At 42.8% G+C, this 57,671-nt stretch carries 42 protein-coding genes and 1 tRNA gene; 20 read left to right on the top strand and 23 right to left on the bottom strand.

Features of this window, described 5'->3' with window-relative positions; all coding sequences use genetic code 11:
- Nucleotides 1-166: 166 nt before the first annotated feature.
- Nucleotides 167-802 carry a glutathione S-transferase family protein gene (locus LC605_RS06310; RefSeq protein ID WP_229546709.1) on the top strand — a complete coding sequence of 212 codons (636 nt, stop codon included), beginning with the start codon at nt 167-169 and terminating at the stop codon, nt 800-802.
- 599 nt (nt 803-1,401) lie between these two features.
- Here the strand turns inward: LC605_RS06310 and opcA are convergent.
- The 6 genes from opcA to LC605_RS06280 all read right to left on the bottom strand — a co-directional run bounded on the left by opcA (nt 1,402) and on the right by LC605_RS06280 (nt 8,791).
- A complete protein-coding gene (opcA, locus tag LC605_RS06305) occupies nt 1,402-2,778 on the bottom strand; it encodes a glucose-6-phosphate dehydrogenase assembly protein OpcA (RefSeq protein WP_229546708.1) in 1,377 nt (458 codons plus the stop codon).
- A gap of 296 nt (nt 2,779-3,074) precedes the next feature.
- Nucleotides 3,075-4,604 (bottom strand): glucose-6-phosphate dehydrogenase, encoded by a 1,530-nt coding sequence (gene zwf / locus LC605_RS06300; RefSeq protein WP_229546707.1) that lies wholly within the window; start codon nt 4,602-4,604, stop codon nt 3,075-3,077.
- Entirely contained in the window at nt 4,597-4,845 is a 249-nt protein-coding gene (locus tag LC605_RS06295; protein ID WP_229546706.1) for a hypothetical protein, read from the bottom strand. Before LC605_RS06295 ends, zwf begins: the two co-directional genes overlap by 8 nt.
- 87 nt (nt 4,846-4,932) lie before the next feature.
- Complete coding sequence (gene tal / locus LC605_RS06290) at nt 4,933-6,078, bottom strand: transaldolase (RefSeq protein WP_229546717.1); 1,146 nt, start codon at nt 6,076-6,078, stop codon at nt 4,933-4,935.
- A 546-nt stretch (nt 6,079-6,624) separates the two neighbouring features.
- The gene (gene fbp, locus LC605_RS06285; RefSeq protein WP_229546705.1) at nt 6,625-7,674 is read right to left on the bottom strand and encodes a class 1 fructose-bisphosphatase; all 1,050 of its coding nucleotides are present in this window, start codon (nt 7,672-7,674) and stop codon (nt 6,625-6,627) included.
- A 178-nt stretch (nt 7,675-7,852) separates the two neighbouring features.
- A complete protein-coding gene (locus tag LC605_RS06280) occupies nt 7,853-8,791 on the bottom strand; it encodes a serine hydrolase (RefSeq protein ID WP_229546704.1) in 939 nt (312 codons plus the stop codon).
- Between the two features lie 9 nt (nt 8,792-8,800).
- Here LC605_RS06280 and LC605_RS06275 point away from each other — a divergent pair, with 9 nt between their 5' ends.
- Together LC605_RS06275 and LC605_RS06270 are read left to right on the top strand one after the other, a co-directional pair.
- Entirely contained in the window at nt 8,801-9,595 is a 795-nt protein-coding gene (locus tag LC605_RS06275) for a C40 family peptidase (RefSeq protein WP_229546703.1), read from the top strand.
- Nucleotides 9,596-9,609: 14 nt separating this feature from the next.
- Nucleotides 9,610-10,623, top strand: a complete 1,014-nt coding sequence (locus tag LC605_RS06270) for a glycosyltransferase family 2 protein (protein WP_229546702.1) — start codon at nt 9,610-9,612, stop codon at nt 10,621-10,623.
- A gap of 508 nt (nt 10,624-11,131) precedes the next feature.
- On the opposite strand, the gene LC605_RS06265 is transcribed toward LC605_RS06270, so the two are convergent.
- Nucleotides 11,132-11,205: transfer RNA gene (locus tag LC605_RS06265), tRNA-Arg, on the bottom strand.
- 34 nt (nt 11,206-11,239) lie between these two features.
- Between LC605_RS06265 and moaC the strand changes: the two genes are divergently transcribed.
- Together moaC and LC605_RS06255 are read left to right on the top strand one after the other, a co-directional pair.
- Nucleotides 11,240-11,752 (top strand): cyclic pyranopterin monophosphate synthase MoaC, encoded by a 513-nt coding sequence (gene moaC, locus LC605_RS06260; protein ID WP_229546701.1) that lies wholly within the window; start codon nt 11,240-11,242, stop codon nt 11,750-11,752.
- Nucleotides 11,753-12,033: 281 nt separating this feature from the next.
- A complete protein-coding gene (locus LC605_RS06255; RefSeq protein ID WP_229546700.1) occupies nt 12,034-13,140 on the top strand; it encodes an alpha/beta fold hydrolase in 1,107 nt (368 codons plus the stop codon).
- Here LC605_RS06255 and mrdA read toward each other — a convergent pair.
- Entirely contained in the window at nt 13,131-14,924 is a 1,794-nt protein-coding gene (mrdA, locus tag LC605_RS06250; RefSeq protein WP_229546699.1) for a penicillin-binding protein 2, read from the bottom strand. The genes LC605_RS06255 and mrdA overlap by 10 nt on opposite strands.
- Nucleotides 14,925-15,117: 193 nt before the next feature.
- Here mrdA and LC605_RS06245 point away from each other — a divergent pair, with 193 nt between their 5' ends.
- The 3 genes from LC605_RS06245 to LC605_RS06235 all read left to right on the top strand — a co-directional run bounded on the left by LC605_RS06245 (nt 15,118) and on the right by LC605_RS06235 (nt 18,487).
- A complete protein-coding gene (locus LC605_RS06245) occupies nt 15,118-16,245 on the top strand; it encodes an ABC transporter ATP-binding protein (protein ID WP_229546698.1) in 1,128 nt (375 codons plus the stop codon).
- 223 nt (nt 16,246-16,468) lie between these two features.
- A complete protein-coding gene (locus tag LC605_RS06240) occupies nt 16,469-17,554 on the top strand; it encodes a PotD/PotF family extracellular solute-binding protein (RefSeq protein WP_229546697.1) in 1,086 nt (361 codons plus the stop codon).
- A gap of 39 nt (nt 17,555-17,593) precedes the next feature.
- A complete protein-coding gene (locus tag LC605_RS06235) occupies nt 17,594-18,487 on the top strand; it encodes an ABC transporter permease (protein ID WP_229546696.1) in 894 nt (297 codons plus the stop codon).
- A 433-nt stretch (nt 18,488-18,920) separates the two neighbouring features.
- Here the strand turns inward: LC605_RS06235 and LC605_RS06230 are convergent, their stop codons facing one another.
- The 7 genes from LC605_RS06230 to LC605_RS06200 form a co-directional block, all read right to left on the bottom strand.
- Nucleotides 18,921-22,550 carry a hybrid sensor histidine kinase/response regulator gene (locus tag LC605_RS06230; protein ID WP_229546695.1) on the bottom strand — a complete coding sequence of 1,210 codons (3,630 nt, stop codon included), beginning with the start codon at nt 22,548-22,550 and terminating at the stop codon, nt 18,921-18,923.
- A 40-nt stretch (nt 22,551-22,590) separates the two neighbouring features.
- Nucleotides 22,591-25,899 (bottom strand): GAF domain-containing protein, encoded by a 3,309-nt coding sequence (locus tag LC605_RS06225; RefSeq protein ID WP_229546694.1) that lies wholly within the window; start codon nt 25,897-25,899, stop codon nt 22,591-22,593.
- Nucleotides 25,900-26,007: 108 nt separating this feature from the next.
- Complete coding sequence (locus tag LC605_RS06220; protein ID WP_229546693.1) at nt 26,008-26,499, bottom strand: chemotaxis protein CheW; 492 nt, start codon at nt 26,497-26,499, stop codon at nt 26,008-26,010.
- A gap of 100 nt (nt 26,500-26,599) precedes the next feature.
- Nucleotides 26,600-26,965, bottom strand: a complete 366-nt coding sequence (locus LC605_RS06215; protein WP_229546692.1) for a response regulator transcription factor — start codon at nt 26,963-26,965, stop codon at nt 26,600-26,602.
- Between the two features lie 942 nt (nt 26,966-27,907).
- The gene (locus LC605_RS06210) at nt 27,908-29,110 is read right to left on the bottom strand and encodes a response regulator (RefSeq protein WP_229546691.1); all 1,203 of its coding nucleotides are present in this window, start codon (nt 29,108-29,110) and stop codon (nt 27,908-27,910) included.
- Nucleotides 29,111-29,838: 728 nt separating this feature from the next.
- Nucleotides 29,839-30,768 (bottom strand): N-acetylmuramic acid 6-phosphate etherase, encoded by a 930-nt coding sequence (gene murQ / locus LC605_RS06205; protein ID WP_229546690.1) that lies wholly within the window; start codon nt 30,766-30,768, stop codon nt 29,839-29,841.
- A gap of 132 nt (nt 30,769-30,900) precedes the next feature.
- Nucleotides 30,901-31,329 carry a DUF3110 domain-containing protein gene (locus tag LC605_RS06200; protein WP_229546689.1) on the bottom strand — a complete coding sequence of 143 codons (429 nt, stop codon included), beginning with the start codon at nt 31,327-31,329 and terminating at the stop codon, nt 30,901-30,903.
- A gap of 366 nt (nt 31,330-31,695) precedes the next feature.
- Here LC605_RS06200 and LC605_RS06195 point away from each other — a divergent pair, with 366 nt between their 5' ends.
- Nucleotides 31,696-37,431, top strand: a complete 5,736-nt coding sequence (locus tag LC605_RS06195; protein WP_229546688.1) for a translocation/assembly module TamB — start codon at nt 31,696-31,698, stop codon at nt 37,429-37,431.
- A gap of 21 nt (nt 37,432-37,452) precedes the next feature.
- Here the strand turns inward: LC605_RS06195 and LC605_RS06190 are convergent, their stop codons facing one another.
- Nucleotides 37,453-38,280: an Rpn family recombination-promoting nuclease/putative transposase gene (locus LC605_RS06190; RefSeq protein ID WP_229546687.1), complete on the bottom strand. Its 828-nt coding sequence runs from the start codon at nt 38,278-38,280 to the stop codon at nt 37,453-37,455.
- A 76-nt stretch (nt 38,281-38,356) separates the two neighbouring features.
- Nucleotides 38,357-39,286: a carbohydrate ABC transporter permease gene (locus LC605_RS06185; RefSeq protein ID WP_229546686.1), complete on the bottom strand. Its 930-nt coding sequence runs from the start codon at nt 39,284-39,286 to the stop codon at nt 38,357-38,359.
- Nucleotides 39,287-39,564: 278 nt separating this feature from the next.
- Here LC605_RS06185 and LC605_RS06180 point away from each other — a divergent pair, with 278 nt between their 5' ends.
- From LC605_RS06180 to LC605_RS06170, 3 genes are all read left to right on the top strand, one after another.
- Entirely contained in the window at nt 39,565-40,227 is a 663-nt protein-coding gene (locus LC605_RS06180; RefSeq protein ID WP_229546685.1) for a GIY-YIG nuclease family protein, read from the top strand.
- Nucleotides 40,228-40,476: 249 nt separating this feature from the next.
- Nucleotides 40,477-40,785 carry a hypothetical protein gene (locus LC605_RS06175; protein ID WP_229546684.1) on the top strand — a complete coding sequence of 103 codons (309 nt, stop codon included), beginning with the start codon at nt 40,477-40,479 and terminating at the stop codon, nt 40,783-40,785.
- Between the two features lie 323 nt (nt 40,786-41,108).
- On the top strand, nt 41,109-41,585 hold the full coding sequence (locus LC605_RS06170) for a hypothetical protein (protein ID WP_229546683.1): 477 nt from the start codon (nt 41,109-41,111) through the stop codon (nt 41,583-41,585).
- Nucleotides 41,586-41,687: 102 nt separating this feature from the next.
- Here LC605_RS06170 and LC605_RS06165 read toward each other — a convergent pair whose 3' ends face one another.
- Together LC605_RS06165 and LC605_RS06160 are read right to left on the bottom strand one after the other, a co-directional pair.
- Complete coding sequence (locus LC605_RS06165) at nt 41,688-44,702, bottom strand: UPF0182 family protein (protein ID WP_229546682.1); 3,015 nt, start codon at nt 44,700-44,702, stop codon at nt 41,688-41,690.
- 504 nt (nt 44,703-45,206) lie between these two features.
- On the bottom strand, nt 45,207-46,088 hold the full coding sequence (locus tag LC605_RS06160; protein ID WP_229546681.1) for a M48 family metallopeptidase: 882 nt from the start codon (nt 46,086-46,088) through the stop codon (nt 45,207-45,209).
- A gap of 466 nt (nt 46,089-46,554) precedes the next feature.
- Between LC605_RS06160 and LC605_RS06155 the strand changes: the two genes are divergently transcribed.
- Nucleotides 46,555-47,814 carry an acetate kinase gene (locus LC605_RS06155; RefSeq protein ID WP_229546716.1) on the top strand — a complete coding sequence of 420 codons (1,260 nt, stop codon included), beginning with the start codon at nt 46,555-46,557 and terminating at the stop codon, nt 47,812-47,814.
- 108 nt (nt 47,815-47,922) lie between these two features.
- Here LC605_RS06155 and cysE read toward each other — a convergent pair whose 3' ends face one another.
- Nucleotides 47,923-48,651, bottom strand: coding sequence for a serine O-acetyltransferase (gene cysE / locus LC605_RS06150; RefSeq protein ID WP_229546680.1), 729 nt, complete (start codon nt 48,649-48,651; stop codon nt 47,923-47,925).
- Between the two features lie 366 nt (nt 48,652-49,017).
- Between cysE and LC605_RS06145 the strand changes: the two genes are divergently transcribed.
- From LC605_RS06145 to LC605_RS06135, 3 genes are all read left to right on the top strand, one after another.
- Nucleotides 49,018-49,500, top strand: coding sequence for an Rrf2 family transcriptional regulator (locus tag LC605_RS06145; protein WP_229546715.1), 483 nt, complete (start codon nt 49,018-49,020; stop codon nt 49,498-49,500).
- Between the two features lie 18 nt (nt 49,501-49,518).
- Nucleotides 49,519-50,481, top strand: coding sequence for a cysteine synthase A (gene cysK / locus LC605_RS06140; RefSeq protein WP_229546679.1), 963 nt, complete (start codon nt 49,519-49,521; stop codon nt 50,479-50,481).
- 258 nt (nt 50,482-50,739) lie between these two features.
- Nucleotides 50,740-51,474 carry an HAD family hydrolase gene (locus LC605_RS06135; RefSeq protein WP_229546678.1) on the top strand — a complete coding sequence of 245 codons (735 nt, stop codon included), beginning with the start codon at nt 50,740-50,742 and terminating at the stop codon, nt 51,472-51,474.
- Between the two features lie 11 nt (nt 51,475-51,485).
- On the opposite strand, the gene LC605_RS06130 is transcribed toward LC605_RS06135, so the two are convergent.
- The 3 genes from LC605_RS06130 to LC605_RS06120 form a co-directional block, all read right to left on the bottom strand.
- Complete coding sequence (locus LC605_RS06130; protein WP_229546677.1) at nt 51,486-52,589, bottom strand: AI-2E family transporter; 1,104 nt, start codon at nt 52,587-52,589, stop codon at nt 51,486-51,488.
- 414 nt (nt 52,590-53,003) lie between these two features.
- On the bottom strand, nt 53,004-53,438 hold the full coding sequence (locus LC605_RS06125; RefSeq protein ID WP_229546676.1) for an NUDIX hydrolase: 435 nt from the start codon (nt 53,436-53,438) through the stop codon (nt 53,004-53,006).
- Between the two features lie 21 nt (nt 53,439-53,459).
- The gene (locus tag LC605_RS06120) at nt 53,460-53,876 is read right to left on the bottom strand and encodes a hypothetical protein (protein ID WP_229546675.1); all 417 of its coding nucleotides are present in this window, start codon (nt 53,874-53,876) and stop codon (nt 53,460-53,462) included.
- Here LC605_RS06120 and LC605_RS06115 point away from each other — a divergent pair.
- The 4 genes from LC605_RS06115 (at nt 53,875) to LC605_RS06100 (ending at nt 57,376) form a co-directional block, all read left to right on the top strand.
- On the top strand, nt 53,875-54,093 hold the full coding sequence (locus tag LC605_RS06115; RefSeq protein WP_229546674.1) for a hypothetical protein: 219 nt from the start codon (nt 53,875-53,877) through the stop codon (nt 54,091-54,093). The two genes, LC605_RS06120 and LC605_RS06115, sit on opposite strands and share 2 nt — an antisense overlap.
- Nucleotides 54,094-54,266: 173 nt before the next feature.
- Nucleotides 54,267-55,145, top strand: coding sequence for a bifunctional methylenetetrahydrofolate dehydrogenase/methenyltetrahydrofolate cyclohydrolase FolD (gene folD / locus LC605_RS06110; protein ID WP_229546673.1), 879 nt, complete (start codon nt 54,267-54,269; stop codon nt 55,143-55,145).
- 323 nt (nt 55,146-55,468) lie between these two features.
- Nucleotides 55,469-56,401: a geranylgeranyl diphosphate synthase CrtE gene (gene crtE / locus LC605_RS06105; RefSeq protein WP_229546672.1), complete on the top strand. Its 933-nt coding sequence runs from the start codon at nt 55,469-55,471 to the stop codon at nt 56,399-56,401.
- A gap of 519 nt (nt 56,402-56,920) precedes the next feature.
- Nucleotides 56,921-57,376: a divergent PAP2 family protein gene (locus LC605_RS06100; protein ID WP_229546671.1), complete on the top strand. Its 456-nt coding sequence runs from the start codon at nt 56,921-56,923 to the stop codon at nt 57,374-57,376.
- Nucleotides 57,377-57,671: the final 295 nt, after the last annotated feature.

Below are 57,671 nucleotides of genomic sequence, written 5' to 3'. Positions count from 1 at the left end.
AGCCAGTTAACTTTAATTGCGCCAACCTACTTAACTCAAACTTATACCAATTAGAAACAAGAAAACCAGCCAATTAGGGGAGTTAGGCTGAAAAGGTCTGTCTAATAATATAGTTGGGGATTAGCCGAGTTCAAATAGTAATAACCCACCAAAAAAGGAACGTTTTATGATCACAGTGCATCATCTTAACAACTCGCGATCGCAGCGTGTGCTGTGGCTGCTCGAAGAATTAGGTATCAAATACGAGATCAAGTTCTATGAACGCGATGCAAAGACGATGCTAGCACCGGAATCGCTGCGCCAAGTTCATCCACTCGGCAAGTCGCCAGTGATCACAGATGCAGACTTGGCGATCGCTGAGTCGGGTGCGATCATCGAATACCTAATTGATCGATACAGTAATGGTCGGCTAGTCCCAGCATCTGGTACGCCGGAGCATCTGCGCTACAAGTATTGGCTGCATTACGCCGAAGGCTCTGCAATGCCACTGCTGGTGATGCGGCTGATATTGAACAATTTCGGGGCAGGGGACAGCAGCGTGGTTAGCGGATTCGTCGCACCCCAGATCAAACTTCACTTTGACTATATAGAAGCCGAACTCCGTAAAAATACGTGGTTTACTGGCAAAGAATTTACCGCCGCCGATATCCAAATGAGCTTTCCCCTGGAAGTAGTCGCTACGCTCCCTGAAGAGGTCGAGAGCCGACCAAAGCTCAAAGAATTTATCGATCGCATTCATGCACTACCTGCTTACAAACGCGCTCTTGAGCGTGGAGGCAGATATGAGGTATCCTTTCATTAAACCGCAGAGAACCGAAGAGAATAAATTAAATGAGTAATGAGTAATGAGTAATGAGTAATTAAGTTTTGTGACGGGGATTTAGACCCCGACCCAAAACTTTCTGCCTGTAGAGGCAGGGGTATTAAACCCTTTCTTTTACTGTCATATCCTTCATTCCGTGAAATCCTTAAATCAGTTAAATCAGTGATCAAAAATATCATGTCCCCTTGATTACTTATTAAACTCGAAGAACCCCACCCCACCAAAGCTACGCTTTGTCTCCCCTCCCGAAGAGCAGGAAGGGGTTCTTCGATCATGGGTAATTTGGCGGACATGATATAAATCAATACAGTTCAGTTAAGCATTTCTTCGTTCTCTTTGCGTCCTTTGCGTCCTTAGCGGTAGCCTGCGGCAAGCCGCTTTGCGTCTACGTTAAAAAAATTGACTTTGGCAAACAGCTTTAGCTTTATACCAATTCTTTTCAGAGGAAACTAAGTAAGCCGATGAAAATAAATCAAACTATGTAACGAAACGCAAATAGGCTTGAAACCCTTACTAATGACAAATGACTAAGGACAAATGACAGCCATCACCAGTTATCTTTAATTGCGCCGACCTACTTAACTATTAGTTGCCAACTTGAAAATATTCGCTGCCACTCCCAGGCTTTCTTCAAAAAGTGACTCGCGGCCCCAACGTTGTACCTGCTGACTCAGCAATGCTTCCGCCTTTTGTTCCGAAAGTGAAGTCACCTGTTGAAACAGACCAGCCGATTGGGCACCACCGTGGGTTTCCATGCGCATACAGCCACCAGTTTCCGAGCAGATTACAGTACCACAGTCTGCCTTGGGATTTGTCGAACTGAGGCGCAAGGCCATCAAGTCGCCCATAATCTCACCCACATCAGCAACCGGGACACCCGCTAATTCGGCTTCTACTTGCCGTTGGTCTTGGGCAAGGAAGCGAATGTGAGTGATGTCATAATCTCCGCTTTCCTTTTGATAGGAAACTGGCTGCCATTGTAGACGACTTGCCAGCCAAGCCAAAAACAGCAATGCTTGCGTGGGGTTGCCTTTTTCGTAATCAATAGTTACTCGGTCAACTTCCTTAAGCGCTGCGCGACGGTGGGGTGAGTCATAAGCTTCGGCTGTCAACTCTTGCCATGATGCAAGGCGACGCCAGTTGAGGTCAGCTAGAGGAACACCAGTTTCTACCAATTCTTGTAGACGCAGTAAATCACTTTCTGGCTCATTAAAGCGGCAAGAATCCACAATCACATTATTAGAGACTGCTGCCAACCGCTTGAATAAAGTGTTGTTGGGGTCTGGTGTTGCTTTCCACCAAAGAAACTTTGGTAAGCCGCCAATTAACAATGCTGGAATCATGCCCCCTATGCGTTCCAAGGCAGCAGCAGTTCCGCTAAGAGTTATATATTCGCAACAGATGAGTGTACTTGACGATTGCTTTTGGATGGGGCAATAGGCAGAAACTTGAGCCTTGACTCCTTCATCTTCGCCAGCAATGGGAAATAGCGCAATGATGCGGCAAGGGTTGCGGAGGGCGATTTCATCGGCAATTCTGGGGCTTGGGGCATTTAAAGTGGGAAGACCAACAGAACTATTGTCCCCTGTAGCCTCGTTTCCTTGACGTTTGGCGAATTCTTCTCTCAAGATAGCCAGGGTTTCAGGTGTTGCTGTTCCAGTTTCTGGAAGTGCATATTTTATCTGCACCTGCCGCAAAGCAGCTACCATCTGAGGCCCTAAAATCCCGTCAAGGGGGCCATTGTAAAATCCCAAAGTAGCCAAAAGATACTGGGTTTCTTCCGGTTCGTAAACCACTAAGCTAAATGTAGTGGCGCGAGTAGCAGCAGGAAGGCCACCATCCTCGCCAGTAATGCCGTAACTTTGCCAAATTTGATTCAGTTCGGCATCTATTTCGTTAAGCGAAATATCTTTTGGCGTCTGAAGTGAAAAAATTGTAGAAGCTTGGGGAGCCATAGTAGTTTTGAGTTGTCAGGTTTGTTTGTTGAATGAGTTAGGAGTTAGGAGTTAGGAGTTAGGAGTTAGGGGTTAGGGGTTAGGAGTTAGGGGTTAGGAGTTAGGAGTTAGAATAACTGAAATTCTTAACTCAAAACTCATCACTCCTAAGTAAGTTGGCGCGAAAAAACCTAAATATGTTACAAAACGTAAATAGGCTTAAACCCTTGTAAATGACGAAGGAGAAATGACAAATGACAGCCTTAGCCAGTTAGCTTTAATTGCGCCGACCTACTGAACTCTTAACTCCTAACTTTCTAAAGTCTGCGCCAGCGACGGCTATCCTGGTTAATTAAGAATTCTGCTTCTGCTGGTTCCCAGGTACCGGCTTCATATTGGGGAATAGTTGTTGGGTCGGCGGGTGCATCCCAAACGGAAAGGGCTGGTGTTACTACCTGCCAGGCTGCTTCTACTTCGTCCGCGCGTGTAAACAATGTTTGATCGCCCATCATACAATCAAGGAATAAGCGATCGTAGGCATCGGATGTTGCTTGGATGCCAAAGGAACCATAACTAAAGTCCATGTCAACGGAACGGGTACGGAATTCTGCTCCTGGCATTTTGACATCAAAACGCAGGGAAATACCTTCATTTGGCTGAATCCGCATCGTTAAAATGTTGGCGTTTGTCTGTTGGGCGGCAGATTGAAACATCCGAGACGGAACTTCGCGGAAGTGGATGGAAATCTCACTGACTTTTTTCGGCATCCGCTTTCCGGTACGCAAGTAGAAAGGAACACCTTTCCAGCGCCAGTTATCTACCAAAAACTTCATAGCCACATAGGTAGGTGTGGTGGAGTTGGGATCAACACCTGGTTCTGTCCGATACCCTGGCGCTGCTTGGCCCTTCATCCAGCCAGCACCGTATTGACCACGGACTGCTGAACGTGACAGATTGTGAACATCAGCTAAACGAGTAGCTCGCAGTACCTTCACTTTTTCTGTGCGGATGCTGTCGGCATCCATTGCGTTAGGTGCTTCCATCGCCGTTAGGCAGTAAAGTTGCATGAGGTGATTTTGCAACATATCCCGTAGTGCGCCGGCGCTTTCATAATAACCAGCCCGGTCTTCCACTCCCACGGTTTCTGCCACGGTAATTTGCACGTGATCAACAAATTGACGATTCCACAATGGCTCAAAAATCGCATTGGCAAAGCGAAACACCAGCAAATTCTGGACTGTTTCTTTACCTAAGTAGTGGTCAATACGATATACTTGGTTTTCTTTGCAATATTTCTGTACCACTTGGTTAAGACTCTGGGCAGAAGCCAAGTCCCGACCAAAGGGTTTTTCAACTACTAGACGATGTTTGTAAGGATCTTCTACCATCCCGGCGCTTCCTAGCTGCTTAATTGCTTCCGGAAAGAATGAGGGGGCGACTGAGAGGTAGAACATCCGATTCCCTCGCGTACCCCGTTTTTCGTCTAATTCACTCAATAAGTTTTTCAGTTTCTGATAGCCTTCGGGGTTATCTATATCCCCAGGACTGTAGAACAGACCTTGAGAGAAGTCTTGCCAGAGTTCCCCTAAATCGACATCAGGATGTGCCTCTTCCATGCCCTTTTGCATCTGTTCACGGAAGTACTCGTGGCTCCATTCTCGACGTGCTACACCGACAATGGTGGTTTCTGATGGAATACGCCGTTCTCGCCGCAATTTGTAAAGTGCTGGCACTAGTTTGCGCCAGGTGAGATCACCAGAAGCGCCAAAAATGACTATAATCTGGGGTTCGGGCATCCCTTGTTGTTGCAGACCAACACGCAAGGGGTTTTCTAGCAGACTAACCATAACAATTTTGGATTTTGGATTTTGGATTTTGGATTTTGGATTGGGCATGGGGCATGAGGCATTGGGCATCCCTTCTGGTGCGATCGCACTCGCGAACGACTTCGCGCTTGGTGAGTTTACGGTCAGCATCTCGACTTTGCTCGTTGGCGTAGCCTAAGAAGAGATGGAACCGCAGTCGAACTGCGTAGTCGAACGCGAGTGCCTCTCGTAGAGAAGGGCAGGGCAAGTGGGCATGGGGCATTGGCTATTCCCCCCATCTCCCTCATCTCCCCCATCTCCCTCATCTCCCTCATCTCCCTCATCTCCCTCACTCCCCACTACCCAGTCCCTACACTGGTGACAATACCTTGATCTTGTCTTCTAAAGAGTTCATCAAGGACTGGAAGGGCTGGATAAACTTGTCAATACCTTCGACTAATAGTTCATCCATTACGGCATCGAGATTGATGTTGATGTCGGGATCTTTGAGGTTTTCGATCAGTGTGTAAGCTTCTTTGACATTTGTTTCTAAGCGATCGCCTACCTTACAATGATCGGCACAAGCTTTTATTGTCGCTGGTGGTACGGTGTTGACGGTATCATGGCCAATCAACTCTTCGATATACATCACGTCTCTGTAACCGGGGTCTTTGGTGCTGGTGCTAGCCCAAAGTAGCCGTTGTACTTTGGCTCCTTTTGCTGCCAAGGCTTTCCAGCGTTCGCTCTCAATGATTTTCTTATATTCTTGATACGCTATCTTCGCGTTAGCGATCGCTACTTTCCCTTTAACAGCCAACAGTTTTGCTTCCACCGCAATATCATCAACGCCTTTTTTCAACTTAGCATCAATTTTGGCGTCAATGTTGCTATCAATCCGGCTGAGGAAGAAGCTAGCGACTGAAGCAATTTTACTGATGTCTTTACCCTCAGCTACGCGCTTTTCTAAGCCACGCATATAGGCCCAAGCTGTGTTTACATAGCTTTCTACAGAAAACAGCAGGGTAATATTGACATTTATACCATCAGCGATCGCCTGTTCCACTGCTGGTAAACCAGGTTCTGTACCGGGAATTTTAATCATTAAATTTTCCCGATCAATTTCTTGGAAATAGCGCCTAGCTTCGGCTATTGTTGCTTCAGTATCATGGGCAATGGTCGGCGGGACTTCGATACTCACATAACCATCTAGTCTATTGGAGGCTTCATAAACGGGGCGTAAAATATCACAGGCATTACGGATATCTGCAAAAACTAGCGATTCGTAAATTTTGTCTATCGGTGAGCCAGCCCTAACTCCGGCTTCAATATCGGCATCATAAATCACATTACCAGCGATCGCTTTTTCAAAGATAGCTGGGTTAGAGGTAATCCCAGAAATACCTTGGTTTTCAACCAGTTCTTTGAGTTCGCCTGATTGAATCATGTCACGGCTCAAATTATCCATCCAGATACTTTGACCGTATTGGTTAATTTCTAGTAGATGATTGGTAGCCATAGCTCTAATTTGTTTCACTCCTGTATAGTGATGTTTCCAAGTGAAGTTGCCAAAACCCATCAAATTTGATGGTGACTTTTGAATTGTGGCGTTGCCAATCACTTATCGCATCGGCCAGCTGAGATAATCTTTAATACATCTTCTAAGAAGTGCTATTCTGCATTCCCAATCTAAATCGCCATGATTAACTTTTAGTTAACGCCATAGGCTAGACGCATCCTTGATACTTTTGTCTGTGTTTTCTAGTGGAGTAAGTAGGTTGGCGCAATTAAAGTTAACTGGCTAAGGCTGTCATTTGTCCTTTGTCATTGGTCATTAGTAAAGGCTTTAAGCTTATTTACGTTTCGTAACATACTTGACTTTTTTCGTGCCAACGTACTTATGGCAAAAAGAACTATTGGGTTGAAAAAAGTTCAAAAGTTGAATTTACAAGCTTTTTTCTCCTGCTCTTCTGAATTATTAAGTAGGGAGTAGAGAGTAGGCAGTGGGGAAAAGACCACTTTCATGCTTGGCGGTGTACAAAGTTCATTGGGACTGCTTCTGAAATTAGTGTCCGTTTTGAATAAAAGACTCCACCTTTGCTACATCCTCTTTGCTACCAATAATTAAAGGCGTGCGCTGATGGAGTTTTTTCGGCACTACATCCAAGATATCCATCAGTCCTGTAGTGGCACGACCACCTGCTTGCTCAATCAAAAAGGCCAGAGGAGCGGTTTCATAAAGCAAGCGCAATTTCCCTTGTGGGTTTTGAATTGTGCCTGGGTAGAGAAACACGCCGCCTTGAACCAAAATTCTATGGATGTCGCTTACCATTGCGCCGCTATAACGAGCGGTATAGCCTTCTGTGCGATGAACGTAGCGGATGTATTCTCGAATCGATTCTTCCCACTGCCAGAAGTTACCTTCGTTCACGCTGTAAATAGAACCGTGGTTAGGAATGCGGATATTTTCTTGTGTGAGAATAAACTCTCCTAAGCTGGGATCAAGGACAAAGGAATGAACGCCCTTACCTATACTATAAACCAGCATTGTGCATGGCCCATACAGAATGTACCCAGCAGCGAGTTGCTTACGTCCATTGGTGAGGAGGTCAGTTGCCTTACCATCGCTATCAGTTCCTTCTTGTTGGCGAATGGCGAAAATGGAACCTAAGCTGAGGTTGTTATCAGTGTTGGATGAGCCATCAATTGGATCATACAGCAAAGTATAGCGCCCAATGGGGCAATTTTCCGGGATGTAGTAGGGATTTTCCATTTCCTCAGAAGCAAGGCGACAGACTAAGCCGCTTTGCTTAAACACTGAGATAAACACATCATTGGCATAGACATCCATCTTTTTGACGGATTCTCCTTGGACATTAACTTCTCCAGTAAATCCGAGAACGCCTTCCATTAAACCAGCACGACTCATGCGGCGAGCCACCAGTTTGCCGGCCAGGGCGATGCGATTCATCAGCGCACTTAAATCTTGTGCATCTGGCGAAAAACTCTGAAGTTGCTGGAGGACGTGACGGGATAAGGTTGTACAATCACGATCTAAAGCCCTGTCTGTAGGGTCGTTGACAGATAAGTCAAATGATTCTGGCGCTTTAGCCATTTTTATGTTCTCCGCAGCCACTAGCTGTTAGTTGGGTTTTAGTCGTCTATGGCAACTTATAATTGCTGCTTCTATCTTAGAAAGGTAATTTGATAACTTAGATGCGACTTTAGATAAACTAAAGAAATGGGCGTGGGGAAGAATTACCAAGTTCCCTCTTCCCTTTGATAGCGGTAAATCATAGACTAGCGATCGCTTCGGCAACTAGTTTAGAAACAAATGGCAAAATAGCGCGACTCCTAGCATGGGCTTTCCCTTCAGTAAATACTACTAAGAGGTAAGGGCGTTGATTTGGTAACTCAATATACGCAGCATCATGGCGAACTTGACTTGTCCAACCTGCTTTTGACCAAATTTGAGCATTTTCAGTCAGTCCACCACCTAAAAAACCTGTGATCTGATTTTCTTCGCCGTTAGATAGCAAATCATCAGGTTTGAGACTACGTTTGAGCAAAGCCATCATTGCTTGCGATCGCTCACTTGAAACTGCCACTCCACCGACAATACTATGCAATAACCTAGCGATCGCATTTGTTGTCACCATATTACGATTTTCCAGTAACTCTCCCACAAACGCCCGTTCCCGTCCATAGGGGCCATCACTCCAAGTTTTTTGACAGACGTTAATTGTCTCCATTTCTTCCCAACCCAATGATTGGTAATAGCGGTTAACAATATTACGCTGATATTTCCAGGTTTCAAAGGGGCCGGTTGCTAATTCTGTCCCTGATGTGGTGCCGCTCAGAATATCCACAACTAAGCTGGTAGCATCATTGCTGGAATCCACAATCATATCCCGCAAAGCTCGCTCCAACTCCTTGGAAGTTTGACTCATGCCTTTTTCTAACCATTCGTTTACCGCCACCAGGTAAAATAGCTTGATTATACTGGCAGGATAAATCCTCTCAACACCGCGATAAGTGAAACCCCGAACTGGGTGATCCCAAAAAGCGTTAGGAGTCAGCGCACCACCGGTATTTACTAGCACTGGTGGATCGTAAACAATCCAAGTCAGAGCAATTTGATTACGGGCTAAGGTCGGAAATTCTGCCCAAGTTGCATCTAAAATGCCATTACCAAGATTTTCCAACTGTTCGTCTTTATTAAAAAAAATCATTCTCGAATAATGTCCTTTAATCTAAAATCCCAAATCCTTCGACTGAACGAAGCCGAAGTCCCAAATCCTTCGACTGAGCGTACCCCTGCTCTTAAGCAAGCTACGCGTAGCGTCTCGGAGAGAAGCCGAAGTCCCAAATCCCAAGAGTATCAGTGTCTAGCTGACCTGAACTTATATGATTCTTCTGAATGTACACGCTTGGCAACTCAAGCCGCATCTGGGCGACATTTGTGGGTAACATCAAATTATCAGGATTGGGCGGTTGAGGTGTATTTGCGAGAAGATGACTATCCAGGGTGGGTATCCCTTTCAGATTGGGGTTTATTACAACCTGCTACTGTACTTTATCAGGCTGCAACATTTTCTGAATCTGAGATTAAAAAACTCTTACCAGAGGTCATCGCCTTTACTCAAAAAGCGATGGAACAGTCAAATTATTATCTTTGGGGTGGTACGGTTGGGCCAAATTATGACTGTTCTGGGTTGATACAGGCGGCCTTTGCTTCGGTGGGTATTTGGCTACCTAGAGATGCATATCAGCAGCAAGGGTTCACTCAACCAATTACGATTGCAGAATTAGTCGCGGGTGATCTAGTATTTTTTGGAACTGGCCAAAAAGCAACCCATGTTGGGCTTTATTTGGCCGATGGTTTTTATATCCATAGTTCTGGGAAAGACCAGGGACGCGATGGGATTGGGATTGATGTTCTCTCGGAACAGGGAGATGCGGTTAGTCAGTCGTACTATCAGCAGGTGCGGGGTGCTGGTAGAGTTATCAAGAGTTACGAACCACAGAGACGCTGAGGACGCTGAGGTGTATGAGGAGTGGGTTGATTGATCAAGGGGTGAGTGAAGAGAATGGGGCGATTTCAGCTATTGTCCCAGATGTTTCGGTGGTGCTGCCGATACATAATGAGGTGGAAAGTTTGCCGCTTTTACTAGAAGCGATCGCATCTACTTTATCCTCTAGTCAGATAAATTATGAAATCATTTGTGTGGATGATGGTTCTACAGATGGTTCTGGGAAATTTCTCAAAGTACAGGCGCAAATTCGCACTGATTTAAAGGCGGTAATTTTGCGTCGTAACTATGGACAAACTGCGGCGATGGCTGCTGGATTTTACTATGCAGTCGGAAAAGCGATCGTCACTTTAGATGCTGATCTCCAGAATGACCCGGCTGATATTCCCATGTTATTAGCAAAGTTGGATGAGGGTTACGATTTAGTAAGTGGTTGGCGGCAAAAACGCCAAGATGGTGCTGTAAATCGGTTACTTCCTTCCAAAATTGCCAATTGGCTAATTCGGCGTACCACTAGTGTAAATATTCATGACTATGGCTGTTCATTAAAAGCCTATCGTGCAGAACTGTTGGCAGATATGAATCTCTACGGGGAATTACACCGATTTTTACCTGCTTTGGCGTACATCGAAGGTGCGAGAATTACTGAAGTACCCGTGCGTCATCACGCCCGTCGCTTTGGTCGCAGTAAATATGGAATTTGGCGCACATTCCGGGTGTTGATGGATTTGTTAACCATTCTCTTTATGAAAAGATTCCTCACCCGCCCAATGCACGTTTTTGGGCTGTTAGGCTTAATTTCAATGGTATCGGGGACAGCGATCGGAATTTACTTGACTTTCGTCAAATTGGCTTTCGGTGAAATGATTGGCAATCGCCCTTTACTGATTTTAGCAGTTCTCCTACTAGTAACTGGAGTGCAGTTGTTTTGCTTCGGACTTTTGGCAGAATTGCTCATGCGTACATACCATGAATCCCAAGGACGACCTATCTATCGCGTGCGAGAGGTGGTAACAAAAAATGTTAACTAAGGCAAAAGCGAGAAAATATCTTTCCTAGCTTGCTTTTTCCCTCTGTTGTCACATAAGATATAAACCCCAAATTCAAGTAATACGCAGGAATTCAGTATTTTTACACACAAATGAAAAAACAGACCGAATTGAGGCGATCGCTGAAGGTGGTGGTGGGGTACACTAAGTACAGCTTTGCATTAATTCGTAGCGAATTCTCTTTGCGTTCCTACCCTACGGGAAGGCGAAGCGCCTATGCGCTTCCCTTTGCGCCCCTACCCTACGGGAAGGCGAGGCGCCTATGCGTTTAAATTTCAACCCTCAATTCACCACGATTTTATGCTGCATCTGTACTAAGGGACTTCCAAATAAAAAAATTCTTCCTCACCCAGTGGAGTAAAGACCAATCAAAATCGCTCCCCTTTGCACTAGGTTTAGCTCCAAATGCCTACGCCTTGAAAAACTTAAAAGTTAGGAGTAAGGAAATTTAACTCCTCACTCCTAACTTTCAACTCTTAACTTTTAAAAACGGGCGAGGAGGGATTCGAACCCCCGACACCGTGGTCCGTAGCCACGTGCTCTAGTCCACTGAGCTACACGCCCTCACCGATAATCTATATTAACACGTTCTAACGAAATGGCGCAAGATAATTTTCCATCTAATTTTGCCAACTTAACCCATTTAGATCGCCAAGGACAGGCACAGATGGTAGATGTATCTGATAAAGCATCCACCGTCCGCCAAGCAGTAGCCGCGGCCAGTGTGCGGATGCTGCCGGCAACTTTCGCTGCCATTCAAGCCGGAAATGTTCCAAAAGGGGATGTGTTGGCAACTGCAAGATTGGCTGGGATTATGGCAGCCAAGCAAACAGCGACTTTAATTCCCCTGTGTCATCCCTTGCCTTTGCAAAAAATCGCAGTTGAAATTATACCCGATCCGCAACTACCTGGTTATCAAATTCAAGCCATAGTCAAAACCAAAGCTGAAACTGGTGTAGAAATGGAAGCCTTAACTGCGGTTTCTGTGGCTGCCCTGACTTTATACGATATGGCAAAAGCCTTAGAAAAGTCGATTCAAATTGAATCAATTCGTTTAATAAGTAAGAGTGGCGGGAAATCAGGAGATTATTCTTTGCCAGACCAGCAATAATTCATCCGTCATAAACTAAGTAGAATATTTCATAAATTCGTAGCGAATTCTCTTTGCGTTCCTACCCTACGGGAAGGCGAAGCGCCTATGCGCTTCCCTTTGCGCCCCTACCCTGCGGGAAGGCGAGGCGCCTATGCGTTTAAATTTCAACCCTCAATTCACCACGATTTTATGCAAAGCTGTACTAAGTAACTCCCTTATTCTCAGATTGCCATCCGAAGCGCTGATGCAGTAAGTGCGCCTGCAATCAACACAACGATAAAATTTGATTGGTGAGAAAAATGAATCAGATAAATAACTTATCGAAGGTATGGAAGATATTGTTATATTTTCTGTTAGGTTTTTTGGGCTTGATGATGGTATTTACGACACCACTGATAGCACAACAACCTCCAGGGATAATACCCTCTGCCAGAGTCACCGAAGAGGATAATAAAATACTAGCGCGGGTTGTTTCGCAAGAAGGTATACCTGCTTCAGAGGAGTTAAAATCACTACTTGACAAGAGTGTAGAACTGAAAGATTTTGGTGCGATCGCATTTAGAGAACCATTAAAATCAAGTTCCAAAAATGCTACTCCGATTGTGTTGTTCCACGGTATTTTTGGTGGAGCTAGTCATCGGCAATTTCGCCAACTCCTATCATCATTAGATAAAACAGGTGCTGCCGTATACATCATGGATTTACCAGGGATCGGTCGTTCTGCGAAACCAAAAACTACCTACAATTTTGAAAAAATTGACCAGTTTATTGAGGATTTTCTCAGGGAAGTGGTGCGTCGTCCAGCACATATAGTGACTACTGGTACAACTACCCTCAGTGGATTAAAAGTTGCCTCGCAAAAGCCATATTTAGTCAAATCATTAGTAATTATCTCTCCCAATGGTATTAATACTCTTGCCTCACCACCGACACAAGCTCAAAATCAAGCATACCAGCAAGCATTAAACACCGATGATGCAAGCATATGGGTTAATCTTTTGTTACCAGCCAACATCAGACCATTTAGCCAAGCCTCATTTTCTCAACCATCTTTTTTGGAGAAAAACGGCGATATTTTTATTGAAGAAGCACTGATTCAGCGTCCCAATATCGAACAACGCTGGATTAGTTATGCATTTATTTTCGGTCAGTTTTTCCGTACTTTTGCCGAAACTAGTAAAAATGTTAAAGTTCCCGTACTGGCAATTTTTGGTGCAGATTACAAGCCTATACCAGCGAATCCTCCCATCAAACCAGATAAAGCAGAGCAATTTCGACGAATTCGTCCTGACTTTAAATATTTAGAAATTCCTCAAGCAAGTACATTAGTTGCCACCGAACAACCAGAAGCGGTAACTAAAGCAATTCTAGAGTTTTCCTGTGGCGGAAATTGCGCTTATTGGTGAGGTTTTTGATACTTACCTGGATACTTATGCTGAAAATAAGCTTCTAGCACTTGTAAAACCATCGGCCCACAAATAGTACCACCATGTTCGCCAGAATTTTCCCCAAAAGCCACAACCACAATTTCCGGCTTATTAGTGGGAGCATAAGCACCAAACCAAGTATGATTTGGCCGACCAACACCAGCTTCAGCAGTACCACTCTTTCCAGATGCTGGGGCAATTGTGGGCACGTCTAAGCGCTTACCTGTACCCTCACTCACCACCTTCCGTAGTCCGTCGCGGAGAACTTTGATGGTTTCCGGCTTCATATTTAAGGATTCTCGCCAACTTTTTGCCTCTTCGTTGTCTTTGAGCAAATGCGGCTGAACTCGATACCCGCCATTGGCAGGGACAGAAAACATAATCGCCACTTGCAGGGGTGTCGTTTGCAAAGCGCCTTGACCAATTGAGATATTAATGGTATCGCCTACAGTCCAAGGTGTTTTCAAAACTTTCTGCTTCCATGCTTCATCTGGAACCAAGCCTTTTGATTCTTCGTTGGGAAATTCGATGCCGGTTTTTTGACCAAATCCGTATTTGCGACTCCATTCGATTAAGGTTGGGCCACCAACTTTTCTACCAACTTGATAGAAAAAAGTATCACTACTCATTGCGATCGCTCCGGGAAATCCTAATGGCCCGAATCCGGCGTGGTTCCACTCACCAAAAGTCACACCACCAATAGTCAGGGAACCAAAGGTCTGTAATATTGAGTCAGGAGAAAATTGACCTGATTCCAGTCCAGCTGTTGTGGTCACAATTTTGAACGTACTGGCGGGTGGAAAGGCACTTAGGGCACGATTGATCAAGGGATGATCTTTACCTTGCACGCTTTCCCAATCTTTCTGGGAGAGTTTTTGTTTGGAGAAGATATTTGGGTCAAAGGTGGGGTAAGATACCATTGCTAAAACAGCACCATTCTTCGGATCAATTGCGGCGATCGCACCTCGATAATTTCCTAAAGCTTTTTGGGCTGCCTTTTGCACATTCAAATCTATGGTCAGGTGTAAATCGTTACCAGCTTTTGCCTGTTTCTCTCCCAACACCCGAATTGGTCTACCCGCACCATCTACTTCTACCTGCTGACCCCCCCATTCACCCCGCAACACTTTCTCATAAGCCTTTTCCACCCCCATCTGACCGATGACATCTCCCAGGCGGTAGCCTTCCTCCTTCTTGTCCTTTAACTGATCGGCGGTCAACTCCCGCGTATAACCTAGTACATGAGCAAATTCCTTGCCGTGGGGATAATAACGTACAGAATCTGTATTAATTTCCACATCTGGGAGTTCATTTTTATACTCCTTTAATGCCGTAATTTCTGCCTCATTTAGATCACGAGCAACCCGGATGAGTGAAGAAGAATTAGCACCGGCTAATTCTAATTTCTTTTCCATCTCATCTTGGGGAATGTTGAGAATTTGCGCTAAACGCGGGCCAACTACAGACCAGGAAGGCTTAGTATGTGCCATCGGCCACAAATATACAGAGCTAGGATAGCGAGTACTGGCTAAAAGCTTGCCATTTCGGTCAAAAATATTGCCCCGTTCCGGTTGTTTGAGAATCATCCGAATTCGGTTCGCTTCAGCTCGCTTCCGGAGTTTTGGCCCTTCAACAATTTGCAAATATGCCAAACGCGCCCCAATCCCAGAGGTCATTAATAGAGTAAATACGATTAAAAATATTGGTTGGAAACCACGTCCAACGGTACGTGTATCTTTTTTGCTACCAAGTGATGGGAACATAAGCGATTCAAAATTAAAAATTAATAAATGCAACCGTAGCCAGCCTTTTAGCAATTACTAAAGAGTCGGGCGAGTATATTCTTGAACAACTGTTTTTGGCGGATACAATAAACCAAAGTGTCAAATCTAGTCTGCCCAAGAGACTACATCAGTTGACAAAATAACGTAAGATCACGGCATTCTACTGAAGATTATGGCTCAAATTGTCATGCAGAATCAAAGGGGGATAACAACTTTTCAGCCACTTGATGTTGAATTGCGTAATGTGTTTAAGTTTTTTAACCAAGAACCAGCAGTAAATGGAATCGACTTGGATGTCAGACAAGGAGAATTTTTTAGTATTTTAGGCCCCTCTGGTTGTGGTAAAACAACAACACTGCGCCTAATTGCTGGGTTTGAAATCGCTGACGCTGGCAAAGTGTTGATTCAGGGTCAGTCTATGACTAATGTGCCGCCTTACCGCCGACCCGTCAATACTGTATTTCAAAGTTACGCTCTATTTAACCACCTAAATATCTGGGATAATATCGCCTTTGGACTGAGGTTAAAAAAAATACCCAAATCAAAAATTGAAGCTAGAGTCCAAGAAGCTTTAAAACTCGTGAAAATGGAAAGTTTACGATCGCGCTTTCCCAATCAACTTTCTGGTGGTCAACAGCAGCGAGTCGCTTTAGCAAGGGCCCTAGTTAATCGTCCTACCGTCGTACTACTGGATGAACCTTTAGGGGCGTTAGATTTAAAACTACGTAAGGAAATGCAGGTTGAGTTATCAAATTTACACAACGATTTGGGATTGACCTTTGTGATGGTAACGCACGACCAGGAAGAAGCGTTATCTTTGAGCGATCGCATTGCTGTGATGAACCAAGGCAAAATTGAACAGGTTGGTACTCCCAGCCAAATTTACGAACGTCCCCAAACATCCTTTGTTGCTGATTTTATTGGCGATACTAATTTTTTTAGCGGTGAAATTGTCGCGGTAGACTCGTATAATGTGCAAATTTCGACGAAAACGGGACTCTTAATTGTTATTAGCCGCGCTGAAGATACACCATCTGAATTATCACAAGCTGTGGTAGTGAGTGTGCGCCCCGAAAAAATACAACTTTCGCTTTATCCACCCAATTTGCCAGCTAACTGCTTTGAAGGCCGGCTTGTCAATGTTATGTATTTGGGAACACACGTTAATTATGTTATGGAATTAACAAATGGTATTAGGATCAATGTGTTGCAACCTAATACTTTTGGCGCTTTACCAGACCGGGACACGCCCATCTACGCTTGGTGGGCAAAAAATGATTGTTTAGCTATTAGTCAATAATAATTAGTAATTACGAATTACGAACTTGTGCCGAGGGACTTGTACTGAGCGTAGTCGAAGTAAGCCGAGGTATTACGAATTATTATAAATAATCTACCTTATGACTCAATACACTTGGGTTAAGCATTTCCTCCTTCTCTCTTCTCTCTTCTCTCTGTGTTCTCTGCGCCTCTGTGGTTCGTAAAAAAAAGAGTTTCAGCCCTTTTGTGAACCGTATTGCCTTATGACCAACAGACGCCAATTTTTAAAAGGGATGACAGCGCTTTCTAGCTTATCTTTAACTAGTTGTGGCTGGAGACTGGCTGAAGTACGTACTAATTCTAATACTTCTGGTCAACTTGATCAACTTTATATCTTCACGTGGACGCAATATACCGACAACCAATTACTGAAAACTTTTAGCACTCAAACTGGCATGAAAGTGGTAGCAGATGTGTATGATTCCAATGATGTCATGCTGGCTAAGTTGCAAGCTGGAGGCGGTGGTACTTACAGCATCATAAACCCATCTGATTACATGGTGCAGAAAATGGTAGACAAAGGTTTATTAACAGAAATAAATCACGATCGCTTAATCGGTTTAGAGAATTTATTCCCCCGTTTTCAGAATCCTAGCTATGACCTCAATAACCGCTACAGTATCCCTTTTAACTGGGGGACAACAGGTTTAGTTTACAATTCTGAAAAAATCAAAGATGCACCACAAGACTGGGATTACCTTTGGCAAAATCAAGAGCAACTTAATCAACGGATGACTTTGCTTAATGATGTTCGAGAAGTGATGGGCGCGACGTTACGAATGCTAGGTTATTCTTACAACTCCAAAAATGAACAAGAAATCAAACAAGCTTATGAAAAGTTGAAGGTGCTAAAACCTGCGATCGCACGTTTTGACACCGACGCTTGGCAAAATCAAATTCTGGCGGGAGATTTACTATTGGCAATGTGTTATTCAGCAGATGCAGTGAAAATTTCTCAAGAAAACCCTAAACTCAAATATGTAATTCCTCGCAGTGGTTCTTCATTATGGACAGACACTATTGTAATTCCCAAAACAGCCCCCAACCAAGCTGGAGCTTATGCTTGGATTAACATGATTTTGCAACCAGAAATAGCAGCCCAAATCAGTCAACGCCTGAATATTTCTACGCCTAATAGCGCCGGATTTGAACAATTGCCAAAAACAATACAAAACAACGTTAATTTGTTTCCGCCAGAGTCACTTTTAAAAAACTGTGAACGTGTTACTCCTGTAGCAGAATTTGAAGAAGTTTACGATCGCTATTGGACTCAATTAACTAGTAGCTAAATAAAAGAGTTGGGAGTTAGGAGTTAGGAGTTAGGAGTGATGAGTTTTGAAAAAAATGATATTTCTAAAATAGAAAAATTGCATCGTTCAGGAGTAAATTGGCTCCAACCCTTGGTATTGCTGGCACCATCTGGGGTTTGGTTATTGCTTTTCTTGGTGCTGCCAACTTTGATAATTTTCGAGTTAAGTTTAGTTGCAGATATCCGACCGGGGGATATAGTTAATCCCAATGGATTCAAAAACTACATCCGAGTATTTGACCCTCTTTATGTGCAAGTAATCGTGCGATCGCTATTTTTTGCGTTTGGCACCACCATAATTTGTTTAATTTTGGGCTTCCCTGTTGCCTATTGGATTACTCAGATAGCGCCAAAGCGTTGGCGAAATTTGCTGCTATTAGGCTTTGTCTTACCTTTGTGGACTTCCTCTTTACTTCGCTCCTATGCTTGGATTACAATTCTTCGTCCTACTGGTTTATTGAACAGTTTGCTAAGTAATTTAGGCTTGCCTACATTGGAATTACTTAACAATAGTCAAGCTGTATTTATTGGCATGAGTTACAGCTTGTTACCCTATATGGTTTTGATTTTATATGCTTCTCTCGAAAAGCTAGACAAGCGGTTACTAGAAGCTGCGGCTGATTTAGGTGCAAATCCTATGGAAACTTTTTGCCAAGTAACTGTACCGCAAATTTTGCCTGGAATTGCAGCTGCTTCTATGCTTGTATTCATCACAGGCTTGGGGGATTTTGTCGATCCTGAATTACTTGGTGGTGCTTCTAGTATGACGGCGGCGCGATTAGTTTATAACCAGTTTCTTGGAGCAACACAAAATTGGGGATTTGGTTCAGCCTTGAGTGTAACGTTAATTTTGCTTGTTAGTATTGCGATCGCACTTTTGATTAAGTTTGGTGACGCTACACCCAAACGCTAAACTTTTGAACGATTAGCACAGTATTTACTTTCTCTAGGTGTAAGTAAGTTGGTAAGAATAAACCAAACTATATTACGAAACATAAATAGACCTTAAACCCTTATAAATCAATACACTTGGGTTAAGCATTTCCTCCTTCTCTTTCTCTCTGTGTTCTCTGCGCCTCTGTGGTAGCCTGCGGCAAGCCGCAACTCTTACCAGACGTACTCGCGTTTGCGTCTACGTAAAAAAAAGAGTTTCAGCCCTTTTGTGAACCGTATTGCCTTATAAATGACGAAGGACAAATGACAAATGACAAATGACAAATGACAAATGACGAAGGACAAATGACGAAGGACAAATGACAGCCTTAGCCAGTTAGCTTTATTTGCGTCGCTCTACTTAGACCAAAATAATCTACCAGGTAATTAAGGCGATGACATTTCCCAAACTATCAATGATTTGTCACCATAAGTGAATTTTTCAAATTACCTATATTACTGTTAATTAACCCTTCAATAATAGAGAGAAACTCATACTCTAAATAAGGCTTAGTTAAGTATGCCTTTGCACCCAATTCATGAGCAAGCTGACGATGTTTTTCAGCACTGCGAGATGTGAGAATAATTATAGGTATTTTTGCTAAAGTTGGGTCTAGACGACAATTGCTCAATAACTCAAACCCATTCATTCGTGGCATTTCTAAATCGGAGACTACAACTTGAACTTCAGGATGTAACTGTAACTTATCAAAAGCTTCTACACCATTTTGAGCTTGTATTACTTGATAGCCAGATTTTTGCAAAGTCAGAGAGATAGTTTGTCGGAGACTAATTGCGTCATCTACTACTAAAATAACTTTTGGTGATTTATTACCTACCTCTGGAGAATAACTGGGTTGGGTTTCTATAGTTATTGTGGGAATAGGTGCAGCAGGTAATGGTGTGGGTGAAAAAGTATTTCCCGATATCGATAAGGCTTTTTGATTTGAGGAAGAAGCTATTGGTAACGCCATGATATCAAGTGTTGTTTGTTGAATCTCCCTAGACTCCACCAGCAATGAAGCATCAATCACTAAGATGAGATTACCGTTGGCTAAACTACTACAACCATAAATGTATTTTGGCGGTGCGATCGCATTTCCTAAAGGTCTAATTACCAGCTCTTGTTCACCAATTATTTGGTCAACTTCTAAAGCAACCTTTCCCTGATTTTTTCGTAGCAAAAGCACCGGATTTTTGGCGATGCTTGGGTCATAAGTATTTGATCTGTTGCATGGAATAGGACTATTAAAGAATAAATCATTATAATCAATCAACTTTGAAAGTTGATGGAGGCTGACCATAGTCTCATCATTGTCTATATTGCAATGTAAGACTTTTTTGCCATCAATTTCTTTAATCTGTTGTTCAGAAGGAATCAATATTTTTTCGATATTGTCCAAAATCAGGGCATAAACAACACCTTTTGATTGAACTAACATTAATTTTTCTGTAGTCATAGAAAAAGGAATTTTGAGGATGAATATTGTTCCTTTTTTGGGTAAGGATTGAACTGAAATTGAGCCGTTGAGTGCGTGCATTTGAGTACGCACAATATCTAAACCCATACCGCGCCCAGAGATTTCAGTCACTTTACCAGCAGTAGTGAATCCAGGTGAAAATATCAAATCTAAAAGTTCATGATCAGTCAGATTATAAGCATATTTTATAGTTTTTTGTTCAGTTTGCATGGGATAAAGTTCAACAGCTTTTTGGCGAATTCTGTCTAAATTTAATCCCTCACCATCATCCCGAACTTCAATAACAGTTTGGCTACCCTGATGATAGGCGCAGATTTCGATTAAACCTTGTTCTGGTTTACCAAGCTCTCGGCGAACTTGCGGAGCTTCAATCCCGTGGTCAAAAGCATTACGCACCAAGTGTAATAAAGGATCGTAAAGCTTTTCTGCGATCGCTTTATCTACTAGTACTTCAGTACCAGCAAGTTTTAATTCTACAAGTTTGCCACAAATATTTCCAAACTTATTTACCATATGGGGGAACCGATTCAATATATTGCCCAAAGGTAACGTTCGTGCTTCTACTAAGCTATCAATAATATTAAGAATTAAATTCTCTTTTTTCTCACTAAATTGAGCAGCTTGCGTCATCAGCAAGTCAAGAGACTCTGTAGTTTCTTGTAGTTGTAGTGTCTCTTCTGTTGCTTCATGCAATGTCATATGAAATTCTGTATATACATCCATTTCTAGAGAGTCAAATTTCACTCTAAAATCTGGCGTTTGTTGTGAGGAAATGTTTTGTATTTGTAATGGTAAATAACGTAATTCGTCGATTTTTTTTTGATGTCTAGTGAGTTGCTGTGTTAGTTGCTCAATTACTTCTTTGACTTTTTTATCTTGCAAGTTACGCTGTTTTTGGTAAATCAACAATTCCCCAGCTAGATAATTTAGGTGTTGCAGTCTATCTGTATCTACTCGAATAAATGAAGATTGGCGAGAATTTTTAGTTTGAATATACTGTGATTTATCTTCTATTTCATTCTTGATTTGTGTAGCTAACTCAGGCATGACTTTAATAGCTGTTTCAGAAATATCTATAACTACCTGCTCATTAACAATTAATGAATCAAGCTTTGTTGAAGAATTATCAGTCTGGGTAGTCACGACTTCAGTAGCAAGATTTTGGCTAGGTTCTTTTCCCCATATTGCTTCTAGTAAGTTATCAGTTGCTTGAGAAGACACAGATTTAGATATTTCTTTAAAAACTAAGAGTGTTTGTAGCTTGGGACTATCAAGCCAATTTTTCTCTTCACCAGTAATAGGAGGATGATTTTTATATTCTTTTGCTAATGTACTAATTTGGCTTTTTAATATCTTAATTACCGAGAGATAGCTGTCAGATGGTTTAATATAATATTGAAATTTTGCAACTGCAAATAGGATGATTAAGATAATACCATGTCGATAAATACAAAGACTTTGACTATCTTGTTCATCTTGGACAAAATCGAGAAACTCTTTCAGCCAGGTTCCGATATAATTAACTAGATTTTGCCTTTCTAATTTGGGAACCAGTAAAGACAAATTTATTTCTGGCCCTGGTGTTTCCATCTGGTGATTAAACCAACCAAAAATGTAACGAATTACTTTTAAATAAAACTTGGCAGTTGTTGGGTTGACTGATTCATTTTTATTGTGATCAGATGTAGTGAGAAATTGGTAAAATGGTTCTTCGTTGAAGAGAAATGTGGTAGCAGATGAATTATTTTGCAGTTCTTCAGATAACTCATTATTTGCCACCGTTGTGAGTTTTCGTAAACGCAAAGAAGGTTCTCCACCAGATGTGCGATCGCCTTGTAATACCAATTTTTGTGCTTGTTGTAAATCTGCAAGACCAATTTCTGCAATTTGCTGCACTTGGCTGGGATTTGCTTGCAGCGCTGATAGAATGGTTTGGGAAATTTCTCCCAAACCAGGTAAATTTAGAGATTCTGCCAAGCCGACAAACACTTCAGCTTGAGAGTGTAATAACTCGATGAATTCGTGACTATTTGGTGGATTGTTAACAGCTTCAACAATAGTGTTTAGACGTTGCTCTACACCTAATTCAAAAACGGACTGCACAATATCAAATCCCAATTCTTCAGAAGTTGGAATATGAAAGTCAGCACCAAAGTCATCACCCAGTTTTTCTTGCAAATGTGCAAACACTGAACTGGCTCGATTAAGCAGTTCTTCATCATTAACAGTATTGCCTATTAGCTCGGTATTTAATGCTATACTAAGACACTCATGAGCTTGTAGTAAAAGTGTTTGTAATTCGGCATCAAATACCACATTTGGGCTATAGAGAGCCTTAAATACATCTTCTAAAAAATGGGCGATTATCTTAATTACTTCTAGACCAACATTAGCAGCACCACCTTTAAGTGTATGAGTAGCCCGCATTAAGTTATGAACTTTAGCAATGCTATAACCTTCCGACAAGCTAAATAGTTCTTGTTCAATAATTTGGACTAATTCCGGGGCTTCAGCCAGAAAGTAGATGTATCCTTGTTCGCGAATTTCGTTATCTGTAATCATAACTCCTAACTCCTAACTCCTAACTCCTAACTCCTAACTCCTAACTCGTCTTAAAGTTACTAGCAGTTGTTAATAACTCATAGGCCATTCCTGATAAATCTTGGAATACAGTAGCAATTTCTTGAGATTCACCAAAAGTTTTATTAGCAATTTCTGCTACATCTTGCATTGATTTTGTTACTGTTACAGATTGGGTCATTTGTTTCTGAGTCGCTGCGGTAATTCGCTCGATTAGCTGAGTAATTTCGGCAGTTGCAGAAACGATCGCATTTAAGTTTTGGCGAGTGTGATTGACAAGATTTGTGCCTTCTACCACTTGTTGAATGCCAGTTTCCATCGCTACTGCAACTTCTCCGGTTTCTGCTTGAATCTCCTGGACTAATTTTTCGATTTCGATGGTTGCTGCTGCTGACTGGCGAGATAAAGAACGGACTTCATCAGCTACAACTGCAAAGCCTTTACCATATTCACCCGCGCGCGTGGCTTCAATGGCTGCATTCAGAGCGAGGACGTTTGTCTGTGTGGCAAAATTACCAATCAAATTCACCACTTTGGAGATTTTTTGCGAGGATTCGCTGAGGCGTTTAATCTTTTTGCTAGTTTGAGCAACGGTTTCACGAATTCCTTGGATTGCTTTTACAGTCTGGTTCATGGCGATATCGCCAGACTCTACGGTTTGATTGGCTTGTTTGACTGCTACTTGAACTAACTCAGCATTCGCTACTACAGCTTGAGTAGAGTCCTGCATCTGTTGAATGTCACCTAAAGCTGCCGTAATTTCCTCAAATTGGTGTTGTGCCAAATTGGTCAGTCCCGCTAGTGAAGCGTCGCTATTGCTGGAAGTTTGGGCAACTTGTTGAGCAGCGGACTGTACCTGAATAACGATTTGCCGCAATGCTTGCAGGGTATTATTATAAGCGTCGGCGATCGTGCCTAGCTCGTCTTCTGTAATTGGTGCGCGTACTGTTAAGTCGCCGTTAAGGGCGGGTCTAACGGCTGTTAGGAGTTGGATAGACCGTTGTTGTAGTAGCTCTTTGGCTGCCTTTTCTCGTCTTGCTGCTTCTGCTAATTTTGCTGACTGCGCTTCTACTTGTTGCAAATATTCGGTCTGTTGTAATGCCAGTCCTAACTGGCTACCAATACGTGCTAGCAAAGTGGCTTGCGATTCTTCCCAATCACGAGTTCCAGAATTTTGATAAGCTGCCAGCAATCCCCACAATTGTTCCCCAGCGAATACAGGAACAATTATGTAAGCTTTGGCTTCAAACTGCTCTAAAATTTCAATGTGGCAGGGACTAAGCCCTACTTCATAGATGTCATTAACAATAAAGTTTTCACCTCGGACATATCTACCTCCCTGAGTTTCTTGCAAGTAGGTATCGTCTAAAACGGTTTTAATACCAGGGCCTACCAGTTTTGTCCAACTATTACCCACAGACTCAGACACAAATTCGCCACCCCAGTCAGGGTTGAAACGATAAATTGCGACGCGATCGCATCGCAGTAATTGCCTTACTTCTTGAGTGGTTGTTTTGAAGATTTCTTCTACATCTAAAGATTGCCGGATGCGGTTACTGATTTTGGTGACAGCTTTCTCTTGTTCCGCTATCTGAGCTAGTTTCTCAGATTTCACCTGCACTAATTCCAAATAATCTATCTGTGATTTAGCTAGGGTAAATTGCAAGCTAATCTGAACCAAAAAGTTAACTTCCCAGGTTTGCCATTCACGGGGGCCAGAATTTTGATAAGCTGCCAGCAAACCCCACAATTTATCCCCAAAGAATATAGGAACAATTATGTAAGCTTTGGCTTCAAACTGCTCTAAAATCTCAATGTGGCAGGGAGTAAGCCCTACTTCATAGATGTCATTAACAATAAAGTTTTCACCTCTGATATACCTACCTCCCTTAGTTTCTTGCAAGTAGGTATCGTCTAAAACGGTTTTAATATCAGGGCCTACCAGTTTTGTCCAACCGGTACTTACAGACTCAGCCACAAATTCGCCACCCCAGTCAGGGTTAAAGCGATAGACTGCGACGCGATCGCATCGTAGTGATTGACGCACTTCTTGAGTGGTTGTTTTGAAGACGCTATCTACATCTAAAGATTGGCGGATGCGGTTGACTATCTTAGTAAAAGCTTTCTCTTGTTCAACTATCTGAGTTAGTTGATCAGATTTTGTTTGCACTTGTTCTAGATATTCTCCTCGTGAGATAGCGACACTAAATTGCAAGCAAATCTGAGTCAAAAAACTTTCTTCCCAAGGTTGCCAGTCACGCGCCCCAGAACTTTGATAAGCTGCCAGCAAGCCCCATAATTTCTCACCAATGAATATAGGCGCAATGATGTAAGCCTTCATTTCATACTGTTCTAAAATATCAAGGTAGCATTGAGCATGACGCATTTTATAGATGTCTTTGACCACAAGACTTTCACCTTTGGCAAAACGTCCTCCTTGAGTATCTTGCAAGTGACTATCTTCCCAGATCATTTTAAAATCAGGGCTGACCATTTTTATCAAACCATTACCCACTGACTCAGCCACAAATTCGCCACTCCAGTCTGATTTGAAGCGATAAATACCCACGCGATCGCATCGTAGGAATTGGCGGATTTCTTGAGTGGTTGTTTGGAATATCTTATCAAGATTTGATCCGTGAATAATTTTTCCAATAACTTTAGCTACTGATTTCTTTGCCTGTGTTTGATTTTGCAGCTCTTTGTGAAATTCAAAGCTCTGTAATTTGTAAGTTAACTCTGTCGTAATTTGAGATAATAAAGTAATTTCTACCTCTTGCCAATGCCGCGTTGAGCAGCAATTATTTACTGACAGTAACCCCCATATTTTACCTTCTGCTACAATCGGTAAACTCAAACTAGCTTGAATTTGAAATTTCTCTAGCAGTTGCTTTTGATAAGGTGTAAGTTGTATCTGATTGATATCGTCAATAACTACAGATTCTATATAGTCTTGATTAGTATATAAACCAAAAATAATTCCGGGAATATTTTCGCCTAAAGTCGGTGTCCAACCTAGTGTTTTGGATTCTGCTAAAATATTACCTGATTCTAGAGAAGTAAACTGATAAATTAAGGCGCGATCGCAGCTAATCTTTTCTCTAATTTGCGTTACAGTGACTTGGAGTAGAGTATTAATATCTGGAGCTTGGCGCATATGAGTTGTGATATCTCGCAACCGTCCTCGCCAAAGTTTAAATTCCTCTGCGATCGCATTTGATAAAGATATTTCATTGCTAGCAATATTTGTTATATTAGCGTTAACATTCTGATTTTCTAACTCAGAAATTAGATGTTCATTTACATTCGTCTTTTTATTCACGATTGTCATTTAATTAACCTCAAAGTTTTTTAGGGGTAGGAATTTGATATTTAGCAGCTAATAATTAACTAGTGTTTGGTCATAAAGTATTAGTGGTTGTCACAATATTATGCCTAATCAACCATTAACAAATATTCGATTATTCATCTCCCATATGGGAGCTTCAACAATCTTTATTGCATCCAAATTAAAAATCATATCCTCTGAATCATTAATAAAGTATCCCCGTAAAAAAGGCGATATTTTAGGATAGACTAATTCAGGAGTTGCAGATTTAATTTGCTTAGTATCCAGCCATTCAATATCTATAAGCTGTCGTACCAATAGTCCTAAATACTTACCTTTATTTTCCAGAACAATCGCCATCATTATTGAAAGTAAATTTGATCCTGGGGAAATTGGAGGATAACCTAACATTGCCTCTAAATCTACCAACCAAAGCATCTCACCGCGCCAGTTATAAATACCTAAGACGCTACTAGGCATTTGAGGAACGCCACATATTTCTGGTAATGATACTTGCAAAACTTCTGTGATGTGTTGTAACGAAATTACGGCTGTATCCCTTACTCCCAAATTAAAACTTAAAAACTTTTCTTTGGTTTCCAAAGTTATTGATCCTTTGCTCTTGATTATTTATTTTTAGCCACTAATTCCAATTAGTATTTGATTTTGAAGTAGTGACTTTTATTGACTATTTATTGCATTACTACTTATTAATCAACTCCTTCAAAATTACCACTAATTCTTCTCGAACAATTGGTTTTGATAAATAACCATCAGCGCCCAACATATTACCCCATATTTTATCTACATCACTGTTTTTTGTAGAGCAAAAAACTACAGGTATTTTGCTAGTTTTGGGGTCATTTTTTAATTCTCGGCAAATTTCAAAACCACTTTTACCCGGTAAAATTACGTCGAGAAATATTAGGTCTGGCTTATTTTTATCTATTTTGTCTTGAACCTCTTCACTACTTGTGGCGCTAATCACAGAATAACCTGCCTGTTGCAAGTAACAGCTGATTATTTCCATATCGGTTAAGCCATCTTCAACAACTAAAACTGTATTCATGGCAATTACTCGTTAAACTTTTCTCAGAATGTAAACAAATTGGACATACAAATTCTAAATGATTCCTGAACAAAGATATGGAAGAAACTAGGGACTGTTTGCCAAGTCTTAGAACCCCCCAATCTCCCCCTTTTAAGGGAGATTTAGGAGGATTCAAAAGTTAGGAAGCTAAAGGAGTAGTTTGAAAACACGCCCTAATACCGCTTCGCGTAATTCGTAATACCTCGACTTCGCTAGCCCCTAAACTCTTTGCCATAAACACTATTTCACAAGTCAAATAGGGCTGCTATAAATACAAAAATTGTATTTGTCTAATTTTGATTCCATCTTGATGTATTAACCTCAGAAAAAGTACCTAACAAATAGAAGTTAATCCATTTTTTTGTAAAAAAAAGTAGTTTTATCACCTCAAACATTTAATTTTTACTGAGGTGGAAAATTCGATAGATTATAAAATTTTTGTTATAGCTGTTATTGAGCGATAGCCTAAGAGCCTATTTATAAAGTAATACAGTTCACAAAAGGGCTGGAACTCTTTTTTTTTACGAACCACAGAGGCGCAGAGAACACAGAGAGAAGAGAGAAAGAGAAGGAGGAAATGCTTAACCCAAGTGTATTGATTTATAAAGTAAATATTAAGTAGGGTGTGTTACGGCTGTGTAGGAATTTGAGGGTTTGAGAAAGTCTAATTTAGCCGCAGGGCACTATATCTCCAGGTGCGTTAAAGCAGCGCGTAACGCACCCGACAATTTAAGGTTTAGTTTATAAATGGTCTCTAAGAGGATGTTTGAAAAGTATTTCACTCTGACTTGAGGCACTTATTGATCCTCCCTAACCCACGCCAGAACGTTTTGCTAGCAACAAGAGGACTTTTCAAACAACCTCTAATGTTTAGGAATAAAGTTTTCAAGTTAATCCAATTATCTGATGACTTTTAATTGCCTAATTACAAACCTCTAAGTTGGATGTACCGTTGTTGATGGATATACTCGGCGTAGGTAAATACTTACGTAGTATAGCCATTACCTTATCAGCTACTACAGGTTTAGTGAGGAAATCTGTAGAACCAACTACTTTGGCACGAACTCTATCTAAAAGACCATCACTACCTGTTAATATAATTATTGGTGTCTTGGCAAAGGCAGGTATTCGTCGCAACTGAGTGCAAATTTCGTAACCACTGGCGACTGGCATAATCAAATCTAAAAAAATCAGGTCTGGTTTATCCTGAATAAGGGTTGGGAGAGCTTGTACAGCATCTTGAATCTTGACAAATCTCAGTCCATTGGAAGTGATAATATCTTCTAGCATTTTACAAACTTGAGGGCTATCATCCACGCAGGCTATTAATGGAGCTATGGGTTTCTTTGCTTGTTCAGTAATAGACTTGTTGTTGACCTCAGTCACTACTAAGGGAATGTCAGGTACTTCCACCAATTCGATGATTCCTTTCAGAATATAGGGAAGCAATGAACGCGTGAGTGTTAGTACACTCTGATTCATTTTGACGGCTAAATCTCGCAGAGTAAATTTGCCGTTGATTAAAGTCACAAAGTTTTTGTAGACAAATGGACTTACCATCTCCTGGAGTTGCGTTGGTCGTCGCAAAATAGGTGCCAAGTCAGGAGAAAAACTTGCTAAACCAGCTTCTGACCAAATTTTCCACGACTCTTGCATTTGCTTTACAGAGGTTTCTGCACTTGTAAAGCTCATCGGTGTTTCTAAGATAACTTTTTGGCTGCGATTGTAACTTATGGAACCAAAATTTCCTTGCAGAGCTAGATCAAATAATAGTTCTACTATGGTATTTTCTGTAATAGAGTTAATTTGTTCTCTCTGAATTTTCTGTGTTTTATAAAATTTTTCTAGAAGGCGGTAATCCCAGCAATCAATTGATACGTCTTGTAAACACAAATGCAACTTATCAACATCAATTTGGGGGCAATTTTGGGCTATATGTCTACGCCAGCGCCGGAAGGGATGAGTTCCTCCTGTTGCCCAAACTATCCGTCCCAGTCGATAGTAAAAAGTCCATTGGCTACCCTTTGAACTTTTAATGTTTAATTCGCCATTGAATTGTAGTTGAGTACAAGTTTTAAATTCATTAATTAGGTTATCTGAAAAAATAAGTTCCGGGTGGGTCATACTTTGTTCCTTTGATAAAAAAGCCAGCTTTTGAAAAACCCACACTAGCTATATAGTGGTCAGCAGACATATCAATAAGTGTAAATGCATTTGGATAGCAATCCGATTTAATTTAGGACTTACGCAACTGGCATATTATTTTTAGGCGTAAGTTCTATATTTTTTAAATTACTCGTAGAGAGAGGGAATAGGGAATAGGCAACAGGGAAAAAAGAATAAAGGTGTACTAAGTTTTGTTCAAAAATCAAGGAGGAGTCCTATAGCAGCCTAAATCAAGATTATTAAAAGTAAGGCTTATGTATGGCTTTGTTTTTCTGCTAATATTTCGTAACTCATGTAGTTGGGTATAGTCCACATCATTAAAATGAATTCAGTATTGATATATTATTTTAATAATCTTTACGGACAATTATCTCCGTAGAAGCCCGGATTTTTATTTCCAACTATTTTCGGGTAAATAGACTACGCCCTAGGGGCACAGCAATGCTCATAGGTGTCAACTTAAGCCTTGGCGAATGGAATTCCTGGCTATACAGGCTTTCGTCCGCCTGCGCGGACTAAGTACAGATGCAGCATAAAATCGTGGTGAATTGAGGGTTGAAATTTAAACGCATAGGCGCCTCGCCTTCCCGCAGGGTAGGGGCGCAAAGGGAAGCGCATAGGCGCTTCGCCTTCCCGTAGGGTAGGAACGCAAAGAGAATTCGCTACGAATTTATGAAATATTGTACTTATTCAAGTTGCTTTTGATTTTGATAACTCACAACGGCTGCCCTGAGATTACTTTGGTGTTCTGAAAGAAGCCGATCGCCCTCGTCTTTTTCCAAACCAGTCCAGTGCATCAATAGGGCTAGCTTGACCCACTTACCACTACGTTCTAGTAAAAAACCAGCAGTTTCCCGACTTAAACCTGTGAGGTCTTGCAAAATTCGCAAAGCGCGATCGCGTAATTTTTGATTTGTTACCGCCACATCCACCATGCGATTGCCATACACTTTGCCTAGCTTCACCATTACTCCAGTGGAAAGGATATTTAAAGCTAACTTCGTGGCTGTACCAGCTTTTAAACGAGTTGAGCCGGCGATGATCTCTGCCCCTGTCAATAGGCGAATGTCAACATCAGCATCAAAGCTAACTTGTTCAGCCGGAACACAGGCGATAAAAATAGTTGTGGCTCCTCGCTGACGGGCAGCATGAAGCGCACCGTGGACAAATGGCGTTGTACCACCAGCCGTAATGCCAACTACTACATCTAGCTGGGTAATGTGTCGCCCAGCGATCGCAGCCTCGCCATCTTCAATACTGTCTTCTAAATCTTCAGAACTGCGTACCAGTGCGCCAGCACCACCAGCAATAATCCCCTGTACCAACTCTGGGGGTGTACAAAAAGTCGGCGGACACTCAGCAGCATCTAACACCCCTAACCGACCGCTTGTCCCTGCGCCGATATAAAATAGGTGTCCTCCGTGGCGTAAACGCTCTGCGGTGATATCAATTGCCTCTGCTAACTGAATTTTCGCCGCCGCAACTGCTGCGACAGCCTTTTGGTCTTCGTTATTAAACAGTTCCACCAATTCCAGAGAACTAAGCTGATCTAAGTTCAGACTGTTAGGATTTACCAGTTCGGTTAAAAGATGTCCGCGTTCCTGAAAGTTTGTCATTTGTCCTTTGATCCTTTGTCCTACCCTACGGGAAGCCACCTTTTGAGCGCTATGTCCATTGTCATTAGTCAGTTAGCGACCAGTGGCTAATGACTTTTTACCAATGACCAAGGACTAATGACTAATGACTAATTACAACAATCCTTCCAATTTGCGCCGCATCTTCTCTAGTTCAGAATCAGACAATTCTGGTTCTTCTAATGGCTGTTGGTTTACAGGGAAGGTATCTTCAACAGTATCCTCCTTCTGGGCATCTGCTTGCCAGTCAGTTTCTTCCACGTTCAGTTGTGGGGGAGTGACAACTAAATTGCTGTTTTCTGGGATGATTTCCCATTCATATCCAGCACTTTCGCAAAATTCCTTGATTTCCTCAGCATCGATTGGCTCTGGTGTAGGTGAGGGGAAATCCTGAGCTTCTAACATCAGGGCAAAGCGCGTCGCGTCGTCTTCTGACTCGAACATCAGAATTTTATTGCGATCGCCCTCCCGAATCGTGTGAATCCCCTCATTTTCCGTTCTAGCATTAAAAATCAACACAAAAACACGCATTGGTGTAATCATTTGTCTTTTTTAAGGTCTATTCATAGTGAAGTACCCCAACCTGTTTCGCTGAGGTTGGAAGGTCTCCAACATCATTGAACTCAGGGGCGGTCTTATTCGTCTTTGGGATTTGCCGTCTCATCCGCCGTTGCCACGTTAAGTATTCCTATTTCTAGGAGTTCGGGACTAAACCCGATCATAATTGAGATCAGATTTACCTGAAAACGCCAATATTATGAAGCATAAGTAGTGGATTAAGCAAATACCGTCACTCAACCAGTCAGGTCTTGAGTTTAGTTGGCGTATCCTGGAAATGGCATACTGAACCAATGTGCCAGTTAATGCTTGTGTGCCAGCGACATCCGGCAATGAATGCAGTGAAAGCAAATGACTAAATCTCCCAATCAAGATATTCTCTCGCCGTCCCCTATCCGCAAGCGTCTGTGGTTGCTGGTGTTGAGTCGGGGTAGCATTGCTTTGGGTGGACTTTTACTGTTCGGAGTTGTCGTCGGCATTTGGCGGTTGTGGACTTTTGTCCAAACAGAGTTAACACCCTTGGCACAAAAAAGTCTCACGACTACACTCAACCGTCCAGTAAAACTGGGAAGAGTCACACAATTTTCGTTGACAGGAGTGCAGTTTGGGGTTTCAGCTATCCCAGCGACACCCACAGATCCGGATCGGGCCGCAGTCGAAGCTGTAGAGGTGGGTTTTGACCTGTTACAACTAATCTTTAACCGCCACTTAAAGTTAGATGTTACCTTAGTCAACCCAGATATTTACATTGAACAGGATAACCAAGGGCGCTGGGTTTCCACTAACATCGCGCCATCTGGCGAAAGCGGTGTCATTAAAACCGATTTGGACAAATTGTGGTTTCGCAATGCCAAGCTGGCGTTGATGCCGCAGGGGGGAGATGGGGGAGCAGGGGGAGATGGGGGAGCAACATCCTCCTCATCTCCCTCATCCCCCTCATCCCCCTCATCCCCCTCATCCCCTGTAACATTTTCTCAAATCAATGGATTTGCCCAACTTTTAGCAAACAACCAGCTGATCACCTTTGAAGCGGGCGGCCAAGCAGACAGTGGTGGCAGTGTTTCCATTCAGGGAAAGACACGTTCCAGGGTGCTAGCAGGTGACTTTCAGGTGCGATCGCAAGATTTACTGGCTGAGAATATTGCTCGGTTGATTAAGTTACCAGTGAACTTACAGGCGGGTCGAGCTAATGGTGACTTGTTAGTTCAGTTGATACCAGGACAGCGAACTTTATTGTTTGGTAGCGCTGCTGTGCAAGGTGTAACAGTTCAAATACCTAAAGTGCCGCAACTGTTGAGCAATACCCAAGGAAACCTCGGTTTCCGGGGAACGGAGTTGCAGTTAAACAACGTTACTAGCAACTACGGCAAAATTCCCCTAGTGGCTACGGGAATCATTGATACTCAAGCAGGCTTTAAGTTGGCAGGGCGTGTAAATGCGGTGAGTTTGGCTAATGCCCAGGAGACTCTTAAGGTCAAACTACCTGTGCCGATCGCTGGACAAGTACAAGCTGATTTGCAGATTACCGGATCAACTACTGAACCAATTCTCTCAGGTACAGTTGCCACAATCCAAACTGCTCGGATTGACAAAGTTGATTTTAATAGTATCAGCAGTAAGTTTGAGCTTGCTACTAGTTCCTCTTTAATTACCCTGAGAGATATTCAAGGTAAAGCTCAAGTTGGTGGTGAAATTACGGGCGCTGGAACCATTCAACTCGGTAAAACCCCGCGACTGGATTTAAATTTTGCTGCCAAGAATGTTCCAGGGGATGCGATCGCCAGAGTTTACGAAACAACACCCAATTTCCAAATCGGTAATGTCTTAGGTACTGCCCAACTAACAGGCCCTCCTACCAATGTCCAAACGGTGGTACAATTTCAAGCTCCTAATGGAACTTACCCCGGAACTGGCGAAGTTGCTATCGCTCCAAATCGCACCGTCTCTTTCCGCAATGTAGCTCTGAATGTCGGTGGTGGCACTGTACGGGCAACTGGTAGTTACGCCAATCAGCGTTGGCAAGCGGTGGCTGTTGCCTCTGGGGTGCAGTTACAACCTTTTGTAAACACAAATCAACTGCAAAATGTCTCTTTGGCGGGGGCACAGTTCAATGGTCGTCTCATTCTTTCAGGCAACACAGCACCATTCAAAATTGCCACGATTCGCACTGATGGTGCAGGAGTTCAAATTGGTGGGGGCACAGTTGCAGTTTCTCATATTCAACTGCAAGACCAAAACTTCTCTGCTAAACTCGAAGCTAATGGTGTGCGGTTGGGGCAAATATTAAAACAGTCTCCCCCAGCTTTCAATAATCCATTGGCGGGTACGTTCCAAATCGCAGGTGAGAGAGATAATTTCAGCCTGAAAACTCTACGTGGCAGTGGTGAAGGTCGCCTTGCTATTAGCGGTGGAACTATTACAGCCTCTAATATTCAAGTGGCTAATGGTGTATATCAGGCGCAAGTTCAAGCAAATAATGTGCCTGTGCAAGAGTTAGCAACAGTACCAAAGCAGTTCCAGGGAGGGTTAACTGGTCAGTTCAATGTCGCGGGTTCTGTTGATTCTTTTAAACCGCAAACTATTCAAGCCAACGGTCAAGGGCGGGTAAATGTTGCAGGTGGAACTATTACAGCCTCTAATATCCAAGTCGGTAATGGTGCATATCAGGCGCAAGTTCAAGCAAATAATGTTCCGTTGCAGCAGTTGGTAGCAGTACCCCCGCAGTTCCGAGGGAGGTTAACTGGTCAAGGAAAGGTGGCAGGTTCTGTGGAGTCCTTCCAACCGCAAACTATCGAAGCTAGCGGTCAGGGACGGGTGGATGTTGCAGGTGGAACGATCGCAGCTTCTAATATCCAATTAGGCAATGGTCGCTATCAAGCTGTAGTTAATGCTGACGGTGTGGAATTAAATCGGTTAAATCAACAATTGCATGGTCAATTTGGCGGTCAGTTGCAATTAGTTGGCACCCTAGGATCATCCAAATTAGCTGATGTACGTGCTGCTGGACAGGTGCAATTATCCCAAGGTATCCCTGGTTTTGAGCAACCCCTGACGGCTGCGATCGCTTGGAGTGGTGAAAGGCTGACCATTGAGCGAGCAACTGCTCCCGGATTAAATGTTACTGGTAACATATTAGCCAATGCAACCAAGGCAGGTATACCGGAAATTACTGCCCTAAATCTCAACGTCCAGGCGCAGAATTACAACTTAAAACAGTTACCCATAAATCTTCCTAATCAGGTTGCTGTGGCGGGGAGAGCAGATTTTAATGGTCAAATCACTGGTAAGCTGCCCTTACCAAATGTAGCAGGACAAATCAACTTACGAGACTTAGTTGTTCAAGATATTGCTTTTGAGCCGTTGTTAACTGGAAACATCGATTCAGCGCAAGGACGCGGTTTAAATTTGAACTTGGCAGGAAATAGAGATCGCCTATCCTTCAATTTAGATGCTAATAATCGCCCGAAATCTTTCTTGGTCAAATGGCAGCAAGCATCAGCAACAGGTAATATTCAAGGGAATGATTGGGCGCTCAAAGTTGCCAATTTCCCCTTACAAATATTGAATTTGACTCCGCCACCAATTACTCGCCTTGGTAGTGGTAAAATAACTGGGTTGTTAACTGGGGATTTGCTGTTTAATCAGCAGACATTGGCAGCAACAGGAAATTTAGCGATCGCTAATCCGCAAATTGGCCGGGTTACAGGCGATCGTTTAACGGCTCAATTCCGCTACGGTAACGGCAAAGGCACACTAACCAGTAGCGAATTTGTCAAAGGCAAAAGTAGCTACGCTCTTGTTGGTACTTTAGATCAAACCCCTAAAGTCCCTCAACTACAAGGTAAACTGAACGTTAAGCAGGGTGAGATCCAAGATGTTCTAGCCATAGCACAGGTATTTGATTTACAAAATTTGCCAGGTGGTTCAGCAGAAATCTACGGCACAGCAGAGGATCTCAGCACCACGCCCCAAGGAGCGCCAAATCAACCCTTATTGACCCAAATCCAACGGTTTTCTGAAATTCAAGCCCTAGTGGCAGAACAGGAACAACAGCGATTTGATTCCACTCCCATACCGGACATAGCAGACTTAAAAGGGACTTTTAACGGGGAAGTAAGTGTAAATACAGCTACAGCTAATGGATTGTCAGTAGAATTTAATTTCAATGGACAAAACTTTGCCTGGGGTAAAAAGGAAGAACGAAACCGTTTTTATACTGCCGACAACGTGATTGCCGAAGGCAACTTTGAAAACGGTGTTTTGAGTTTGCGACCTTTGCGAATCGCGTCTCAAAACAGGTTGATTGCCTTCACGGGTAACGTTGGCGGTGATGAACAATCTGGCCAGCTGCGGGTGAATAATTTTCCGGTACAAGTATTAAATAATTTTGTCAAACTACCAGTTGGAATCACAGGTAATCTTAACGGTACAGCAGCTTTAGCAGGCAGCATTGCTAATCCCCAAGCTAGAGGGGCATTGCAAATCACAGAAGGAAAACTCAATCAGAACAAAATAGAGTCAGCGATCGCAAGTTTCAGCTATGCCAACGGACGCTTAAACTTTGGTAGTACTGTAGCCGTTACTGGGCCAAAACCTGTTGATATTACTGGCAGCATACCTTATAAATTGCCTTTTGCTTCCGTGGCATCAGACAGTGAGCAAATCAGTTTAGATATGAAGTTGGAAAACGAGGGATTGGCACTGTTAAACGCACTCACTAATCAAGTACTATTTGAAAAAGGTGAAGGAGAAATAGACCTCAAGGTGCGGGGAACATTGCAAAAACCCGAAGTAAATGGAATTGCTACTGTCAATAATGCTACTTTTTCAGCCCAGGCTTTGCCAGGTAAGCTCAAAGATGTCACAGGTAGAGTACTGTTTAATTTTGACAGCATTTTAGTAGAAAATCTTCAGGGTAGATTTAGCGATGGCAAGGTAGAAGCTGCTGGAGAAATTCCCATTTTCAACAATGAGAACGTGACTATCAACAATCCCCTAACCGTTAATCTCGATCCGCTAGCGTTGATTCTCAAGGGACTTTATCAGGGAGGCGCTAGCGGCAATTTGCAGATTACTGGTTCTGCCCTTAACCCCATAATTGGCGGTAAAATAAATTTATTTGATGGTCAAGTATTGCTGGCAGAATCTAGCAATGCCACTTCATCTGAAAATAGTAGTATTGACGTATCACCTACCAAAGCCAATAAGCAGAGTGAACCTGAAATTGAGAATGAGATGAGAAATGAATTGACGGCATTAGGCATCGCTAGATTTAATAATCTAGATTTAGAACTAGGTAAAAACGTCCAAATTACCCGTGCCCCTATTCTCAGCTTCCGCGCAACTGGTAATCTCATAGTTAACGGCTCAATCAATCAGCCGATACCCAATGGCACTATCCGGTTAGAACAAGGTGGAGTGAATTTATTTACTACCCAATTTAACCTTGCTCGTGGCTATACACACACTGCAACTTTTAGTCCCTCTCAACCCCGCGACCCCAACTTAGATATTCGGCTATTTGCCAAAGTACTGGATGTAACTCAAAGTAATGACTTCGGTCGGGTAAATTCCACAGGTTTATCAGCCTTAGAAAGTGTTCGCGTCGAAGCTACTATCAATGGTTTAGCTAGCAAACTGAATGAAAGTTTAGAACTAACAAGTAGTCCATCACGTAGTCAAACCGAAATTGTGGCTCTTTTAGGAGGTGGATTTGTAGACACTCAAGGACGTGCTGACAGTACTTTGGGTCTGATTAACATCGCAGGATCGGCTGTGTTCAATAATTTTCAGTCAGCTTTTAACCAGATTGGTAATACCTTTGGCTTAAATGAATTGCGGATATTTCCTACGGTTATTTCTGAGAATCCCGAGGCAGGAAGAAGTAATTCAACATTGGAATTAGCAGCAGAAGCTGGGGTTGATATTTCTTCTAAGATATCCGTTTCCAGTATCAAAATTTTGACAACAAATGACCCCTTCCAATGGGGTGTTAATTACCGGATCAACGACGAATTTCGTGTGCGTGCTTCCACTAATTTAACCGATGATAGCCGTGCAGTATTAGAGTATCAAACGCGGTTTTAAAGAAATCTCTTCAATTTTAAATTACGAGTTACTTCCTGTTCCTCCTTCTCCTTGCTTATCAATAACTTGTCGTACCTGTTTAACATCCAATTCTAATGCTTCGGCGATTTGCTCTATACTTAAACCAAACTTAACCAGACGGGGTATAGTATCGAGCTTTGTTTCTTCTCGAACCTCATTTTTTACTTCCTGCTTTGTTTCTTCCTTTACTTCCTGGTAAAATTTAGTTTGTCTCCAATCGGTTAATCCAAACATCGCTTCTAACTCCTGTTGACTTTTGTTTACAAATTTATAGATAAGCATTCTCTCTACTAATTCTAAAAGATTGCTACGGTTAGCGTCATCCGTTTGTTGTACTTGATTTATCAAGTTTTTCGCTTGCTGTACTGCTTTATCTTCTGCTGCAACTACTAACTTAATCACGCCTAGCCCAATTGAAGATGATGGTACATCATCTAATTCGTCTAAATAAATTATACGAATTTGCTGTTGAACTAATGATGTTTGATAAATGAATGGCACACCTGGGTCGAGACTGCGTTGAGCAAAAAGCAATACTGCTTGCCAGCGACGTTGAGGTTTATATTGATTTATATACAGGAAAGCTTCTGTGATTATTCGCCAGTAAATATCATCATCGCGCTGAAACTGTACCTCAACAAAATAAATTGTGTCTTCTGGAAAGTCAGGTTTGGGTAAGAATAAACCATCGATGCGACGTGCTAGTTCTTTGATTTCTACTGAGGTAAATTGGTAGTGTAACGCCAGGGATTGGGATTGTTCTAAAAGTTCAAATAAGACACCTGGAAGAGTTTGAAATAAGGTGTAAAAAATCGTATCTGTTTTCATGCACTCTGGATATTTGAATATTTTCAGATTGTCATTGCTGATCAAGAATTATTTTTATAAATTTAATATCTTTGAATTAAATTGTGATATTATCGTCCCCTTGCTGATTAATAACTAGTCGCAAAATCGATAAGCCCAAAATTATCAAAAATAGCACTAGCCCAATTGTACAACCATAGCTAATTTCCAAATTGTTGAAGGCTTGCTCATATAGATAATAAACAATCGTTTTTGAGCTACTGAGTGGCCCCCCTTGAGTCATAATGTATACTTCTTCAAACACTTTCGTTGCCGAAATAGCCGAAATCACCGCCACTAGTGCTAGATACGGCTTCATCAAAGGTATGGTAATATCCCAATGTTTGCTGATTCCATCAGAGCCATCGATCGCAGCAGCTTCGTACACATCAGCCGGAATTGATTGCAACCCCGCTAAATAAATCACCATGTAATAGCCTAGCCCCTTCCACACGGTGACAGCCATGACGCTGGCAAGAGAAATTGGTACAATGCCAAAAATTTTTGCTGGGCTAGTTAGCCAAGGAATGCCTTCTGGAAAAATCCCTAAACCTTTAAATAACTGATTAAGTAATCCGTTTTCTGCATACATCCATTTCCAAGCTATTCCCGCAACCACCATTGAAATTACTACTGGGGTGTAGTACGCTGCTCTAAACCAATTCATCCCCCGCAGTTTCTGATTTACCAAAATTGCCAACACTAAGGGAGCAATTACTAAAATTGGAACTACACCCAGAAGATATAAAAAAGTGTTTTCTAAGGTTTTCCAAAAAACTGCATCCTTCCAAAGCTTGAGGAAGTTGGCGAAACCTATCCATTGTGGCGGTTGGGCAATATCTTCATAGTTAGTAAAGCTGAGGTAAAACGCTTGCAGTGCAGGCCAAAAGACAGTTAATCCCAAAAGAACTAAGGCGGGTAGTAAAAATAAATAAGGGGTCAGCTGCTGTTTGATTAATATCCAATTTTTAGGTCTCAATTGATTCATAGGAAGTTTAATAAGTACGTTGGCACGAAAAAAGTCAAGTATGTTACGAAACGTAAACAAGCTTAAAGCCTTTACTAATGACCAATGACAAAGGACAAATGACAGCCTTAGCCAGTTAACTTTAATTGCGCCAACCTACTTAGTTGTTTTTGTATTGTCATAACAAGGATTTGGAGATGTGAGTAGATTTAAGCTTCAATATTTTAAGAGCATATATTTGCGTAGCGCTTTGCCCTTACCGTTGGCATCGCTAATTAATAACTTAGAGATAAACTGCAATGGAAACTCAGCACAATCCGCCAATTGAACATCAAAATGTCCCCATAAACCACCGTGGACTTCATGACTTTTTGTATAGTTCCGATGATGAACACGTCGCTACTGAGGTGAGTATAACGCCTGAATTGACAAACAATAGCGCTGAAATTATGCCCCTTGAGGCTTGGTGTGCGGCTGCTGAAAACGCAAAAATTGCAGGTGTTTACGCAGTATTGGACGCAGAACGCCGCACGCAACACATTGGTTATTCTCGGAATGTGTTGCTTTCCCTAAACGGCCATGTCACCCAAAATGGTAAGCAAAAGTGTGCTTTTGTGCGTGTGCAAGCGTTCAAGTTCCCCAAGCGTCAAGAAATGGAAGATTTGCGAGATGCGTGGATAGCAGAACTCGAAAGCATACCACCTGGTAATGCTTCCGAAAGGGGAATGTGGGCTAGCGCGGTAGGGGAAGCTGCAAAAGCGATAATGTCAGAGGCGGAACGTCAAGCCTACGAGGAGAAAAAGCTCAAACTGCGGAAAGCAATGGCTGACACAACCCTTTCTAAAGAGTCAGAAACAATAGATGTGAGTGAAGCCGAACGTCAGCGCCAACTTGAAGCTGCTGTGAAAAACGATGACTGGAGTGTAATTATCGACGCACAGACACAGGAAACTAAGTCTTAGGATGAGTGTTCAGTTCACGCCGTAGGCGCACAACAATAGACATAGGAGTGCAAAAGAATGTAGAGACGTGCCTGATGGCAAGCGCTTCTCAATCAGAGGGTGCGCCAAGGAGTTCCCCTGCGTTTGAATCCCCTTCTCAAATACCCGATAACTGATAGACTATATTGTAAGAGGTATCTGAAGTGTCATACTTAAGTAATATCAGCAGATAGTCTTTGCATTATTAACGCGTTTTAACGTGGATAAAACATGAAAACTACTTCAGATTTAATTCCAGAATTTGAAAAACTATTCAGACAAAAATTGCAACTAAATAATTGTAAGCTGAGAAAGAAAAGACAAGAGAATAATTATGAAATTGTTACTCCAGCTAAAGATATTTTCTTGATGTACTGGTCTGAATTCCCAGAAGTTAACTTAATATATCAGGCTGTAGGGGTACGCACTCAGCAGACTGGAGTTTATGAGCGAGCTATCCGCTCCCATATTAGTTCTAGTCTAAGTAGTATTCAGGAGAATCCTAGCTCTGAATCACCATTAGATATCTCCATAAATTAGGGATCAGACCAAGCTGCACAAGGGTTGTAGATTCATTTTTGGAGATGTCTATATATTGGTGAAATAACTAATACTTAGATAAAACAGAAAATATTTACTATAGCGGTTCTCGGTCTAGTGAAGTACAATTTCATTGCCTCTCTCCTTTTAGGAGAGAGGCAATGAAATTGTTCCTTCTTACCGCTTCGGGAAGGGGTTAGGGTGTTAGGTCTATTTGCATACCTGTGCCTCACCAGATTGAAAATGGCTAATACGCTCTTGCCAGTATTACAATCTAACTGACGAGAGTTGACCACCGAAAATCTGTTGATCAAGAGATAAAAATGCAATCAGAAAAAAATCAAGATCAAGATCAGCCAGATTATAAAACCTTGCTAGCCAATGCCAAGCAAGCCTTAAAAATTGAATACCAGAAATCAGCCGCTTTAGCATCCCAACTGCAAAGCATAAAAACTCAGTTAGAGCAAGTTCAGGCTGAAAACAAAACTCTGAGGGAGAGTGCTTATGAAGATGTAATTAAGCACTTTGAGGCGCGGACTCAAGCAGCAGAAGCACTAGCACTAAAAACAGAAGTACGCCAAAGATTCCTTGAAGCTAATGGTTGCAAAGACGATGAGAGCTTTGAGACTCTATGGGATAGCATTAAAAATAAGATTCAGATCCAAGACGGTGAAGTGAGAATTGTTGCTCAAAATGGCACTCCCAAATTCACCTTAACGGGTAGCATGATGACTTTGAGGGATTTTATTCAATCCCTCAAACAAGACCCAATCTCTGGAAAGTTTTTCTTCAATCAATAGACATCTGGTAGAAATTAATTATGCGTTGCCTGAAACCCTTGTAGAGACGTAGCACTGCTACGTCAAAACAATTCATTTTCACTCCTATGTCTAATAAATCCCTTAACCTGGCGGGGCTGCTTCTTCAAAGGGGCGGATAATCGCCGGGGCTGGTGTCACTTCTGGTTTAAAAATTCCCTCCAATGCTTGTTCTAAGGTTTGTGCCATGACAATCCGGTTTTCGTAAGCTACTACTACCTGCACCAAAGTTGGCAAACTATTTTGTGTGGCTTCTAAATAGATTGGCTCGACATACAGCAGCGATTGCTCAATGGGAATTACCAATAGATTGCCTTGAATGGCTCTTGAACCCTGGCGATTCCATAGGGAAATTTGTTGAGAAATTACTGGATCTTGGTTAATCCGCGCCTCTATTTGCTCTGTGCCGTAGACCAGTCTTTCTTTGGGAAAAGTATATAATAATAACTTACCGTAGTTGTCACCATCCGATCGCGCCGCTAACCAAGCGATTAAATTACTCCGTTGTCTGGGAGTGTAGGGTAAAAGCAGGATAAATTCTTCTCTAGGAGGGGCTGCGCCAACAAAAGGTACAGTGGGTAGACTAGTAATTAAATAATACGGCTCTACCGGACGGGTTTCACTGCCATAGATTTCGTTAGGAATCTGCCACTGGTCTTCCCGGTTATAAAATACCTGGGGATCGGTCATGTGGTAGGTCATCAACCGCTCAGATTGAATTTTGAAGAAGTCTACCGGATACCGGATATGACTGCGGAGATTCAGTGGCATAGCACTGAGCGGTTTAAAGGTGTTGGGAAATATCTTTGACCAAGTGGCAATGATCGGATCGCTCTGATCGGCAATATAAAAATTAACGCTGCCATTGTAGGCATCAATCACTACCTTGATCGAGTTGCGAATGTAGTTGATACCATCACTACCAGTGTCTGAGTAAGGATAGCGATCGCTCGTTGTGTAGGCATCAACAATCCAGTAAAGATAGCTAGGATTACTTGGATAATCTTGATTAGCGGTAGCAGCAACTAAATAGGGGTCGCTGTCAAACTTGAGGAAAGGTGCGATCGCTCGAATTCTTTGCTTGACATTTCGCCGGAATAGCACCTTTGTCTCTGGCAAAAAGTCCCGCGTCAGCACCATCTGCCAATCTTTCAAGTACATGGCAAATAACCACCGTCGCCATACTGAACCGATTTGAACGCCACCCAGACCATTGTAAGAGTTGTAAATATTATCACTACCACTGGAGTAGTCTAGCTCTCTAACTCTTGTGCCAGTCATTACGTAAGTATTAGCTATTTCACCGTAATAAATCCGGGGTTGTCCAATGGGAATACTTTCACGAATGGCTTCACTGGAGGTTGTCAGAGCGCTACTATCACCGCTAATATCTTTAACAAAATATTCTGGTAGCCCACCTGGCCCAACTGTATTAACTGGGCTAACAGTAAACCCGAAACCGTGAGTATAAATTAAATGGCGGTTAACCCATGTTTGAGCTTCCTGTGGTACGCCAGTGTAGTCTAATTCTCGTGCTGCAATCAGTACCTGCCGCCGTTCTGTAGATTCAACTAGTTCCTGCTTAAATTCTGGTGGCTTTTGAGGGGCAGATGGTCGGCGTGAAGTTACATCTTTTTTCAAAGTATATCGATCAATATCGGCATCGGGGAACCGATAATAGGGCCGAATTTGTTGCAGCTGACGGTTAGTTTCTAACAGTGGTCGCTGATCCCAAAGGCGAATATTGCGAATTGTCAAGTCATTCTTTTGAATGTCAGCTTCAGTCAGCCCTCCTTGAGGGTTGAAGCCTCTAGCATCGATCGCCTCTAAATCGAATGCTTGGCGAGTTAAGGCAATAGTACGCTGAATGTAGGGTTGCTCTCGTTGCAACTCATTGGGTTGGACAATTAAATATTGCACCACAGTCGGCACAACAACGTCAGCAGCTGCAACCATTACCAGATAAACCCCTAACCCGTAAAACACCAATGGGCGATACGGAGATTTGGGTTTCCAGAAAAACCTTCGGCAAAGTAGGTAAAAGGCGATCGCTACTGCCAGGAAGCACAAGAGTGTGTAAACTGGCAACTGCGTTGTCACATCGGTATAGCTGGCACCATAACTTACTCCACGGGTAGAATACACGAGTTCATAGCGACTCAGCCAATAACTCAGAGCCACTACCAGCATTAATAAGCCACCCATACCGGATAAATGACGCTGCTGCTGGGGCGAAAAACCAGGGAAAATTCCCTGACTTAAACTGTCTCCTGACAGAAGATAAGTGAGAGTAACGGCGACGAAGCCATACAAACACAATCCCATCAGCCAGAGTTCTAGCAGTTGCCAAAAGGGTAAGGAAAATACGTAAAAGCTGATATCTCGACCAAATAAAGGCTCAGTGCTGTTGAAAAGGGTGGGGTGCAAATATTGCAGCATCTTTGGCCAGTGTCGGAATAGAATGAACCCAAAAATGGGACTGAAGAAAAGTGCGATCGCAGTTAATAAAAATTGCGGATAGATTAAAATTGCGATCGCCACTCCCCCAATTAAGCCCAGATCCCAGACTTGAGAGACAATCTGCCTTAAGAGTTGCCAGATTGTCTCTGGTCGAAATAGGGCGGGAATAGGTAGAATACCCTGATTAACTGGAGTATTCCAGTATAAAAGAGCAATCTTACCATAGTGAGCCAGCATCAACCCAACTAACAAGCTCAGTACCAGAGTTAGGGGTAATAACCAGCGCAATTTTAATGGTTGAAACCGTTGCGGCGGAATTATCCGGGTTTCGTTAGGTCTTCGATAATCAGGACTAAGAAAATTTGTTAATTCACGGCTTTGTTCTGCTTCCTCAATCTTCAAAGACTGGGGATATTTTAGCCGTTGTGCTAGAGCCAGGTTTAGCAGTAAATATGTAGCAGTTATCCCAGCCACAACTACCCACAAAAGACCACGAGTGACCACCCTCAACAGAAATGCTTGGAGGTAGCCGACTTCCCGAAACCAAAAAATCTCTGCCCCGAGGCGGGAACCCAGATCCAACAGTAGCCACAGTCCCAAGAATACAATTAATAGTCTAAAGCCCCATTTCCAATACATTCGGTAGCAGCCAAACTCTCTGCAAAGTTAAGTAGAGCGACGCAAATAAAGCTAACTGGCTAAGGCTGTCATTTGTCATTTGTCATTTGTCATTTGTCCTTCGTCATTTATAAGGGTTTAAGGTGTATTTACGTTTCGTAATATAGTTTGGTTTATTCTTGCCGACTTACTTAACCTTACCTCACGTCTTGCACCAAGAAAAGTTGATGTAATTTTATTACTCAGTAAAAAAGCATAACTCTTGATTTAGCGATAAAAACCCATAAAAATGAGGTAGCTTTATCGCATATCTTTTTACTTTACCTGGGGTTGTACGTAGAGGTGCAAGATATGAGTTACTGCATTAAGGAAAGTATTTGATGCTTTACCAAAAATTATTACCACTACAATAGACATCTGGTAGAAATTAAATATGCTTTACCCATAACCCTTGTAGAGACGTAGCACTGCTACGTCTCTACACTCTTTTTCACTCCTATGACTAATATCTAAGTTAGTATCGCTCTACCAATTGCGCCACCCGCCTTTGGGTGCAACATCATCATTAATAATAGACTTAAGTCCATGAGCTTGCAACAGAGTTTGATATTCTGTGGTGCTTGCCCACCGGTCAATTTCTCGCGCCCTTAGCACTGGTACTGGATGGGTTAATTGGGCTGTGCGGGCAGCTTTGACCATTTCGCCTAATTCTGTCTTGCTAATATCATCGTAAGCGCGGGCTTGGGCAATAAAGGCATCAAGATTCAGTTGTGGCGCTAAGGTGGGGGAACCACCTGCCAACTTCATCAACACTGACATGACAACTTTCGGGTCTTGGGTTGCTAGTAATGCGGCGCGATCGCAGGTAAACTCAGCACATCGTACCCATTCTAAAAGTTGTGCCTGTATGGCTTGGGCAACGAAAGTGCCGACATTGGGCACAATCGCCGCAGCTAATATGAGTAAATTTACAGGAGTCAAGTAAACACTATGATCACACTTGAGATGCCCCAACTCATGAGCAATTACTGCCTGTATTTCTTCTGGTGTGAGCATATCAATCAGGGAAGTGTGTAGCACAACAAAGGGCTGCTTACCCCGCACAGCAAAAGTATAGGCGTTGGGAGCCGGGTGTTGCCGAACGTACAACTGGGGAGGATCTATATCCAGAACATTACAAGCGTCTAACAACAGCTTGTGCAAATCGGGAAGTTGCTTTTCACCCACCAGAACGCTGGAGGCAATATTTTCCACATAGAAAACCTGCTCTGCCATTGGCCCAAGCCAATTTCGCACCAACATATCTATGCCCGGTATCTGCTTGAGCGCTCTGGTAGCTTCCAGGTCTAATGGATGACGAAATGAGTCAGCTTTTAAACCAATCAGAGGGGTTTTGAAGAAGGACATAGTGCAGCAAGCTATAAAAAAACACAACTATGGAATCTGGCTGCATAGATAAACAGCCTCCCACAGTTAGTATAACGATGTGAACCACTCCGCCGTAAGACGGACGGAGCTTCCCAATTCATCGGGAATAGCTTCCAGAACTCCATAGCTCCAGTTAGTCTGACATTCCCTCCAAGGGCAGGAGTCCTGGTTCCCAAGACCCAAATCTTTCTCTTGCAACATATACCTCTTAGCTTGGTTTTCGCTTATGGCATTGATGGTCAAGACCAAATAATCTTATCAGAAAATTCTGGGGATTCGTCATACATCTGATATTTGTTTTTGCTCTTGCAAAAAATCTTTCCTCAGATGCAATCCTTATCCCCCGCTTCCTATCCCCACCTTATGAGTACATTGGTTGAGAAAACTAAGTATGAGGCTAGACTTAGTGACATGATCAAAGGTAATCATGTTTTTATCTTGTCATATGAAGATATTGGTGCTGAATGCCGGATCGAGCAGCCAAAAGAGTTGTCTGTATGAAATTGTAGATGAAGCTCTACCCAGCCAAGCACCCGAACCCCTTTGGGAAGGGAAAATCAACTGGATTCAAGATCGGGGTGTGGCAGAAATTGAGGTGAAAACTGCTACGGGTGCAACGCTGCAAGAATCAATCTCTGGTGATTCCCCACAGGCACACCTCAACTATATACTCCATAAACTTAGTGATGGTGCTACCAAGGTAATTGATCAGTTGTCAGAAATTGATGTGGTGGGGCATCGAATAGTACATGGTGGACAGTATTATCGCGATAGTGTGCTAATTACGGAGGAAGTCAAAAAGGCGATCGCTAGTCTGTCTAAGCTTGCTCCAGCACATAATCCAGCCGCCTTGTCAGGTATAGAAGCAATCGAAAAAATCTTAGGAGATGTCACCCAAATAGCAGTATTTGATACCGCATTTCATGCCACTTTACCCGATGCCGCAGCAATCTATCCCGGCCCCTATGAGTGGGTAGAGCAAGGCATCCGTCGCTACGGCTTTCATGGTATCAGCCACCAATACTGTTCTCAACGTGCTGCCCAAATTCTCGGTCGAGATGTTGCTTGTGAGCGGTTAATTACTTGCCATCTGGGCAATGGCTGCTCTTTAGCGGCGATTAAAAATGGTCACAGTGTTGATACCACTATGGGATTCACGCCTGTAGAAGGGTTGATGATGGGTAGTCGTTCTGGTTCAGTTGATCCGGGGATTTTGATTTACCTGTTGCAGTACTGCAATTACTCAGTCGAAAGGTTGGATTATGTATTAAATAAAGCTTCTGGCTTAGAGGGAATTTCGGGTATATCTAGCGATTTGCGTGAGGTGAGAGAAGCAATGTCTACGACGGGCTACGCCTACGCTCAAGGCAATTCCCGCGCTCAACTGGCGTGGGATATCTACGTACATCGCTTGCGTTCTGGTATCGGCGCAATGCTTACTAGTTTGGGGGGATTAGATGCTTTAGTGTTCACAGCAGGTGTGGGTGAACACTCTTGGCAAATTCGCCAAGGCGCCTGTGAAGCCTTTGGTTTTTTGGGACTGAAACTTGACCTTGAGAAAAATCAGCAGCAGCCTGTGGATGAGGATATTGCTACACCCGATTCAGCAGTGCGGGTATTAGTTATTTATACTCAAGAAAATTGGGCGATCGCTCAACAATGTTGGGAGTTAAGTAGAGCGACGCAAATAAAGCTAACTAGCTAAGGCTGTCATTTGTCATTTGTCCTTCGTCATTTATAAGGGTTTAAGGTGTATTTACGTTTCGTAATATAGTTTGGTTTATTTTTGCCGACTTACTTAGTGAACTAATTCCTAAATTCCCGCACCATCAAGAAAATCTTCAATCATACCATCAGAATTTTTACTTTTAGGTTTGTTCGTTAGTTCGTCGCCAACCTCAATTGTGGACAAACTTGATTTATCTGACAACTGCTCTAACTGTTTCTCTAGAGCCTTGACACGTTCAAATAAAGCACGGATTACCTCAGCTTCTACGTCGCGTAGTTGATCATGATCCAAAACATTGGTAGTTAAGTTGTTCTGACGAGTCACACGCCCTGGAATCCCAACTACAGTAGTGTTACTGGGCACATCTCGTAGCACCACAGAACCGGCTCCAATCCGGACGCGATCGCCAATTTGAATATTTCCCAATACCTTTGCACCTGCTCCTACAACTACATGAGAGCCTAAAGTTGGATGGCGTTTGCCGCTTTCTTTGCCAGTCCCGCCAAGGGTGACACCTTGATAAATTAGGGCATAGTCACCCACGATCGCAGTCTCGCCAATCACTACTCCCATTCCGTGGTCTATAAACACTCCCTGGCCAATTAATGCCCCAGGATGAATTTCAATCCCGGTTAAAAACCTACTAAGATGAGAGATAAATCGAGGTACAAAGGGAATTCCAATTTTATACAGCCAGTGCGCCAATCGATGAAACACTAGAGCTTGGAGTCCAGGGTAACAGAACAATACTTCTAGCCAGTTACGGGCTGCTGGGTCACGCTCAAAAATGGTTTGCCAATCAGTTAGTAGCATAATCTGTTGAAATTTTCGTTGGTAAGTGAGGCTCTGAAAACAGAAACTCAGGATCATTTCCACTAAAAGATCAAGTTTAGGACTTACGCAACTGGCATATTATTTGGAGTTTGTAGTCAGGACTTTACCCGGATTTCATCAGGGCTGTTCGCGGAGCGTTCCCGTAGGGTAGCCCTGACTACAAACTAAAAGCTTTTATTTTTTGTGACACTTGCGTAAGTCCTAAAGTTCTTGATGAGAATTATCTCAGAAGATAAACTACGGTAAGCCGATAGAGTATAATTTTTTGTTGGTAGTAAGTGGGATGCGATCACATTCCACACTTTGAGAAAAATTAATTTCGCATAAACTGCGATAAGTCCCTCAATTCACCGTAGTATATTGAGTATAGTCTTGAATAGCCAAAACTACGCTCTCTTGGATCTGTCTTCCAAAGTGGAATACGCGCTGCTGGCACTCTTAGAACTAGCAAGCCACCACAGGAAAAAACTTCCTCTAACCATGAGCGAGATCAGTGCCAAGCAACCCATACCTGAACGTTATCTGGAACAAATTTTGACCAACCTCCGGCGTGTTGGTGTGGTGCAGAGTCTACGCGGCTCTAAAGGAGGTTTCGTTTTAGTTCGTGAACCTTGGCAGATTACAATACTTGAAATTGTCACTTTGGTCGAAGGCGAGCGCAAAGAGAAACATACCTCTGACTCTCCGACTCTGGAAAAGACTCTGGTTTATGAAATTTGGGAGCAAGCTAACGCTGCCTCAATTGAAGTTTTGGGTCGTTATACACTCCAAGACTTGTGCCAGGAAAGAGAAACTCGCGCACAGCAAAGCCCGATGTATTATATTTAGACACGACGGAGTACTCATATGCGGATAGCGAAAAATATCACAGAGTTAATCGGACGAACTCCTTTAGTTCAATTAAACAAGATTCCCCAAGGTTCAGGAGCGGTTGCTCAGATTGTGGTGAAGCTAGAAAGCATGAACCCAGCATCTTCTGTGAAAGACAGGATTGGTGCGAGCATGGTGGAAGCGGCAGAGGAAGCAGGCTTAATTCACCCTGGAAAAACCGTTTTAGTAGAACCAACTTCTGGAAATACAGGCATTGCGCTGGCGATGGTAGCAGCCGCCAAGGGTTACCATCTTATTCTAACAATGCCTGACACAATGAGCCACGAAAGACGATCCATGCTCAAAGCTTACGGCGCTCAACTAGAATTAACGCCAGGGATGGAAGGGATGCGAGGAGCGATCGCTCATGCAGAGGAGATTGTAGCGAAAACGCCCAATGCTTATATGTTGCAGCAGTTTTGCAACCCTGCTAACCCAAAAGTTCACGCCGAAACCACAGCCGAAGAAATTTGGGATGATACCGATGGAGAGGTGGATATTCTCGTGGCGGGAGTCGGTACTGGTGGAACAATTACCGGAGTTTCAGAAGTTATTAAAGGACGGAAGCCGAGTTTTCAGGCGATCGCAGTTGAACCAAGCAAGAGTCCGGTATTAACAGGTGGTAAATCAGGCCCTCACAAAATCCAGGGTATTGGCGCAGGTTTTGTCCCAGCAATTTACCGGAAAGAACTGGTAGATGAAGTGATTCAGGTAGCCGATGAGCAAGCGATCGCTTATAGTCGTCGCCTAGCAAAAGAAGAAGGATTGCTATCGGGAATTTCTACTGGCGCTGCTTTATACGCGGCTATTCAAGTGGCACAACGGCCAGAAAATGCCGGTCGCCTAATTGTCATGATCCAGCCTAGCTTTGGCGAACGATACCTCAGTACCTCACTGTTCAAAGACCCAGAGGAAAATGAGTGGTTGAGTAGAGTTTGATTTTGCATACCAAATCGCACCCTTGCCTTGAGAGCAGATGTTGTTTCTCTGAATCCACGAAAGTTTATCAGACAATAGGGTTCACAAAAGGGCTGAAACTCTTTTTTTACGTAAGTAGAGCGACGCAAATAAAGCTAACTGGCTAAGGCTGTCATTTGTCACTTGTCCTTCGTCATTTATAAGGGTTTCAGGTGTATTTACGTTTCGTAATATAGTTTGATTTATTCTTGCCGACTTACTTAAGTGAGGTGAAATATTGTGGCAACCATTAAATGTAGAAATATCACTTTTAATAATATCCAGGCAATTTTATTTGACAAAAACGGTACTCTAGAGGATTCAGAAACGTATTTGCGATCGCTTGCACAAAAGGCAGCAAGATTAATAGATGCTCAAATCCCTGGAACAGGGGAACCTTTATTAATGGCATTTGGCATCAATGGCAATCTTCTAGATCCCGCAGGTTTAATATCAGTAGCAAGCCGCCATGAAACAGAAGTTGCGGCTGCGGCATATATTGCTGAAACTGGAAAAGGATGGTTTGAGTGCTTAAAAATAGCCCGTCAAGCTTTGGATGAAGCTGAGAAATACATTGGACAAACTCCTTCACCATTGTTTGTAGGTAGCCTAGAAATTTTGAAATACCTGCAAAAAGGTGGACTAAAACTTGGCATTCTCTCAGCTGCGACAACTGAAGAAGTACGTAATTTTGTCGCTAATCACCAATTAAGTGATTATATTCAGCTAAAAATGGGAGTGGATGAGGGCCTGAGTAAACCAGATCCAGTGCTATTTTTGCAAGCTTGCCAAGCCTTGGGAGTTGAACCAGGCGCTACATTGATGGTGGGTGATTCAGTTGGTGATATGCAGATGGCGCGTAATGCTAAAGCCGCAGGTTGTATTGGTATCACTTGGGTAGGTAAGTCAGATAATGTTCGAGGTGCGGATGTAGTGATTAATCAACTTGATGAAATCCAGATTTTAGAAGAGTGAATGATTGAATTTTAGCTATAAGTTCCTGCTCTTTGAGTTGTTACCGCAATAGGTTCTGACTCAATATCATCTATCTTATTAAACTCTCCAGCCCGCCAACTATCTGTTATATCCTTGATAAAACTGGCTATAGGGATCGCAATTAACAAACCCAGCACTCCTCCTAACTTTGCCCCTAGTAGCAAAGAAATTACCACCCACACAGGATTTAGTCCAGTCAAATTACCAAGAATTCGAGGTGCAACAAAATTAGAATTAACTTGGTCGATAGCAACAGCTACACCTAAGACTTCCACTCCTAACCAAAAATTTTGCAGTGCTACCAACAAACTTACTATGGCGATGCCGACTCCCGTACCAAAGGGGAAGAGTGAAAACAAGCCAATACCAATACCAAAAAGTAGAGCTAAGGGAACTTGCAGCGCCAAAAATGCCAGTGTAATTGTCACCCCTAACACAGCTCCCAATGTTGCTTGACCGATGAAGTAATTGTGGAAATCTTCTCGTAGCAATTCCCGCATTCTTGAACCAATGTTAGGGGGAAACCACTGAAAAATTCCGTCCCAAAGACGTTCGCCGTTCAATATTAGGTAGATAGTCAGCACTACCGCCAGCAGCACGTTGAGGACAATACCAATGGTATCAACAGCAAAACCAAGAATTCTACCAGTGAAGGACTGAAGTTGGTTAGATAATCGTTCCAGAATTTGGGTAAACAAACCACTTAAATTAATGGGAAGTTGTTGTTGACTTAATGCCCAATCTTGGAAAGCTTGCAGCTGCTGAGTACCAGAATCAATCCAACTGGGCAAAATATTAGCTAGCTCGTTGAGCTGTTGGAGAATTAAGGGAACCAAGGTGATGCCTAAAGCTACTAAAACGACTACAGTCAAAAGCAGCACTCCCCCGATCGCCAAGTTCGGTTTTACCCCTTGTTCCTGAAGAAACTGGATTGGATAGTTCAAGACAAAAGCCAGTAGGATGGCGGCGGCAATAATGCTAACCAAGGGTTGAAAATACTGTACAACCTGGAGCAATAGCCAGCCGTTGAGAATGGCAATGGGAAATGCCAATCCGATAGTTAACCATCGCGGCAATTTGTTTGCTGATTGCATTAGTGATTACCCCATAAGAGTTATAACTTTATTTTGGCTTTTAGGAAGTCGGGAGTGGGGGAGATGGGGGAGATGGGGGAGATGGGGGAGATGGGGGAGATGAGGGAGATGGGGGAGATGAGGATGATAACCCAATACAGTTCAGTTAAGCATTTCTTTCTTCTCTTTGCGTCCAACTCTTACGAGACGCACTCGCGTTGGTGTCCTTCTCCCTTGGCGCTAGCCTCTCCCTTTGGGAGAAGGGGAGACGCACTCGCGTTTGCGGTAGCCTGCGGCAAGCCGTTCGCGTAGCGTCTCGTAGAGAAGCGTCTACGTAAAAAAAATTGACTTTGGCAAAGAGTTTTAGCCTTAACCCAAGCGTATTGGATGATAACCAATGCCCAATGCTCAGTGCCCAATGTTCAATGGCCCAAATTATGTTGAATTTTTCTCAATAAAATCCAACATAATTTTCTGATGCATTGCCCCCAAAGGTCGGACTTCACCTGCGTTTTGTGAATAACAGTTACCTTGGTGAATATCTTCTGGTGCTAATAGCCCCATATCCCAGCCCTCATTCAGAACCAGTTGATTTAATTCCACCAAGAGTGGTGCATGAAAGACATGACGGACAACTCTTTCGTCACGATAACAGCCAAATTCAATAAAGGGTGGTAAGTCATAGCCGATTTCTTCTAAAATTTCTCGCTTGAGAGCGACATCCGGCGTTTCACCTGGTTCGATGTGACCGCCAAATAGTGCCCAGTAACCAGGGTAGAGAATACCAGGGATGTTGTCGCGCAGCTGCATGAGAAACTTGTTTTTTTGGTAGAGAATTGCGATCGCTATATGCACCTGTTGATTGTTCATATATTCATTTTTAATTGCTGATTACTCTTCTTCTAAATAAACTTCCCCTAATTCTTTGCCAGCTAAGGGAATACTTCGGTAGCGAACTTTACCCTTAATCACCACTTGTGAATCCTGACCTAGATTCTTTTGATTGGTAACAACCCAAATTTTGCCAGTTGAGTCATTAATTTGATAAGCCCATTGTTTCATCAGGGGAGCTTGCTTTTCTACCTGACCTTGGATGTAAACTATTGCCTGATTGTCTTGTTTTAGTTTAATTTCTCCAATTGGAGTGACATTTGTGCCAAATTTTAAGCCAGCCCTACTCAAGCTAGGCGATGTCAAGTTACCACAACTACAAAGTCCCGCTACCAGGAAAAAAGTCAACCCCAGGCGGTAAGGAATAATACTATGCCTGTATAAATACAAAAGGGATAAATTTCTTGTTTGTTGCATGAAAGCCACCAATTTATTTATTTATTTTAGGTATTGGGCATTCATTGGGTATTGGGTATCCCTTCTGGTGCGATCGCACTCGCGTTCCCTCAGGGCAAGTGGTCATTGGGCATTGGTTATCCTCCTCACTCCCTCATCTCCCTCATCTCCCTCATCCCCCTCATCCCCCTCATCTCCCTCATCCCCCTCATCCCCCTCATCCCCCTCATCCCCCTAATTCTTTATTCTTCAGATGATGGCTTGATCTGAGAAAATAAAAACTATGGATTTACTGCGAGAGAAACGCTACGACATCAAACAGCAACACAATAATAGTCGAAAGTCAAGAATAAAGAATAAATATTTTCACTTTGAACTTTCGACCAAAGACGAATATAGCTGGAAATTTTCATGGAAACAAAAACTGCCAAACTCCTCGATGGTAAAGCAATAGCAGCAAAAATTCAGCAAGAACTTTCTGTTGCCATTACACAATTAGAACCAAAAATTGGTCGCCCCCCTGGTTTAGCTGTGTTGATGGTTGGTGATAACCCAGCGTCAGCCGCTTATGTACGTAATAAAGAAAAAGCTTGCGCTCAAGTTGGTATCGCCTCTTTTGGTAAGCATTTTGCCGCCCAAACTACCCTTGAGGAGTTAGAAGAGGTAATTGCTGCACTTAACCACGATGAAAGAGTGGATGGCATTCTTGTGCAATTGCCCCTACCTCACCACTTGGATGCTGTGACTCTGCTACATCAAATTGATCCCGATAAAGATGCTGATGGACTGCATCCAGTAAATTTGGGGCGACTAGTACGGGGAGAAAAGGGTTTACGCAGCTGCACTCCAGCTGGTGTGATGCGGCTTTTACAAGAATATGATATCCACTTGCAGGGAAAACAGGCAGTAGTAGTGGGACGCAGTATTTTGGTGGGTAAACCGATGGCGTTGATGTTATTAGAAGCTGATGCCACAGTCACGATCGCTCACTCGCGATCGCATGACCTCAAAACCATCACCCAAAATGCCGATATTCTAATTGCAGCAGTAGGTCGTCCCGGACTGATTACTGCTGATATGGTGAAACCGGGCGCTGTTGTGGTAGATGTGGGGATGAACCGCGTCACCGATGCCAGTGGCAACAGTCGCTTAATTGGCGATGTCCACTTGAAATCAACTGCTGCTGTAGCAGGATTTATCACCCCCGTTCCTGGCGGTGTCGGCCCGATGACTGTCGCCATATTGTTGCAAAATACATTTGCCAGCTATTCCAGGGCGTTAAAACAGTGAAGAGTGAGGAGTGATGAGTTAAAAGTTAAGAATTATTATTTCTAAGTAGAGCGACGCAAATAAAGCTAACTGGCTAAAGCTGTCATTTGTCATTTGTCCTTCGTCATTTATAAGGGTTTGAGGTGTATTTACGTTTCGTAATATAGCTTGATTTATTCTTGCCGACTTACTTAACTCCTAACTCCCAACTCCTAACTCCTAACTCCTAACTCCTAACTCCTAACTCCTAACTCCTAATTCCTAACTCTTCATTTTTTCAGCCCCACAGCACCTTAAAATTGTGACGTATAAGACAAAAATCCCAAAGTGTCAGGAATTGAAGAATGGTAGCAACTGATAACGTTCAAAAGACACCACCAGAGCAAGCTACGTTTAACTTAGCAGCCTATCTGAAAGAGCGACAAAAGCTTTGTGATACTGCTTTAGATCAGGCTATCCCCATCATTTATCCAGAAAAGATTTATGAGGCGATGCGCTACTCGTTATTAGCTGGAGGCAAGCGTGTACGTCCCATTCTTTGCCTTGCTACCTGTGAAATGATGGGTGGAACTATCGAAATGGCCATGCCAACCGCTTGTGCTGTGGAGATGATCCACACAATGTCGTTGATTCATGACGACCTGCCAGCGATGGATAATGACGATTACCGTCGTGGGAAGCTGACGAATCATAAAGTCTATGGCGAAGATGTGGCAATTTTGGCCGGGGATGGCTTGTTGGCTCTAGCTTTTGAGTTTGTTGCCATTAAAACCCCCCAAAGCGTTAACAGAGAGCTAGTTTTGCAGGTAATTGCCCGTCTTGGCAAGGCGCTGGGGGCAGCTGGTTTGGTCGGCGGTCAAGTTGTCGATTTAGAGTCGGAAGGTAAATCCGATATTTCCCTAGAAACCCTAAATTTTATTCATAAACACAAAACAGCCGCCCTTTTGGAAGCTTGCGTAGTTTGTGGCGGGATCATAACTGGGGCATCACCTGAAGATGTGCAGCGACTGACCCGTTATGCTCAAAATATTGGGCTAGCATTCCAAATCATCGATGATATTCTGGATATCACTTCTACCCAAGAGCAATTAGGTAAAACTGCTGGTAAAGACCAAAAAGCGAAGAAAGTGACCTATCCTAGCCTTTGGGGACTTGAGGAATCGCGCTCAAAAGCTCAAGAGCTAGTTAAAGCAGCTTGTGTGGAATTAGAACCATTTGGAGACAAAGCCAAGCAACTCCAAGCGATCGCTCATTTTATTACCAGCCGCAAGAATTAGTTACGCTTGGGGAATTCGTAATACCTCGACTCCCTTAAGAGCGGGATGCTACGCGAACGACTGCGCTACTTCATCTGCGCGCTTGGTGAGTTTACGGTGAGCATCTCGACTCCGCTCGTTGGCGTAGCCTAAGAAGAGATGGAACCGCAGTCGAACTGCGTAGTCGAAGGGCAGTACAAGTCGGCACAAGGAAAGTAATGACGCTCTCTACGAGACGCTAAAAGCGTAGCTTGCTTAAGAGGAGGGGTACGCGGACTCCCTTTGCGTGACGCTAACGTAATTCCTATACCGCAAGCGTTTGATTGATTTGGAATGGGTGGTTTATTGACGCTATGCTGTACTACACCGCCTAGCAGAATTCAAAATTCAAAAAGCTTACTTGATAAGCTTTTGGGCGATTTTGAATAATTGGTCTGTTTCCGTGGTGATGTAGTAGGTTAATTTGGGATTTTGGGTTGAATCTAAATGTTTCCTCAACCAACAACTGCTGCTAATATTTACTAACCTAACCAAAATACCATGCAGGACATAGGCAACATTTTAGACAACCGGGTGCTGCTGGTTGCTCTGGTAGCTTGTTTAATTGCTCAAGCATTAAAGCTCGTAGTCGAGCTCGTTAAAAATCGTAAACTGAATGTGCGTGTTTTGGTGACAACCGGAGGTATGCCCAGTGCCCATTCGGCTCTGGTTACGGCTCTAGCCGCTGGTGTAGGGCAAACACTGGGTTGGGCATCTCCTGATTTTGCCGTTGCGATCGTTTTTGCCATCATCGTCATGTATGATGCAGCCGGAGTTCGCCAAGCGGCTGGTAAACAAGCTCGTATTCTCAATCAAATGATTGATGAATTATTTCATGAAAAACCAGACTTTAGCCAAGACCGTCTGAAAGAATTACTCGGACATACACCAGTTCAGGTAATCGCTGGATCGGCTTTGGGTATAACCATCTATTGGTTAGCTAGGTCTGCTTATTAGTCAATAGTCTACAGCCCACAGTTTATTAACTAACGCTCTTTTATTACTCTCGTCAGACTAAATTTGAAACCCTATTTTGGCGTTAGTCCGCGCAGGCGGACGAGAATTTGTGTAGCCGCGATTTCTAATGCCTTGGATTATTCTCTCTCCAGAGTCATAGAACCCACCTTCCGCACCCTGGGGTGTCACATAGTGTAATTACTAAGTTTTTGTGATTGTTGTAGTTGCAGATTATGCTCGTGCATCTTCATATTTAAGTTATTTTACTGGTTTTATGTATATTCAGTAGCTTTGT

Origin of the sequence: Nostoc sp. CHAB 5836 (assembly GCF_020829445.1) — a bacterium.
GTDB lineage: Bacteria > Cyanobacteriota > Cyanobacteriia > Cyanobacteriales > Nostocaceae > Nostoc.
Note: the sequence above shows the minus strand (reverse complement) of the source record. Positions and strands in the feature narration are given on the sequence as shown.

What these genes read in the sequence shown, in the direction of transcription:
- LC605_RS06310 (WP_229546709.1), top strand. Translation starts at nt 167, where the DNA reads ATGATCACAGTGCATCATCTTAACAACTCGCGATCGCAGCGTGTGCTG.
- opcA (WP_229546708.1), bottom strand. Translation starts at nt 2,778, where the DNA reads ATGGCTCCCCAAGCTTCTACAATTTTTTCACTTCAGACGCCAAAAGAT.
- zwf (WP_229546707.1), bottom strand. Translation starts at nt 4,604, where the DNA reads ATGGTTAGTCTGCTAGAAAACCCCTTGCGTGTTGGTCTGCAACAACAA.
- LC605_RS06295 (WP_229546706.1), bottom strand. Translation starts at nt 4,845, where the DNA reads ATGCCCCATGCCCACTTGCCCTGCCCTTCTCTACGAGAGGCACTCGCG.
- tal (WP_229546717.1), bottom strand. Translation starts at nt 6,078, where the DNA reads ATGGCTACCAATCATCTACTAGAAATTAACCAATACGGTCAAAGTATC.
- fbp (WP_229546705.1), bottom strand. Translation starts at nt 7,674, where the DNA reads ATGGCTAAAGCGCCAGAATCATTTGACTTATCTGTCAACGACCCTACA.
- LC605_RS06280 (WP_229546704.1), bottom strand. Translation starts at nt 8,791, where the DNA reads ATGATTTTTTTTAATAAAGACGAACAGTTGGAAAATCTTGGTAATGGC.
- LC605_RS06275 (WP_229546703.1), top strand. Translation starts at nt 8,801, where the DNA reads ATGTCCTTTAATCTAAAATCCCAAATCCTTCGACTGAACGAAGCCGAA.
- LC605_RS06270 (WP_229546702.1), top strand. Translation starts at nt 9,610, where the DNA reads ATGAGGAGTGGGTTGATTGATCAAGGGGTGAGTGAAGAGAATGGGGCG.
- moaC (WP_229546701.1), top strand. Translation starts at nt 11,240, where the DNA reads ATGGCGCAAGATAATTTTCCATCTAATTTTGCCAACTTAACCCATTTA.
- LC605_RS06255 (WP_229546700.1), top strand. Translation starts at nt 12,034, where the DNA reads ATGAATCAGATAAATAACTTATCGAAGGTATGGAAGATATTGTTATAT.
- mrdA (WP_229546699.1), bottom strand. Translation starts at nt 14,924, where the DNA reads ATGTTCCCATCACTTGGTAGCAAAAAAGATACACGTACCGTTGGACGT.
- LC605_RS06245 (WP_229546698.1), top strand. Translation starts at nt 15,118, where the DNA reads ATGGCTCAAATTGTCATGCAGAATCAAAGGGGGATAACAACTTTTCAG.
- LC605_RS06240 (WP_229546697.1), top strand. Translation starts at nt 16,469, where the DNA reads ATGACCAACAGACGCCAATTTTTAAAAGGGATGACAGCGCTTTCTAGC.
- LC605_RS06235 (WP_229546696.1), top strand. Translation starts at nt 17,594, where the DNA reads ATGAGTTTTGAAAAAAATGATATTTCTAAAATAGAAAAATTGCATCGT.
- LC605_RS06230 (WP_229546695.1), bottom strand. Translation starts at nt 22,550, where the DNA reads ATGATTACAGATAACGAAATTCGCGAACAAGGATACATCTACTTTCTG.
- LC605_RS06225 (WP_229546694.1), bottom strand. Translation starts at nt 25,899, where the DNA reads ATGACAATCGTGAATAAAAAGACGAATGTAAATGAACATCTAATTTCT.
- LC605_RS06215 (WP_229546692.1), bottom strand. Translation starts at nt 26,965, where the DNA reads ATGAATACAGTTTTAGTTGTTGAAGATGGCTTAACCGATATGGAAATA.
- LC605_RS06210 (WP_229546691.1), bottom strand. Translation starts at nt 29,110, where the DNA reads ATGACCCACCCGGAACTTATTTTTTCAGATAACCTAATTAATGAATTT.
- murQ (WP_229546690.1), bottom strand. Translation starts at nt 30,768, where the DNA reads ATGACAAACTTTCAGGAACGCGGACATCTTTTAACCGAACTGGTAAAT.
- LC605_RS06200 (WP_229546689.1), bottom strand. Translation starts at nt 31,329, where the DNA reads ATGATTACACCAATGCGTGTTTTTGTGTTGATTTTTAATGCTAGAACG.
- LC605_RS06195 (WP_229546688.1), top strand. Translation starts at nt 31,696, where the DNA reads ATGACTAAATCTCCCAATCAAGATATTCTCTCGCCGTCCCCTATCCGC.
- LC605_RS06190 (WP_229546687.1), bottom strand. Translation starts at nt 38,280, where the DNA reads ATGAAAACAGATACGATTTTTTACACCTTATTTCAAACTCTTCCAGGT.
- LC605_RS06185 (WP_229546686.1), bottom strand. Translation starts at nt 39,286, where the DNA reads ATGAATCAATTGAGACCTAAAAATTGGATATTAATCAAACAGCAGCTG.
- LC605_RS06180 (WP_229546685.1), top strand. Translation starts at nt 39,565, where the DNA reads ATGGAAACTCAGCACAATCCGCCAATTGAACATCAAAATGTCCCCATA.
- LC605_RS06175 (WP_229546684.1), top strand. Translation starts at nt 40,477, where the DNA reads ATGAAAACTACTTCAGATTTAATTCCAGAATTTGAAAAACTATTCAGA.
- LC605_RS06170 (WP_229546683.1), top strand. Translation starts at nt 41,109, where the DNA reads ATGCAATCAGAAAAAAATCAAGATCAAGATCAGCCAGATTATAAAACC.
- LC605_RS06165 (WP_229546682.1), bottom strand. Translation starts at nt 44,702, where the DNA reads ATGTATTGGAAATGGGGCTTTAGACTATTAATTGTATTCTTGGGACTG.
- LC605_RS06160 (WP_229546681.1), bottom strand. Translation starts at nt 46,088, where the DNA reads ATGTCCTTCTTCAAAACCCCTCTGATTGGTTTAAAAGCTGACTCATTT.
- LC605_RS06155 (WP_229546716.1), top strand. Translation starts at nt 46,555, where the DNA reads ATGAAGATATTGGTGCTGAATGCCGGATCGAGCAGCCAAAAGAGTTGT.
- cysE (WP_229546680.1), bottom strand. Translation starts at nt 48,651, where the DNA reads ATGCTACTAACTGATTGGCAAACCATTTTTGAGCGTGACCCAGCAGCC.
- cysK (WP_229546679.1), top strand. Translation starts at nt 49,519, where the DNA reads ATGCGGATAGCGAAAAATATCACAGAGTTAATCGGACGAACTCCTTTA.
- LC605_RS06130 (WP_229546677.1), bottom strand. Translation starts at nt 52,589, where the DNA reads ATGCAATCAGCAAACAAATTGCCGCGATGGTTAACTATCGGATTGGCA.
- LC605_RS06125 (WP_229546676.1), bottom strand. Translation starts at nt 53,438, where the DNA reads ATGAACAATCAACAGGTGCATATAGCGATCGCAATTCTCTACCAAAAA.
- LC605_RS06115 (WP_229546674.1), top strand. Translation starts at nt 53,875, where the DNA reads ATGAAAGCCACCAATTTATTTATTTATTTTAGGTATTGGGCATTCATT.
- LC605_RS06120 (WP_229546675.1), bottom strand. Translation starts at nt 53,876, where the DNA reads ATGCAACAAACAAGAAATTTATCCCTTTTGTATTTATACAGGCATAGT.
- folD (WP_229546673.1), top strand. Translation starts at nt 54,267, where the DNA reads ATGGAAACAAAAACTGCCAAACTCCTCGATGGTAAAGCAATAGCAGCA.
- crtE (WP_229546672.1), top strand. Translation starts at nt 55,469, where the DNA reads ATGGTAGCAACTGATAACGTTCAAAAGACACCACCAGAGCAAGCTACG.
- LC605_RS06100 (WP_229546671.1), top strand. Translation starts at nt 56,921, where the DNA reads ATGCAGGACATAGGCAACATTTTAGACAACCGGGTGCTGCTGGTTGCT.